This is a genomic window from Micromonospora wenchangensis, from assembly GCF_002210435.1.
Lineage (GTDB): Bacteria > Actinomycetota > Actinomycetes > Mycobacteriales > Micromonosporaceae > Micromonospora > Micromonospora wenchangensis.
Genome location: NZ_MZMV01000056.1, coordinates 1 through 44869 on the forward strand (window position 1 = coordinate 1; position 44869 = coordinate 44869).

A 44869-nucleotide genomic window follows, 5' to 3' on the forward strand; every position below is an offset into this window, starting at 1 on the left:
CCGGGTCGACGGGGACCGGCGACGCGGTCCGGGCCGCCGTGCCGCCGGCCGGGTACAGCAGCGCGTTGGCCACCAGGTGCAGGCCACTCTCGTTGTACGCCCGGAACAGCGGGTTGAACGCGAACAGCACCGCCCGACCGGCACCGGTCGGCTCGTCCACCACCGCGACCGTGCCCTTGAGCGCGTCACCCTGCACCGTGTAGCCGTTGGCCCAGAAGGTGTCCCCGCTCGGGTAGCGCAGCACGTTGCGGCCGGTGCTGCTCGGGGTGAGGATCGGGTCGTTGTTGTTGAACTCGAAGTCCTCGGCCGGCCGCCCCAGCCCGACCGGGCTGTCCGGGTCCACGTCGACCCGCAGGTGCGAGCCGATCACCGTGTAGCCGGTCGGCTTCGGCTTCTCGGTGGTCGAGGTGAGACCGGCGGCGCGGGCCATCCGGGTGCCCTCGTTGCGCAGGCCCAGGTAGGTGTGGCCCTGGGCGATCCAGTTGCGCAGGTTGGCCTGCCCGGTCGCGGTCAGCCCGCCTGTCGCGTTGCTGCCGTCCGGCACCAGCAGCACCGTGCGGCCGGTGAAGGCGGGGGTGTTGTCGTTGATGTCGGCGGTGGTGACCGGGGTGAGGTCAAGGCCCCACCGCTTGCCCAGCACGTACCGGGCCTCACCGTGCGAACCGGAGGTGGTGGAGATGCCGGTGCCCTGGAACAGGCCGACGTCGGGCCGGCTGATCGGGGTGCCGACGGCCGCCGTGGTGTACGGGGTGAGCGTGACGCCCAGCTTCTTGGCGATGGTGTTCAGCTCCGGCGTCAACGCGCCGGCGGGCATCCCCACCTGGCCGTTGTCGAGGTCCCGCACCAGCTGCACGTCCCTGCCCAGCAGGGTGAAGGTGAACTCGGCCGCGGCGGCGGAGTCCAGCTCGTAGGTGTAGGAACCCTTCAGCGGCGGCGCGGCCAGGATCTTGCCGCCACCGGTGTTCTGGATCTTGTCGATCAGCTCCGCGTTGGGCTTGACGTCCGCGCCGGTGTAGACGGCGTTCACACCCATCAGCAGCGGGTTGCTCCACGACGACACGTCGTAGAAGTACGGGAACGGCGTGTACGGGTCCTCACCCATGATCGCCTGGATCCAGTGCTTCTGCGGCTGGTTCATCGGGATCCAGTACGACCCGACCGGCACGGTCAGGTTGGTCGCCGACCGGCCGCCGAAGAGCTTCGCGGTGGGCAGCTTGACCGCCTTCTTGACCTGGTAGACCTCGACGTCCATCCGGCGCAGCCGCTCGACGAGCTGGCGGGCGTCGGCGAGCTGCCGGTCGGGCAGCAGGAAGTACGACCTGATGCTCTGGTTCGGCACCGGGAACTGCACGGTGTTGGTCGGCTGGACGACCTCGTTGGGCTCCAACGTGCCGGCCCGGCCCTGGGCGAGCGCGTCCTTCCAGACCTTGTACCAGCCGTTCAGCACCTCACCCTTGTGCGCCGCCGCCCAACCGAGGGTCGACCACTGGGTGTGGAACTGCTGCTGCACCCGGTCGGCCACCGCCGACGAGCTGCCCTTCTCGAAGGTCATGCCGGCGGCCCCGAAGCCGGCGGCCGGCACCGTGTCGCCGTACCCCATGAAGAACAGGTCGTAGGTGGAGTAGTTGAAGTAGCACTCGGTGGTCACCGCGCCACCGCACGCCCCGTTGTAGCCGAAGCCGGCCTTGTTGGCCTCGCCGATCCGGTTGATCCAGTCGACCGCCTCGCCGGAGATCTCGTGGTGGATCGGGTCGGCGTTGGGCGGGAAGAAGTACTGCCGGCCGCCCATCTCGTGGGCGTCGATGAAGACCTGCGGCGGGTACTTCCGCATCAGTTCGAGCTTGCCGTCGGTCTCCTGCTGGGTCCGGGCGAACCAGTCCCGGTTCATGTCGAAGCCGTACTCGTTCTGCCGGCGGCTGGCGTCGCGGCCGTCCGGGTTCTGCGTCGGCACGATGATCGTGATCAGGTTGTCGTTGCGCTGCTGGACCTCGCAGGACAGCCCGGCGGCCAGCTCGTACAGCGTCTTGAGGGCGGCGTCGGTGCCGCTCTTCTCGCCGCCGTGCACGTTGGCGGTGACCCAGACGATGGCCGGGGCCGCCTCGGCGATCTCGCCGGCCTGCTGCTGGTTGACCACCCGGGGGTCGCGCAGCGAGCGGACGTCCTCGGCGATGCCCTTGAGCACGGCCGGCCGCACGTTGCGCTCGTTCGACACGATCGCGTACGGCAGCGGCTGGCCGAGCACGCTGGTGCCCAGCACGCCGGTGACGACCCGCTTGGAGGCGGTGTCCACGGCGTCGAGGTAGCCCCGCACCTCCTCGTTGGTGACCACCCGTTCCTGGCCGGTGCCGAGCGGGAAGCCGAGGAAGCTCTCCGGGCTGGGCACCGAGGCCAGTCGGTCGGTGGGATCGGTACTACAGGTCGTCGCGGGCGCTGCGGCGGCCGAGGGGCCGGCCACCAGGGGGGTTATTCCGGCCAGTAGTACGATTGCGGTGGCGCTCGCCAACCGTCTGCGGGAATGCAGTGTGGAGCGGAGTCCGGCAGTTCGCATGGGTGTCCCGTTTCCCTTCCCGGGAAATGAATCAAGGGTGCCCGGAGCGTATGACCTGCGCTTTCGGGTGGTCAAGATTCACAACCGGGGGCCGGTACGCGATTCGCCAATTGCCCCACACTCGCTCGAATGCGGGCGTTTGGTGGCGAGTCCCGGCGTCCACGGTGGACCATCGTCTGCCGGGCAGGCCTTCGCCGTACCCCTGATCATATTCAGCGTCGTCGACCCGGTGGGGGCGGTCCCGGCCCGCCGTCGGCGGGCCGGGACCGGACGGTCAACGCACCCGGACGAACACCGGGTTGGAGTAGAACCACAGGTCGCTCCACGGGCTCTCCAGCCCGTCGGCCAGCGGCTCGGCCTCGTCGGTGCTGGTGCCGCGCACCCGCAGGTAGCTGTCGGCCCCGACGTCGCGCAGGGTGTGCCGGATGACGTACTGCGCGCCCTGCTGCCGCCAGTCGCGCGGACCGAACCGGGCCACCACGGTCGTGGTCGGGTTGGTGTCGGCGTCCCGGTCGGCGCTCGGGCCGGTCACCCGGCCGACGATCAGGTCGACCCGGCGGACCTGCGGCCGGTCGCCGTTGGCGTTCGTGCCGGCCGGCGGCCGGAACCTGATCTCGACCTCCACGTCGGTGCGCTCGCGGCGGCTGACGGTGACGGTCTCACCCGAGCCGGCCGAGCGGCCCTGGCTGCTGGCGGTGACGTCGAGCCGGGTGACCAGGTCGCCGGTGGTGACGAAGATCCGCCCGTGGCGCAGTCCGTCCATGATGTCGCTGTACTCCTGGCGGGCCAGCACGTAGGTCTTGCTGTACTCGCCCGGCCAGAAGTCGGTGCCACCCCGGGTCCAGTGCACGTGCGAGTCGGAGGTCGCGGTGATCCACCAGCGTCGCCCCTCGCCGAGCAGCGCGTCCCACAGCCCGCCGACCCGGGCGGTCGCCTGGTCGTAGCCGCCGTAGGTGGGGTGGTTGCCGTAGCCGCCGCGCGCGCTGCCGTTGAGCGGGCCCGCCTGGTGGCCCGGGGCGCCCTCGAAGCCGACGTACACGTCCGGGGCCGCGTCGTTGCCGTTGCGGAACTCGTGCGGGAGGTCCTGCCCGTACACCCCGAGCCCGGTCGCCGAGCGGGAGGTGTGGTGGGCGATCACCAGCGGCCTGTGCGGCATGTTCCGGGCGACCTTGAGGAACTCCACCATCTTGGCCTCGGTGTCCCGGCCCGGGTCGGCCGGGAACGGGTCCCGCTTGGCGAACCGGCTCTCCAGCTCGAAGAGCTGCTTCGCCTCGTCGGCGTGCCGGGGGATCATCAGGGTGTGGTGGTCCATCGCCGGGGCGTCGAACTCCATCCCCCAGAACTGCAACACCTCGGGCACCAGCCGGCGGGACCGCAGCAGGTCGGGGTACGCCTGTTCCAGGTTCACCTTGGAGTGTGTCGGTCCACCGTGGTCGGTGCACATCGCCCAGGTCAGGCCGAAGTTCTTCGCCATGATCGCGTTGGTGACGATCGGATAGACCGCGTCGGCGCCCTTGCGGAACGTCGGCGGGTTCGTCGAGGTGTCGAAGTCGCCGCTGTACTCGGAGTGGATGTGGTGGTCGCCGGCCCGCCAGATCCGGTTGTCGGCCCGACCTGATCCGGCCGTCGCCCGGTCCTGCCCGTCCGGGTCGGCGTGGGCCGCCTCGACGCCCACGAACGGGCCGGCGGCGGCGAGCGTCGCGCCGACGCCCGCGTACCTCACCAGTTGGCGGCGTGACAGTTGACCGCCTGTGGCGTCCTCGGAATCCCTGTGCTGCACTGCGGAGCCCTCCACGTGATCCGGATGTCGACCGTGTCGGTGACGAAGCCTCCGAGAGGCGGGTGAACGGCCGCTGCACGGCGTGCGGGAGGGGGGTGAACGACGGCCGGCCAGCGCCGTCGCAGGGTCGCCCCGGATCGCCTCCCATGGGTGGGATATCTGTGCGAATACATTTCCTGTTCAAAGGTGAGAACGGGGTCTCATTGACCGATTGCTATGCCGCAACTAGTATTCGGTGCGCAGACGGTCAACGGGGAGCGGTCGCGGTATCCACATCGAATGCTTTTCCGGTGGTGCCCGGCCGATTCGTCGAGCTCCTGGCGAAGCCATTCCGAAGCCATTCCGGAGCCATTCCCCGCCACTTATTCCACGACCCGATCCCCGGGAAACGGGGGCGGGTCGTCGTGCCGCGTGCGCGGGGTCACCGGGAGGTGGCATCGACCCCCGGCACGCACCGGACAGGACCGACCACGCCGAGAGGAACCCGCTCCATGCGCGCTGACCCGATCCGCCGCCGCCCCCCGGGCACGGCACTGCCCCTGCTCGCCGCGGTGGCCGCCATCCTCCTGCTCGTCGCAGGAACCCCGAGCCACTTGGCCGGTGTCCACCTCGCCGCCGCGGTGGACATTACCGACACCCCCGGCACGATCACCGACCAGTGGTCGACCACCGGCGACGAGGGCATCGAGAAGGTCATCGACAACACGCCCTACCGCAAGTACTTCACCTACAGCGGCGCCGGCTGGATCCAGTTCGAGGCGACCACGGCGGCCGTGGTGACCAGCTACGCCGTCACCTCCGCCAACGACTGGCCCGACCGCAACCCGCGCAACTGGGTCTTCGAGGCCTCCACCACCGGCGGCAGCTGGACGCCGCTGGACACCCAGAGCAACCAGACGTTCGTCACCGGCTTCCACCGCAACACCTACTCGTTCAGCAACACCACCGCCTACCGCTACTACCGGCTGCGGGTGACCGCCACCAACGGGTCGGTCAACATGCAGATCGGCGAGTGGCAGATCTACGGGACCACCACCGCCACCACCCCGGCACCGGCCGCACCCACCGGCCTGCTCGCCACCGCGGCCACCGACCAGATCCGGCTCACCTGGACCGACAACACCCGGTGGGAGACGGCCTACCGGCTGGAACGCTCCACCAACGGCACCACCTGGAGCACCGCGTACGTGCTGCCGGCCAGCACCACGAAGTTCCACAACCTGAAACTGCCGGCGGGCACCCACTACTACTACCGGCTGCGGGCCGAGGGGGTGGCCGGCAACTCCGGCTACGCCACCGCCGACACCACCACCCTCAGCGCCACCCCGGCCACCACCTGGACCGAGACCTGGCACGCCCCCAACGAGACGCTCACCCGCTACTACTACGACGCCAACCTGGCCGTCTACCGCGACCCGGGACTGGCCTCGACCGACCTGACCTGGGTGAAGGACTACGCCAAACAGATCTGGGAGTACGTCCAGGCCAACTACGGCAACCTCAGCGGCCAGCGGCTGTACGAGGTGCTGCACGACGACGCGGGATCGGGCGGGTTCGCGTTGAGCCAGTTCGACCCCAACACACTCTTCCGTGACGTCAACGACATGAGCGGCGGCGGCTGGGGAAACACCGACCTCAACGAGGACGTCATCTCCCACGAGATGAACCACACCGTCGAGTTCACCGCGTTCGGGGTGAACGGCTCACCCGCGTACGCCCTCTGGGGTGACAGCAAGTGGGCCGAGATCTTCCAGTACGACTGCTACGTCGGCACCGGCCGGACCACCGACGCCACCCGCTGGAAGAACGCGAAGCTGCTCACCTCGGACAACTTCCCCGTCGCCAACACCTACTGGTTCCGGGACTGGTTCTACCCGATCTACCAGAACTACGGCGGCAAGGTCGTGCTCAACAAGTTCTTCCAGCTGCTGTCCCAGCACTTCCACCAGTTCGACGGCGTCTACGCGCGGGACCTCAACTGGGGGGAGTTCGTGCACTTCTGGAGCGGCGCGGCCGGCGTGAGCCTCAAGCCACTGGCCACCACCGCGTTCGGTGGCTGGCCCACCGACTGGCAGGCGCAGTTCGTCCAGGCGCAGGCCGACTACCCCGGAGTGACGTACACCCCGTGACCCCGGCCCTGACCAACCACCCCGGCGATCCGGCGACGACCCCCACCCGGTGACCCGGCCGTGGGGTGCCGCCACCACACCCTCGGTGGCGGCACCCCACGGGTGACCGGCCGGCGCGCCGGGCCACCAGCCACCCCGGCGCGCCCCCCGGCCCTCAGCCGCCGAGCAGCACCGACACCGCCTCCACCGTGTCCGGATGGGCGAGCAGCAGCGTCGCCGCCGCCGACCCCGCCGGGGCGTCGACCGGCCCCGACCAACCGCCGTCGCAGCCCAGCAGCCCGGCGACCGCGTCCACCGCCACCGGATGCGCCGTGAGCAGGGCGTGCACCTGCCCCGTCGGCGCGTTCGGTCGGGCCGCCGGGGCGGGCCCGGCCGGCGGTCCCAGCCAGGGCGGCACCCAGGCGTCCAACTCGGGCAGCGTCCCCGGAAAGGTGCGCGCCGCCTCCCGCACCAGCAGCGGCACCAGCTCCGGGCCGTGCTCGCGCAGGGTGGTGATCAGCGTGGGCAGCCAGGGCAGCAGCACCGGGTCGGGCAACCGGGCGAACGCGGTGGACATCGTCTCCACCACGAACGGCGCGAGCCCCGGCACCGGTTCCAGCGCGTGCACGAAACCGGAGAGGTACCTCGGGAACGCCGGCACCACCAGCGGGTTACCCAGCAGGTCGGCGCAGCGCTGCCGCAGCTCGGCCAGCGGCAGCAGGCCGAGCTGGTGCCGGGCCGCCCAGAGCAGGGCGACCTTCGCCGGGCTCTCCGGGTGCGACTGGGCCACCGCGAGTTCGAGCTGGGACCTGTCGCAGCCCAGCGACAGCGCCAGGCTCTCCATGCTGAACAGGAAGCCGAGCATCGCTCCGACCTGCCGGACCCCGGTCTCCTCCTCGACGAACGCGGTCGGCAGCAGGGTGCAGTAGTGCGCGTACCCGGTCGTCACGAACGCCTCGCACCAGGCCGGCAGGGTCGGCGCGGTGGCCCGGTGGTGGGCCAGCAACCGGCGGATGCGCCGCAGCACCTCCGGGGCGTCGTCCACCGTGCGCTCGGTGGACAGCAGTTCCACGGCCCGCGTGCCCAACTCGTCGACCAGCCGGGGGCTGTCCAGCAACCGGATGGCGTCCTCCACCGCGGCCAGGGCACCGGCGGCCGTCGCGTCGGGGCCCCGGACCGACCGCCGCAGCCGCTGCTCCAGCACCTGCTCGACGGTCACCCCCTCGTAGCCCAGCTCGATCAGCGCCCGCTGGTGCCGGCCCAACGCCAGGTCCCAGCTCTCCTGGATCGACCGGTGCCCCAACCGGCGCTCGCCCATGATCGGGCGGACCGCGTCGGCGGGCAGCAGGTGCCGCAGCATCCACAGCAGATCCGAGCAGCCGGCCAGCGCCGGGGTGGCGTGCAGGTCGAGCAGGGCCCGTTGGATGGTGCGTTTCTCCAGGTCCAGGCCGAGGGGTTGGAGCCGGTCGAGCACGTCGCGGGCCAGCGGCGGCAGGGCGTCGTAGCCGACCTGCCCGATCCGGTCCCCGCCGAGCAGGATCTCGCAGAGCCGCCGCACGTCCCGCCGCCCCGGCACGACGTCCTTCTCGATGCAGGTCACCGCCGCGTCGGCGAAGTCGTACGGGGTGGGCCGGGCCCGGTTGCGCAACCCGGCCAGCAGGATCGAGGTCTCGAACACCGCGATCGCGTCGGCCGTGCTGGCCAGGTACCCGTTGCGGCGGGCCAACCGGACGATGTCCACGCACCAGCCGCGCAGCTCCGCCTCGTCCAGCCCGTCGAGCGCCGGTGGCGCGGCGAGGAACCCGGTGAGCCGGTCCGCGACCGGACCGGCTGGCGCGGCGACCGGCGGGGCGGCCCTGCGCCTGCCCCGACCACCCTTGCCGCCCCGTTGGCCGTCGAGCCGGTACGGGGTCAGACCCGACCGGCCGACCGCCCGCGTCCAGTTGGCGGCGGCGATCGACACCGACCCCGGTGCCAGCCCGAACTGCGCCTCGATGGCCGAGTGGCTCGACGGGATCAGCCCGTACCGCCAGCGGGTGCCGGTGCGGGGGGTGATCGCGAAGTCCGGGGCGGGGGAGTCCAGGCCGAACTGCTCGACCCGGCTGGCGGCGTGGAACGCGCCGCACACGTAGAGACAGTCCGCCGGGTCGGCCTCGGACGCGGCGAGGTGCTCCCGCATCCGGGTCCACATGTAGCGCTCCCGGTCCTCGTCGCGGTCGGTACGGTCCGACCCGGCCGGCCGCAGCCGGCGGAACAGGCTGCCGATCAGCACCATCACCTGCCGGTAGGTGTCGTGGTCGGCGTCGGCGAGGGGCCGTTCGACGTACTGGTCCCACCACTCCGACCAGTGCCGCACCTTGCCGTGGTGCAGCAGGTACGCCTCCAGCTCGGCGAACCGGGGTCGCAGGTCGCCGATCTCCACGCCGACCGCGTCGCCGTGCAGGGCCGCCTGCTCCCCGGCCTCGCCGCCCGCCGCCTCCGGTGAAGTGTCGGCCGGCACGTCGGTGCCCGCCCCGGCGTCGCCGCGCGGTGACCACTGGAAGACGTGGTCGGTGGAGCGGTCCACCAGCACCAGCTCCACCCCGGGCGTCTCCAGCGCGTACGCGATCGCCTGGTACTCGGCGGACGCCTCGGTGACCGGGGCGACGACGCTCAGCGGCCCCCACTCGGCGGGGAAACCGTCCAGCTCGGAGGCGAACGCCTGCACCGCCACCGGCAGCCGGCAGTTGCGCAGCTCGCCCAGGAGCGGCTGGAGGTCCTCGCACAGCTCCAGGTAGATCACCTTGGGCTGCTTGTGCCGCAGCCGGCGGACCATCGCCAGCGCCGAGGCCGGCGAGTGGTGACAGACCGGGAAGATCTCCAACCGCTCGCCCAGCGCCCGGTCGACGTCGTCGACGATGCCGGCGAGGATGCCGGCCAGCGCGTCGGCGGAACCGGCGAACGTGGCCGCCGCGTCGGTGAGCTGCTCGCGTAGCGCCCCGAACGGCCCGGCGGTCACCCCGCCGGCTGCGGCCCCGGTGACGCCGGGCGGCGCGGCGGTGCCGGTGTCGGCGGTGGTCACGACAGCGAGGCGATCGCCTGGCGACCGCCGTCGAGGAAGCCGGCCCAGCCCTCGCCGTTCTTCTTGGCCCGGGGCTCCACCACGCCGTGCAGGTACTTGTTGAGGATCGCCAGGTCCTCCGGGCTGCGTCGGGCCAGCGACCCCACCAGCGAGGAGGCCAGCGTCTCCACCCGCAGGGCCCGGTCGCCGAAGAACTGGCTGTGCAGGATGGCGTCCTCCAGCACCCCGATCTGCTCGGCGGTGGACAGCGCCGACTCCAGCTTCTCGTCGTCGCTGGTCGCCGACGCGGCAGCGGCCCGCAGGTCGGCGAAGCTCTGCAGCAGGATGTCCAGCAGGGTGGGCGGCACGTCCAGTTCGATGCGGTGCCGGCGCAGCAGTTCCTCGGTGCGGAACCGGACGATCTCCGCCTCGCTGCGCTTGTTGGTGACCACCGGGATGCGGACGAAGTTGAACCGGCGCTTCAACGCCGAGGACAGGTCGTTGACGCCCCGGTCGCGGCTGTTCGCGGTGGCGATGATCGAGAAACCGGGCTGGGCGAAGACGATGTTGTCGTCGTTCAGCTCGGGGATGGAGACGTACTTCTCCGACAGGATGGAGATCAGCGCGTCCTGCACGTCGCTGGTGGACCGGGTCAGCTCCTCGAAGCGGCCCACCACGCCCTGCTCCATCGCCGTCATGATCGGCGACGGGATCATCGACTCCCGGGACTGCCCCTTGGCGATGACCATCGAGACGTTCCACGAGTACTTGATGTGGTCCTCGGTGGTGCCGGCGGTGCCCTGCACCACCAGCGTCGAGTTGCGGCAGATCGCGGCGGACAGCAACTCGGCCAGCCAGCTCTTGCCGGTGCCGGGGTCGCCGATGAGCAGCAGGCCCCGGTCCGACGCCAGGGTCACGATGCTGCGTTCGACGAAACTGCGGTCACCGAACCACTTCTGCGGGATCTCCCGTTCCAGACCGTCGGCCCGTTCCGAGCCGAGGACGAACAGCCGCACCATGCGCGGGCTCAACCGCCACGAGAACGGCTTCGGGCCGGTGTCGACCGACTCCAGGTAGTCGAGTTCGTCGGCGTACTTGACCTCGGCGGGGGCACGCAACATCTCGGACATGAGGGGTGATTCTCCTAGGTGAGGAAGCTCTTGAGCTCGAAGACGAGTTTGCGGATGTGACCGGAGAGCACCGGGGTGCCCAGGTCCTTGAGGCGCTGCCGGAACCAGGGGTTGACGCTCTGCTGGCCGGAGCTGCTGACCGAGCCGACCGGGATGAACCGCACCCCGGAGCGGTGCACCGCCTCGATGCCGTCGAACAACGGCTGGGATCGGTCGAACTCGTAGAAGTCCGAGATCCACACCAGCACCGTGTTGCGCGGCTCGACGATCTTGGGGCGGGCCATCGCCATCGCCACCGGCCCGTCGTTGCCGCCACCGAGCTTGGTGCGCAGCAGCACCTCGAACGGATCGTGCACCCACGGGGTCAGGTCCAACGCCCGGGTGTCGTACGCGATCAGGTGCACGTCCACCTTGGGCAACCCGGCGAAGATCGAGGCCAGGATGGTGCAGTTCACCATCGAGTCGACCATCGACCCGGACTGGTCCACCACCACGATCAGCCGAGACGGAGTGGTCTTGCGGGCGGTCTGCCGGTAGTAGAGCCGGTCGACGTAGAGGCGTTCGTCCTCCGGACTCCAGTTGGTGAGGTTCTGCCAGATGGTGCGGTCCAGGTCGAGGTTGCGGTAGACCCGCTTCGGCGGAACCGACCTGTCGATCGTGCCGACGGTGGTCTGCTCGACCTGGGTCCGCAGCACCTCGGCGACCTCGTCGACGTACCGCCGGATCAGCGACTTCGCGTTGGCCAGGGCCACCCCGGACAGGTTGGACTTGTCCCGCAGCAGTTGCTCGATCAGCGACATGCTGGGGGTGAGCTGGGCGGCCAGCTTCGGGTCGGCCAGCACCTCCCGCAGGTGCATCCGGCGGACCAGGTCACCCTCCAGGCCGGTGAGGGTGGCGCCCAACCCGCCGCCGCCCTGCCGGCGCAGTTCCTCCCCGGTGGTGCCGAGCGCCTGGGCGAACCAGCCGGCGTCGGCCTGCCACCGGGCCAGCTGGCCGGCGCTGACCGGCCCGGACCCGGTGCCGAAGACGTTGAGCAGCAGCTTCGACACCAGCGCCGCCCGGCGCACCTCGGCCTCGCCGGGCCGGTGATCCCCGCCGTCGGCGGTGTCCCCCTCGCCCGTCGCCCCCGTGGGGTCGGTGGTCGCCTCCGCCGTCTGCGTGACGTCGGTGGTCGCCTCCGCCGCCGCGGCCCGCGGGGCCCCGGTGGCGGGTGCGGGGTCGTCGCCGGGCCGGTCGTCGGTCGGGTACGCCGGGTCGGGGGCGAGCAGGCCTCGGAGTTCGTCGGCGAGCGCGGGGAAGCGCTGCACGACGGTGTCCACCGACACGGTCGGGTCCAGCAGGGCGGCGGGCAGGCCGAGGTCGTCGACCACGGCCACGCTCGCCGACTCCAGCGTGGGCTGCTCGTCGGGATCGAAGAGCCGCCCCAGCAGCCGCCAGTAGAGCACCTGCCGGCGGTTGGCGGCAGCGAGGTCACCCGGGGTGACCGCATCGCCCGGGGGCACGGTGCCGCCCGGGGGCACGGCGCCGGTCGTGGGGGTCGGATCGCTCATCGGCGCAGCAACCGTCCCGCGCGTTCGCGCAGCACGGCCACGGCGTCGCCCGCCCTGGCCTCGGCCTTCGCCACCTTCGGGTCGGTCACCCCGTCGGCCCAGTCGCCGTTGTGCGCCTCCACCGGCCGGCGCTTGACGGTGGCCTGCACCGCCAGCGGCTGCACCAGCCACCGGCCGCCGTCGAAACGGGCCAGGCCCAGGCAGGACGACGAGGCGGCGACCAGCGCCGGGGTGAGCGGCCCACCGGCGGGCAGCCGGTCCAGGGCGACCGCGAGGCGCTGCCCGCCGAGGTCGACGGTCGACCCGCCGTCGTGCACGGTGTAACCCTCCAGCAGCACCGGCTCGGCGATCGCCGCCGGGTGCCGGTCCAGCGGCGCGGTGGCCGCCGCCGTCGCCGTGCCGAGCAGCACCCGGGCGGTGGCGAACGGGTCGGCGGGCTCGCCGGCCTGCGCCCGCTCGTCGACCCAGTGCAGGTCGCCGCCGTACGCGGGCAGGTCGGTCACGGTCAGCGCCCGCCGCTGCGCGATCGCGGTGAGCAGCACGGGGTACGCCGACAGCAGCCGCCACACCGCCGGGCCGCCGATCGTGGCGACCTTGGCCGCGCCCACCGTCACCCGGACCAACCGGGGCGGGCCGGCGTCGGCCGGTTCGAGGATCGCGTGCAGCTGCACCTGGACGGCGGTCTCGTGCTCGTGGACGTCGACCCCGAGCGGCAGCAGGCGACCGCTGACCGGGGTGGCGCCGGCCGTCGGGTCGGTGGCCGGCCCGTCCTGGGCCAGCAGCACGCCACGGGCCCACAGGTCCGCCCAGCGGCGTACCGGCGGCTGCGCCATGGTGGCCACCGGCAACCCGGCCCGCAGCTCGGCGGCGAGCCCGTCGAGCAGCACCGCCAGCCGGCGCGCCCCCGGCTCGGCCAGCGCCGCCTCGACCGGTGTGCCGACGGCGGAGAGCAGTTCGTGGTCGATGCCCCGCCATCCGGCCAGCGCCGTCTCGTGCAGCCAGGACCGGGCGGCGGCGCGGGCGGGGGAGCCGTCGGCGGGCTCACCGGCGGGTGCCGTCCACGCCGCGCGTTCCCGCCCGAGGGCGGCGTCGAACCGGGCGGTCAGGGCGTCGTGGGTCGCGCCCAGCAGCGCCGCGCGGGCACCGGCCAGGGCGGCCAGGTGCTCCTGACCGACGGAACCGGCGGTCACCTTGCCCACCGCCTCGGCCACCCGCTCACCCAGCGGCGTGCCCGCGACCGCGCCGGTCAGTGCGGTCAGCGCGAGGGCGTCCGCCTCGCCGACCCGGGCGAAGCCCCGCAGCAGGGCCTCGTCGAATCCGGCGACCACGTCGTCGGCGTCGGCCAGCCCGGTGGGATCGTCGCCGTGCAGCTGCGCCAGCTGCGTGCCGAGCATCAGCGACCTGCCCCGGTCGACGGGAACCAGTGCAGCTCGGGCAGCGCCGTGGTGCTGGCCGGGAGTTCGAGGTAGGCCAGGTGGCGCAGGAACCGGCTGAACACCACGGCGGCGGAGGTCGGCTCGTGCCGGGCGTCCAGCCGGGACAGCAGCTCGACCCCGGTCTGCGTGCCGTCGCCGGCGTCCACCCGCAGGTAGCGGGCGACCCGGTCGACGCCGTACTGGAGGACTGCCTCGTCGGCGAGGGCCTCCAGGTGCTTGCAGGGCGCGCCGCGCAGCCCGCCGCAGGGCCGGTTGTTGTTGGTGCTGCAGTGGTAGGCGTGGTTACCGGCGGTCACCGACGAGACGTACACCCGCTCGATGTCGGAACCGCTGGACACCACTCCCTGTAACCGCCCGTCGGCCAGCTCGACGAAGGGCACCTTGGCCAGCTTGCGGGGCCGGGCCGGCGGCACCACCGCCACCACGCTCCGCCGCCGCCATGCGGCCTCGTCAGCGTCCGTCACCGCTCGTCCTCCCACCCGCCGGAAACCCGGCGTCGACCATGGTTGATGGCGTGCGCCGGCCGGGCCGGCGTCGCCGTGACCACAAGATCATGGCCCACGGGTACGACACTTCCACGGCCTCCCGCCATACCGTCCCGTGGTCCGGTCCGAGCGGCCGCACCGACCGGCCGTTCCGTCACTCTCCGGGGTTCCGACGCCACCATCGGCAGGCCGCCGCTCCGCCCCGGCTCCTTGACACCGCACTCATCCCGACGGATTGTTATATCGAATCCTGTCACTTTCTGTGGCTCGGGCCGGGTTACGGACCGCAGCCGTACCGAAGGAGACCGCCATGCGCGCCACCGTCCACCGATCAGTCGCAGGTCTCGCCGTCGCCCTGGGCGTCGTGCTCACCGCGATCCTGCCGGCGTCGTCCGCGACCGCCGGCGAGCCCGTCCAGAGCCCCGACACGGGGCTGGTCTTCTACTCCAGCTACCCGACCGAGGTGGTCGGTCGGCAGGCCACGCCCGACGGCGTCTGCCGTCCCGTCCCGGTCGACGCGACCTGGCTGCTCGCCTGGAGCGGGGGCTTCCACTCCGTGTCCGGCTACCGGACGACCGACTGCACCGGCCCGGCCGCCGAACTCAACAACCTGCACAGCTGGCCGACTGGCTACCACCTGAGCTACCGCGCGGGTTGACCGCCGTCGTCGGCGGCAGCCCCGCGACGATCCCCGACGGGCCGGGTGTCGGCGACGACCGGCTGGCGCAGGATGGTGCGCCTCCGGTCGGGGGCGACCCTGCGGAAGTCGCTCAGGTAGATCTCGTGGTGGGTGCCGGTCAGGCGGAGCCGGTGGGCGGGGACGAACTCGTGATGCAGACGGGCGAGCACGGCGGCCTCGTCGTCGAAGGAACCGACGTGCAGGGTCTGCACGCACCGCCCCTCGGTCAGCCGCTCCAGGCGGACGTCGTCCAGCCGTCCGGGTGGCCGCTTCGCCCCGGCCTGCGCGACGGCGGCGGCGACCATGCCCGGCCCGATCCAGTCGGGGACCATGAGCATCAGCGTCCAGCACCACCGCGACTTGTCCCGCACCGTGGTGAAGGACGCCATGTCCTCGGCCCACCACAGTCCCTCCAGCGGCGGGACGACGTAGTCCCGCCCGAGTTCCCGCCTGCTGGCGAACTTCAACCGGTAGGCCACCGGATAGAGCGCCTCGACCGCCCCGGTGAAGGCCGGTGCGCTGTTGGGGTCGCCCCGGCCGTCGATCATCAGGTACTGCATGTCGGGCACGTCGACCAGCCGGAACCGCCCCTTGTGCGCCCGGTAGGCGTCCAGGGACCGCCGGAAGTCGACCTTCCCGTCGGCGCGGTCCGTCACCGGCATCGGTCGACGCCGCCCGGGATGTGGCCCGTCGTCCCGTCGCCGGAGCGGACCGGACACCTCGTCATGCTCCCGACCCTCCTTCCGGCGGTCCTCCGGGCACCACGTACCCGGGCGGGTCCGACCGACACTATGTCAGGAGGATTCCCGGGCAGTCGACGGCCGGCGAGTCTGGGATGCTGTCCCGCATGCCCGCCTTTCCGCCGACCTTCGCCGAAGCCGTCGTCGCCCAGCCGCTCCCTGCGCAGTTCGAGGCGTTCCTCGACGAGCATCGCGCCGCGCTCGACGGCTGCCTGGAGGGGCTGACCGAGGAACAGGCCCGCCGCTCGCTGGTGGCCTCCCGGACCACGCTGCTGGGCCTGGTGAAACACGCGACCTTCGTGGAGCGGGTCTGGTTCGACGAGGCCGTCACCGGCCGGTCGCGCGCCGAACTGGGCATCCCCGCCGCGTCGGAGGATTCGTTCGTGCTCGACGACGGCGACACAATCGCCGGCGTGCGGCACACGTACCGGGCGGCCTGCGCGGCATCCCGCCGGGCGACCGCGACGCTGGGCCTGGACGACGTCCTGTCCGGGCACCGGATGGGACCGGTCCCGCTGCGGTGGGTGTATCTGCACGTGCTCCGCGAACTCGCCCAGCACTGCGGGCACGCCGACATCCTCCGCGAGCAGATCGTCGACGGTTGACGGTCCACGGCCCCGGTCCGGGACGGGTGCGTGCGGAGGGTCAGCGGACCCGGTTGCGAGGGTGCCGTTTGGCGGTTCGTTCGTTGCCGTGCCGGTAGTTGCCGGTGAGGCGGGCCATCAGCTCCTGCGGGTCGTCGCTGTCCACGTCGGTCAGGAACCGGGCCGCGGCGACGCCCCGCAGCACGGTGGCGAGACGGCCGTGGTGCAGTAGTTCCACGTCACCGTTCTTGCGTAGGCGGTAGGTGAACCCCTCGGGTGTGCCGGACATCGCCACATCGTCCCGGCCGGCGGGTCGGGCCGCGACCCGATTACGCCGCGCCGCTCCGCCGTCCGTCGGCGGCGGGCGTACGTGAGCCGCGTTGCCACCCTCGACTACGGTCGAACGGTGACTACCGGTGACTTCACGGGTACCCGCGCGCCGGGTGGGGTGCCGCACTGGCACACGGTGCGGCGATCACGCCTGTTCACCGTGCTTCCTGCGGTCGTGCTCGGGCTGCTGGGGGTGAACTTCGTCTGGGAAGCCGTCCGTCGCAACGTCGATGTCGCGGCGACCACCGAATGGCCGTTGCGGTTCTCGCTGGTCGACCTGCAGACCACTGTCGCCGTCGGGGCTGCCCTCGCCGGCCTGATGTTGACCCGGGCGCAGTTCGCCCGCGCCAACCAACCACGCTTCGGCTATTCGTGGACACCGCACGGCACCGACGGTGGCCGCTGGGAGTTGCACCTGTCGAACACCGGCCCGGGGTTCGCGGGTGTCACCCGGGTCGACTACCGGTTCGGTGACGGACCCTGGCTGCCGTACCAGACCTTCCAGGAGGAGTTGGCCGCGCGGGGCGTGCGACCGGTCGACGCGGACTTCTTCTGGTTGGGTCGGGCGCCCCTGCCGCCGCAACCCAAGCTCACGGAGGGATACCGGCTCGGCTCGTTCACCGTCGACGGGCTCGTGCGGTGCGATCCGTTCGAGATCAGGATCCAGGCCGACGACCAGCTCGGCGACCGGCACCAACTCGTCATCAATTCCACCGCCCGCCTGCCGGTGCCCGCATGGTCACAGGTCGTCCGCACCCGGGCCGACACGCCGCCGCACTGAGCACCCGAGAGCGTCGGGCCGGCGGCTCAGGCGGGGACGGGGTGGTCCGCCTCGAACCGCTCCCGGGTGAGGAACGCCAACTGCGCGCGCTTGTCGGGCATGTCGATCTCGTCGGCGAAGGTGAACCCCTCGCGTTCCAGCCGGCGCAGCGCGAACCGGTTGCGCACGTCGGGCTCGACCACGATCCGCAGCCGGGTGGGGTCGCGGAACAGGAACCGGGCCAGCGCCGGGCCGACCGCGTCGGTGAGCCCGCGCGGGGGCCGGCGGCCCGGGGCGAGCAGCAGGTGCATGCCGATGTCGCCGGGGCGTACCCGGTAGCGTTCCCCGACCGGGTCGGCCTCCGGCTGGTAGGTCTGGAACAGGCCCACCGGGGTGCCGTCCAACCCGATCAGGTACGCGTGGTGGGTGCTCAGGCCGTCGACGAACGTGTAGACCTCGCGTACCTCCTCGACGGTGTACGATCCCATGCCCCAGAACGTCGCGCGGGGCTCGGTCACCCAGCCGTGCAGCAGCGTGGCGTGGGCGGCCGGGTCGACCACGGTGAGGGTCAGCTCACCGAAGCCGGGGATCTGCTCCTGGTAGGTCACGGGGTCCTCGTCTCGGGGTGCGGGGGTCAGGGTGTGCCAGTCGGTGCCGACGGGGATCAGCCCACCGGTGGCCCACAGCGGCAACTGGTCGGCGAAGTGCGGGTCGTCGGGGCGGCCGGAGACGCCGAAGGGGACGATCCAGCGGCTCGCCGCCCGGTCGGTGAGGTCCCACACGTAGCGGGCGACCGGTCCGCGCCAGCACGCGTCGGAGACGCCGGGGACGCTGGAGGTGGCCAGCACGCAGTCGGTGTCACCGCCGAGCGCGGTGGCCGCCCGCATCACGGCGACCCGTTCGGTGACCGCGTCGGACACCCCGAGGTGCAGCGGGTGCAGCAGGTGCCGCCGCCCCCAGGTCCCGGCCGGCTCGTCGGCGGCGACGTCCTCCAGGGCGGCGACGGCGAGCGGTTCGACCTCGCCGCCGAGGCGCGGCAGCCCGGCGACCACCCCCTCCACGGCGTGCCCGATGCGGGCCAGCGGGTCGGTCCACGGCGCGAAGAGGGGGTCGAAGCCGCCGGGGGAGTGCAGCGGCCCCAGCGCGGGGTGCGCGGCCAACCGGTGGACCAGCGCGGCCCGCCAGGCGGCGAACGTCCCGGCGTCGACGCTGTCGGCGTCCATCCGACCGTCCCATCCGGTCAGCCGGTCCCGTAGCCGCCGCGCCGGGGCGCTCAGCGGGGCCGCGTCGAGCCGGGCGAGCAGGTCCCGCAGGACCGTCGACCCGCGCCGGGTGTCCAGGTGGACGTCGGGGGCGGCGACGCCGTCGGCGAGCAGGTCACGGATGCGGCGGGCCCGGTGCGGCGGGGCGAAGTCGACGCCGAGGGCGGCGGTGTCGTCGCGCCGGTCGTTGGCGCAGACCACCGGCTCGCGGACCTCGACGGGCTTGGCCGTGGCGTAGTCGCCGTGCCACCGGTAGCGGGGCTCCCAGCCCGGCACCGGTTCCCGTCGGCACCTGTCGTCGCGCTGCGGCACCAGGCCGGCGACGAGTCGGAGCACCGTGCCGTGCCGGTCGGCGACGAGCACGCTGTTGACCGGTTCGACCCAGCCGCGCAGCGCGTCGGCGACGTCGTCGGCGGTGCGGGCCCGTAGCAGCGGCAGCAGCGCCTCGAAGCCGAGGTTCCCGGTGACCCGGGTCGGGGTGCGCAGGCTGAGCGCCTCGCCGGTGTGCCGGTCGTGGTCGATCACCGGCCCGCGTGGGGTCTCGATCACCTCGACGGTCTCGGTCGTGCCGCCGCGTACCTCGATCCGCTCGACGTGCCGGTGGGCCGGCACCCAGCCGTCGGCGTCGCGGACCAGCACCCGGTCGCCGTCGCGGCGGAGCTGTTCGCGGTAGAGGTCCTGGTAGTCGGCCATCGCGTTGGTGACCGCCCAGGCGACGTCACCGGCGTGCCCGAAGTGCGGCAGCCCCGGTACGCCGGGGAAGGCCAGCCCGACCACGTCGAACTCGGGGCAGGCGAGCCGGATCTGCTGGTAGATGCCGGGCAGTTCGAGCAGCCGGTGCGGGTCGCCGGCGATGACCGGCCCGCGACCGGTCAGCGGGTCGGCCGGTAGCGCCCAGGCGTTGCTGCCGGAGCCGCCGGGCCCCTCGACGGCGAACAGGTCGCGGGCGTCCGGGCCGAGGGTGGCGGCGACGTGGGCGTGCCACAGCTTCTGCGGGAAGGTGCCGAACAGGATGTGCTGGACCAGGAACACGCCCAGCGGCGACCAGGGTCGCCACCGGCCGGGCGTGCTGCCGGTGGCGGCGAACTCCGGGGCCGCCGCCGCGCCGGCCGGCAACGCGTCGTTGACCCCGTCGGCGTACGCGGTGACCCAGCGCCGGGTGGCCGGGGTGAGCCGGTCGAAGCAGCGCCGGGCGGTGTCGTCGAGGCGGGCCCGCCGGGCGAACCGGTCCCAGTCCCGTTCGGACGGGCCGACGTGGGCGGCGAGCCGGCCCTCGGCCCGCCACCGTTCGACCTCGAGCTGCCAGGCCCGGTCGGTGGCGGCCACCCGGCCCTGCCATCGGGCCAGCTCGTCGACGGTGTCGGCCCACAGGTGCGGTACGCCCCACCGGTCGCGGTGCACGCCGGTGGCCGGACGACGGCCCGGTCCGGTGCCGGTCCCACTCTCCACAGGACTCCCCAGGTAAGTTACCCTCGCCTAACTTAGGCGGACCTTACCTGGAGGGCGTGTGAAACGGAACTGGGAGGCCCTGGTGCTCAAGGCCATGGGCGGCCGGGACTTCCGGCTGACCGTGCGCGGCACCGAGCCGGTCGGCGAGCACTACCGGCGTCTGCTGATGGACGACGGCGGGCTGCTGGCGGCGGCCAAGGTGCACCCCACCATGTGGATCCGGCTCTGGTTCGACGACGCCGGCCGCCCGCACCAGCGGGCGTACACCCTGGTCGACCCGGACCCGGCGGCCGGCCGGTTCAGCCTCGAGTTCGCCCTGCACGACGGCTGCGCGGCCCGCTGGGCGGCCGGCGCGCAGGTCGGTGACACCATCGCGGCCACCCTCCAGGGCAGCGCCTTCGCCCTGCCCGACCCGGCCCCCGCCCACCTCTACCTGGTCGGTGACGCCGCCTCGCTGCCGGCGGTGAACAGCCTGCTCGACGCCGCCGCCGACATCCCCGCCACGGTCTGGCTGGAGTACGCCCACCCCGGGGAGCAGGCGCTCACCCCGCGCGCAGCGGAGCAGCACCGGGTCACCTGGGTGCCGCGCGGGCAGGACGGGCAGCAACTCGTCGACACCGTCCGGGCGGAGCTGCCGGCCGCGCCGGACGCCCACTACTGGCTGGCCTGCGAGGCGGGCAGCACCCGCGCGCTCACCCGGCACGTGCGGCGCACCCTCGGCGTCGGCAAGCAGCAGCTCACCGCGTTGGGTTACTGGAGCGCGCGGTGACCGGACGCCTCGGCACGCTCACCACGCTCTACGTCACGCAGTATCTCGGCATCGGGTTCATCACCGTTGGGTTGACCGCCATCCTGCGCGACGGCGGCACCTCGCTGGACACCCTGGCCCTGCTCCAGTTCGTCGGCCTGGTCTGGCCGCTGAAGTTCCTCTGGGCCCCGCTGATCGACAGGTACGGCTCCCGCCGGCACGGGCACTACCGGTCCTGGCTGCTGCCGTTGCAGGCGGGTCTGGTGCTGACCCTGCTGGCGCTGCTGCCGTTCGCCGACCCGACCCGGCAGCTCGGCCCGGTGGTGGCGATCTGCGCCGCCTACGTCTTCCTCTCCGCCACCCAGGACATCGCGGTCGACGCGGTCGCCGTCCGGGTGCTGTCGGAGGGGACGCGGGGCGCCGGCAACGGCATCCAGGTCGCCGCGAGCTATTTGGGCAACCTGCTCGGCGGCGGCGCGTGCGTGCTGGTCTACGACCGGTTCGGCTGGCTGCCGGCGGTCGGTCTGCTGGCCGCGTTGACCGCCGTCGGCCTGCTGGTGGTGTGGCGGCTGCGGGAACCGGACCGGGTCGCCCGGGTGGCAGGTGCCGGGCAGGCGTACCGGGCGCTGCTGTCGGTGTTCGGGCAGCCCGGTTGCCGCTGGTGGACCTTCGGCGTGGTGCCGCTGCTCTACACCGGAGCCGGGGCGGCCTACGCCCTGGTCACCCCCGCGTTGGTCGACGCCGGCTGGTCGCTGGCCCGCATCGGCGTGGTCACCGGTGTGGTGATCAGCGCCCCGGCGATCGTCGCCGGTCTGCTCGCCGGGGTCGGGGTGGACCGGTTCGGCCGGGCGCGGCTGCTCGTCGTCGGGGGAGCGGCCCTCGCGGTCTCCACGGTGCTGCTGCTGCCGTTGCTCAACGGGCGGGCGCCACTGGGGGCGACGGTGGCCGCGCTGTGCTGCTTCATGGCCGCGTACACGGTGGCGAACGTCGTGCTCTACGTGGTCAACATGGACTATTCGCGGCCGGGCACCGGGGGCACCGACTTCACCGTGCTGTCGTCGTTCGGGCTGATCTGTTCGTTCCTGGCCGCCTCGGTCGGGCTGGCCGCCGCCGACCGGGTCGGCTATCCCGCCGTGGCGCTCGCCTCGGTCGTGCTGGTCGCCGTCGGCGTCCTGGTCGGGTTGGGGCACCAGCGCCGGTTCCGGGCCGGCGCGATCCGGCCCGAGCCGGCGGTCGCGCACGTCACCCCGGTCGGCTGAGGCGGTCGGTGGTGGCGGGGTGTCGGCATTGACAAGTAGTTAGGTTAGGGTAACCTAACTCAGCGAGATCAACTGGGCCGCCGGGGCGACCTGACCCGCCTACCGTCCCGCCCGCGCCCCCGTCACCGACCGTCGAGGACTGCCCATGAGCCTGCCCGGATCCACAATCGAGGCCCCCGTGACCGGGACGCGTCCCACCCCACCCCGCGCCCACCTGTTCACCGCCGGCACCGTCGAGGACTACCGCCGGGCCGTCACCGAGGGCATCGACCGGGTCGCGTCCCGGGTGGCCGGCGTCGACCGGCCCGGCACCGGCATCACCCCCGACGAGCTGGCCCCCCGGGTCGCCGGCATCGACCTGGACCGACCGCTCGGCGACACCACCGCCGCCCTCGACGAACTGCACGACGTCTACCTGCGCGACGCCGTCTACTTCCACCACCCCCGCTACCTGGCCCACCTCAACTGCCCGGTGGTCATCCCCGCCCTGCTCGGCGAGGCGGTGCTCAGCGCGGTCAACTCCTCCCTGGACACCTGGGACCAGAGCGCCGGTGGCACCCTGATCGAACGCCGGCTGGTCGACTGGACCGCCGGGCGGATCGGCTTCGGCCCGGCCGCCGACGGCGTCTTCACCAGCGGCGGCACCCAGTCCAACCTCCAGGCGCTGCTGCTGGCCAGGGAGGAGGCGTACGCCCGGATCGTCGGCGGCGGCACCGACCGGCCCAGCCGGCCCGAGGTGCTGTCCCGGCTGCGGATCATCACCTCCACCGCCGGGCACTTCAGCGTCCAGAAGGCCGCCAAGCTGCTCGGCCTCGGCGCCGACGCGGTGCTCACCATCGCCACCGACGCCGGTCGGCGGATGCGCACCGACGAACTGGCCGAGACCCTCGACCGGTGCCGCCGCGACGGCCAGACCGTGCTGGCCGTGGTCGCCACCGCCGGCACCACCGACTTCGGCACCATCGACCCGCTGGACCGGATCGCCGAGATCTGCACCGCCGCCGGGGTCTGGCTGCACGTCGACGCCGCGTACGGCTGCGGGTTGCTGGTCTCGCCCACCCGACGGCACCTGCTGGCCGGCATCGAACGGGCCGACTCGGTCACCGTCGACTACCACAAGTCGTTCTTCCAGCCGGTCAGCTCCAGTGCCCTGGTCGTCCGCGACCGGCGCGTGCTGCGGCACGCCACCTGGCACGCCGACTACCTCAACCCGGCCCGGATGGCCGAGCGGCGGATCCCCAACCAGGTCGACAAGAGTCTGCAGACCACCCGCCGGTTCGACGCCCTCAAGCTCTGGCTCACTCTGCGGATCATGGGCCCCGAGGCCATCGGCAGCCTCTTCGACGAGGTGGTCGACCTCGCCGCCGCCGCCTTTCGGCTGCTCGCCGACGACCCACGCTTCGAGGTGGTCACCCGCTCGCAGTTGAGCACCGTGGTGTTCCGCTACCTGCCGCCGGGCGCCGGCCGCGACGTCGTGGACGACGCCAACCTGTACGCCCGGGAGGCACTGGCCGCCTCCGGCGCGGCGCTGGTCGCCGGCACCAAGGTCGACGGCGCACACCACCTCAAGCTCACCCTGCTCAACCCCGAGACCACCCTGGACGACATCGCCCACGTGCTCGACCTGATCGCCGAACACGCCGGCTGGTACGCCCGCACCCGGGCCACCGCTTAGCTGCACAGCCCCGTCGGCTGACCACCCCGCCCTGGAGAAAACCCCTGTGTCGACCCACGACTTCATCGCCGTCGGGCTGGGCCCGTACAACCTCGGGCTGGCCTGTCTGACCGCGCCGCTCGACGACCTCGACGGCCTGTTCCTCGAAGCCCGCGACGAGTTCGACTGGCACCCCGGCATGCTGCTGGAGTCCACCCGGTTGCAGACGCCGTTCATCGCCGACCTGGTCACCCTGGCCGACCCGACCTCGCCGTACTCCTTCCTCAACTACCTCAAGGAGGTCGGCCGGCTCTACCCGTTCTACATCCGGGAGAGCTTCTTCCCGCTGCGCCACGAGTACAACGACTACTGCCGCTGGGCGGCGGCGAAGCTGCCCTCGGTCCGCTTCGGCCACCAGGTCACCGGCATCTCCTACGACCCCGCCGACGAGCGGTACGTGGTGCACGCCCAGGTGGCCGGCGAACGGGTCACCCACCGGGCCCGGCACCTGGTGCTGGGCACCGGCACCCCGCCGTACGTCCCGGACGCCTGCCGGGGCCTCGGCGGCGACGTCATCCACAACTCCCGCTACCGGGAGCATCGGGCGGCACTGCGCGCCAAGCGCAGCATCACTGTCGTCGGCAGTGGACAGAGCGCCGCCGAGATCTACCACGACCTGCTCACCGACCTCGGCACCCACGGCTACCAGCTCAACTGGGTCACCCGGTCGCCGCGCTTCTTCCCCCTCGAATACACCAAGCTCACCCTGGAGATGACCTCCCCGGACTACGTGGACTACTTCCACGCGCTGCCCGAGGCCACCCGCTACCGGCTGGAAGGCGCCCAGAAGAGCCTGTTCAAGGGGATCAACGCCGACCTGATCAACGACATCTTCGACCTGCTCTACGCCCACCGGGTGCACGGCCCGGTGCCGACCCGGCTGCTGACCAACACCGAGCTGACCGAGGCCCGCTACGACGAGGCGACCGGGACGTACACCCTCGGGTTGCGCAACGTCGAGCAGGAGCGGGACCTCACCCTCGACACCGAGGGGCTGGTGCTGGCGACCGGCTACCACTACCGGGTGCCCGAGTTCCTCGACCCGATCCGCGACCGGCTGCGCTTCGACGCCCACGGCCGCTTCGACGTGGCCCGCAACTACAGCATCGACCACACCGGCCGGGGGGTGTTCCTGCAGAACGCCGGCACCCACACCCACAGCATCACCTCACCCGACCTGGGCATGGGCCCGTACCGCAACTCCTGGATCATCCGGGAACTGACCGGACGCGAGTACTACCCGATCGAGCAGCGGATCGCCTTCCAGGAGTTCGGCGTCCCGACCGGAGGCGTCCGGTGACCCCCGTCGTGCACCGCCGCCACGACCCGGCCCTCGGCGAGTTCGCGCTGCGTACGCTCGACCCGGAGGGCGACGCGGGGCTGCTGCACCGCTGGGTGACCCACCCGAAGTCGGCGTTCTGGCTGATGCAGGACGCCGACGTCGACCGGGTCGCCCGGGAGTACCGGGGGATCGCCGACCACCCGCACCACGACGCGTACCTCGGGCTGTGGCGGGGTGAGCCGACGTTCCTCGCCGAACGCTACGACCCGGCCCGGATCGAGTTGGTCGGCCTCTACCCCGCGCAGCCCGGTGACGTCGGCATGCACTTCCTCTGCGCCCCCACCGACCGGCCGGCGCACGGCTTCACCCTGGCCGTCATCACCACCGTCCTGGACTGGCTGTTCGCCGACCCGGCCACCCGACGGGTGGTCGTCGAACCCGACGTGCGCAACACCGCCGTGCACGCCCTCAACGCCGCCGTCGGCTTCACCGTCGTCGGACCGATCCGCAAACCGGAGAAGGACGCCCTGCTCAGCGTCTGCACCCGCGACCAGTTCCTGGCCGCCACCCGAGGAGACGTGCCCGCGTGAACCCCGCCGCATCCGTGGCCCACCTGACCCCCGCCACCTGGGCCCACGCCAACCGGCTGCTGGTCGCCAAGGCGCTGGCCGAGTTCGCCCACGAACGCCTGATCGAGCCCGCCCCCACCGGCGACGACCGGTGGGCCGTCCGCTGCGACGACGGCACGGTCGAGTACCGCTTCACCGCCCGCCGGTTCACCCTCGACCACTGGCAGGTCGACCCGGAGAGCATCAGCCGGCGACGCGGCGACGAGGACCTGCCACTCGACGCCGTCGACCTCTGCCTCGAACTGCGCGGCGCGCTCGGCCTGAGCGACCAGGTGCTCCCCGTCTACCTGGAGGAGATCACCTCCACCCTGGCCGGCACGGCGTTCAAGCTGACCCGGCCGGCGGTGGACGCCGACGAGCTGGCCCGCGCCGACTTCCAGCCCATCGAGACCGGGATGACCGAGGGACACCCGTGCTTCGTGGCCAACAACGGCCGGATCGGCTTCGGCATCGGTGAATACCACGCGTACGCCCCGGAGGCCGGGCGGCCGGTGCGGCTGGTCTGGGTCGCCGCGCACCGCGACCACGCCACCTTCAGCAGCGCCACCGACCTCGACTACGCCACCCTGCTGCACACCGAACTCGGCCCGGACACCCTGGCCCGGTTCACCGCCACCCTCACCGACGCCGGCGTCGACCCCGACGACTACCTGCTCATCCCGGTGCACCCGTGGCAGTGGTGGAACCGGCTCGCCGTCACCTTCGCCGGTGAGGTCGCCCGCCGACGGCTGGTCTGCCTCGGCGAAGCCCCCGACGAGTACCTGCCGCAGCAGTCCATCCGGACCTTCTTCAACGTCACCGAGCCGCGCCGGCACTACGTCAAGACCGCGCTGTCCGTGCTGAACATGGGCTTCCTGCGCGGCCTGTCGGCGGCCTACATGGAGGCCACCCCGGCGATCAACGACTGGCTCGTCGACCTGGTCACCGGCGACCCGGTGCTCGCCGGCACCGGGCTGACGATCCTGCGCGAGCGGGCCGCGGTCGGCTACCGCCACCCGCAGTACGAGGCGGCCACCGACCGCTACTCGCCGTACCGCAAGATGCTGGCGGCGCTGTGGCGGGAGAGCCCGGTGCCCGGCCTGGCCCCCGGCCGGCGGCTGTCCACCATGGCCGCCCTGCTGCACACCGACCGCGACGGACGGTCGCTGGCCGCCGCCCTGGTCGCCGAGTCCGGCCTGCCCGCGCGTCAGTGGCTGCGCCGCTACCTCGACGCCTACCTGGTGCCGCTGCTGCACAGCTTCTACGCGCACCGGCTGGCCTTCATGCCGCACGGCGAGAACGTCATCCTGGTGCTGCACGAGGGCGCGGTGGAGCGGGTCATCTTCAAGGACATCGCCGAGGAGATCGTGGTGATGGACCCCGACGCCGACCTGCCGCCGCTGGTGCGCCGGGTCCGCGCCGCCATCCCCGACGACGAGCAGTTGCTGACCATCTTCACCGACGTCTTCGACTGCTTCTTCCGCCACCTCAACGCCGTGCTGGCCGGGGCCGGGGTGCTCGACGAGGACGACTTCTGGCGTACCGTCGCCGACTGCGCGACCGACTACGCCGCCCGGGTGCCGCACCTGGCCGACCGGCTGCGCCGGCACGACCTGTTCGCCGAGGAGTTCACCCTGTCCTGCCTCAACCGGCTGCAACTGCGCAACAACCAGCAGATGGTCGACCTCGCCGACCCGTCGGCGGCGCTCCAGTTCGCCGGCACCCTGACCAATCCGCTCGCCCGCTACGCCCCGCCCCGATGAGCACCGCGCTGTCCGCCGCGCCACCCGGCCCGGCGGCCCCGCTGCGGTCGCGCTGGCTGATCCTGGCGGTGCTCTGCCTCGCCCAGCTCACCGTGGTGCTGGACAACACCGTGCTCACCGTGGCGGTGCCGGTGCTCACCACCGAACTGGACGCGAGCACCACCGACATCCAGTGGATGATCAACGCGTATGCGCTGGTGCAGTGCGGGCTGCTGCTCACCGCCGGCAGCGCCGCCGACCGGTACGGCCGCCGCCGGATGCTCGTCGCCGGCCTGGTGCTGTTCGGCGTCGGCTCGCTGGCCGCCGGGCTGGCCCGCTCCGGCGACCAGTTGATCGCCGCCCGCGCCGGCATGGGCGTCGGCGGGGCGCTGCTGGTCACCGCCACCCTCGCCGTCGCCATGCAGGTCTTCGACGGGGCCGAACGGTCCCGGGCGATCGGCATCTGGGCGGCCACCAGCGCCCTCGGCTACGCCGCCGGCCCGCCGATCGGCGGGATCATCCTCGCCCACCTGCCCTGGGGGGCGATCTTCCTGGTCAACGTGCCCATCGTGCTGGTCTGCCTGGCGGCCGCCCGGGTGCTGGTGCCGGAGTCCCGGGATCCGGTCGGCGGACGGCCCGACCTCGGCGGGGTGCTGCTGTCCACCGCCGGCCTCACCGGCGTGGTCTGGGCCATCATCGACGGCCCCGAACGCGGCTGGACCGCACCGCCGGTGCTCGGCGCGGCCGGCGTCGGCGTGCTCCTGCTGGCCGCGTTCGTGGTGTGGGAACGGCGGACCGCCGCCCCCATGCTGGACATGCACTTCTTCACCGACCGCCGGTTCGTCGGCGCGGTCACCGGGGTCGTCCTGATCACCTTCGGCTCCACCGGCGCGCTGTTCCTGCTCACCCAGGATCTCCAGTTCGTCCGGGGCTACCCGGCCTGGGAGGCGGGACTGCGGATGGTGCCGTTCGCGCTGTCCATCGTGCTGCTCAACCTCGGCGGGGTCGCCACCGGGCTGATCCGCCGGCTCGGGGTGCCCGGGGCCATCGCGCTGGGCATGGTGCTGCTCTCCGCCGGTCTCACCCTGGTCACCCACGTCCGCTCCGACGGCTACGCCGTGCTGCTTACCGGGCTGCTGGTGATGGGCTTCGGCTGCGCCCTGGCCAACCCGGCCATCGTCGAGGCGGTGATGAGTTCCATCCCCCCGGCCAAGGCCGGCGTCGGCGCCGGGATCGACGGCACCATGGCCGAGGTGGGGGGCAGCCTCGGCATCGCCGTCCTCGGCGCGGTGCTCAACGCCCGGTTCGCCGCGCTCGCGCCGGTCGCGGTGGCCGGGGCCGGGTCGTACCCGGCCGCGCTGGCCGCCGCCGCAGGCGAGACCGAACGGGGCCGGGTCACCGACGCCTTCTCGTCGGCACTGGTCACCGGGCAGACCGCCGGAGCGGTGGCGGTCCTGGCCGGCGGGCTGCTCGCCGCCGGGCTGCTGCGCCGCGCCGAGCGCACCCGCTGACCGGCCGGGCCGCTCACAGCTCAGGCAGCCCCGGGTCGTAGTGCAGGTAGTGCTCCGGGCAGACCCAGAGGTAGTCGCCCGACTCCGCCACCACCCGCCGCAGGCCGGCGAAATCCCGCGCCGGGTCCAGCGCGAACAGCAACTCGCGGACGGCCCGGAAACCGGCCACCTCGTCGCCGCGGAAGGCAGCGTCCGGGGAGCCGGGCACCGCCGGTCGCGGTGGTGTGTCGCGGTCGCCCGGTAGCAGGTTCGTCGCCGCGCCCATCAGGTCGATCTCCGCCTTGAGCCGGGCCATCTCGGCGGCGCGGGCCGGTTCGAGCACACCGAGCAGGCCGGTGACCGCGCCGGTGAGCGGGATCAGCCGCAACACCATCGCCAGCCGCTCCAGGTACGGCCCGGCCCGCAGGAACCAGTCCCGGGACCGGGTGAACGGGTAACCGGGATGCGTACACCGGTGCTGCTGGTCGGGGAACTCGCACCAGAGGCTGAGCTGGAACTGGTGCGTCACCAGTCGGGCCGGGTTGTACCGCGACCTGGGGACCTCGCAGATGCTGACCAGCGCCGGGCAGTCGGCCACCTCGACGGCCAGCATCCGGCGGATGCCGTGCAGCAGCAGCGCGGTGTCGCTGGCGATTTCCTCCAGATGGCCGACGGTGGCGTGCACCGCCGAGATGCTCCGTTCGATCTCGGCGATCCGTCGCTCCTGGCGGGCCAACGCGGCGAAGGCGGGACCCTGCTCCGGGGGGAAACCGGTCAGCAGCAGCCACAGGTCGATGTCCTGAAGACAGGTGTGGCAGGCCACCACCGTCCGGTTCTCCCGGAGGAATCCGTCGAGCGCGACCAGCGGGAACGTGCCCCGGCACGGCCCGTCGGCAAGCGTGTTGACGCAGGGCACCAGCAGGCGGTAGGCCAGGCCGGGCCACCGGCTGCGCAGCAGGTCCTCGATGGCGTCGCGCAGGATGCTGAAGAAGTAGACCGGGGCACCTCCCTTGACCACCAGGGACAGCCGCCTGTCATCGTCGAGCTGGATCAACGCATCGAGGTGGTACGCCCGGTGCCGCAGGAACACCCCACGACGCCAGTGCAGGCCGGTGGAGAACCGGTAGTTGCGGACGGTGAGCCAGGAGATCAACCCGGGGGCCTCGTCGGACAGTTCACAGATCAGGCTGACCGTGTTGACCCGGGGCATCCGCAGCGGCGTCTCCTGCCAGGGCACCTCCGGCTTCTGATAGGGGACCAACTGGGCGACGAGGCTGCGGTCGTTCTCGGGCAGCCGGTAGGAGACGTCGAACTTCTCCATCAGCCGCAGGAAGTACGGATGGTAGGCGGTCGGGTACCGCTCCCGGCCCGGCGCCGGCGACTGCCAGATGTCGCGCAGCCGGGCATGGTCGAGCACCCCGCCGTCGGCGCGCGTCCGGCTGTCCTCCAGGACGTAGCCGATCGCCCGGGTCAACCACTCCGGTTGCAGGACGATGATGTCGCGCAGTCCGTCGTCCCCGGAGAAGTGCACGACGGTGCCCAGATCGTGCAGCAGTTCGATGAGCGTCCGTTCGGCATCGGCGTCGAGCTGGTGCTGCACGCACAGCGCGTGGTAGGTGGCGTACGGGATCTGTGGTTCGGTGAAGGTGGCCAGGGCGTCGCGCACGGCCACCCACCGCTTGCTCAGCCGCCGCCCCATCTGTGGGAACCGGGCCGCCTGCCGGACCAGTTCCGCCTCGATCTGCGTCACGCCCCGGCCGGAGGCGTTGTCCACCACCCACTGGCCGAGCAGCGATGGGGCGAACTTCGCCCGCAGGTGGGGCAGGTCGATCTCGGGTTGCCGCTCGTCGCCGTGGGTTGCCACGATCAGGACCCGGGCGTCCCGGCCGATGCGCAACCGGATCAGCCGCAGCCAGAACTCGATCGCGTTCTCGTCCTGACCCTGCCGGGGTTTCCACACCAGCAGGTACAGCGACCGGCGGGAGAAGAAGAACTGGTGGGTGATCCGGTAGACCTCCTGGCCGCCGAAGTCCCACATCCGCAGGGTGATGTCCACCTCCGGGGTCTCCGGGTGGGGCAGGGCGAGCCTGCTCAGCTCGATCCCGTGGGTGGTCGGCCGGCCCACCAGGAACGGATGCCGGTGCAACGCGCCGACCAGCGAACTCTTGCCCACCTCGCCCTCGCCGACGAGCAGCACCTTGATCTCGTGCAGCGGCACCCCGTCCCGGCCCTCGTCACGCAGGTAGGACAGCAGCGCTGGCAGACCACGCCGGTACAGCTCACCCAGCGGTTCGGCCAGCCGGTCCGCCCGCGCCCGCAGGGTGATCAGGTCGGGCAGGTCCGCCAGCTCGGTCGGCAGGTCGGTGACGACGGCGTCACCGAGATCGAGTTCGCGTAGCCGGCTCAACTGGCCCGTCTCCGGGGGCAGCCGTACCGGGCCGTCACCGAGCACGGTCAGCCGGAGCAGCCGGGGCAGCCGGAACACCGCCCCGGCGAGCGTGCCGTCGGGGGCCGGTGCCAGGGCCAGCTCCTGCAACGACGGCAGCGCCGAGAAGCCGCGCGGCAGCCAGACGAGCCGGCAGGTCGGTTCGATGTAGAGCCACTCCAGGTGACGGAGCTGCCCGATGCCCGGGGGTAGCTGCTGGTAGTCGCCGTCGAGCCGCAGGCGGCGCAGGGCGGCGCACTCCCACAACTGGCGGGGGATCTCCCGCACCGGGCAACCACCCAGGTCCAACTCGCGTAGCCGGTGCAGCCGACCGATCTCCGCCGGCAACCCGGTCAGCGCCCCGCCGTTGGCGTCGATCACCTCCAGCCTGCTCAGCGCTCCGATGGCCGGCGGCAGCGTGCGTATCTGGCTGTGTCGCAGGTCGAGGGTCCGCAGCCGGCGCAGGGTGCCGACCGTCGCGGGGAGTTCGGTCTCCCGCGTCCCGGCCAACGACAGGACGGTGCTTTTCGTCCGGTCGGCTTCACTGATCCGGTCGAGCACGGACGTCGACATCCAGCGGTCCCCTGATGACGGTGACGGACGGTGGTGGTGCGGTCGTGCCGCCCGCCCCACGCCGAACGTGCCGGGGACGGCAGATCGACGATCGTACTGAGGACGTGCCAGCCGACGTCCGGCTCCTACCGGCCGGGGGAGGGGACCGGCGGGGCCGTCCGGACCGACGGCGGGGTGACCGCCGGCCAGGCTGCGGGAACACGCTCCAACACCCCACCGGCGAACACGTCGCGCAACCCGAGCGGCTTGAGGTGGACGTACCCGATGTGGCAGTCGCAGAGGGCGGCGTCGCACGCCCGGGGCTTCAGGGCGGCCCGCCACGACCCGTCGTAGAGGTTGCCGATCGGTGTGGGGCGGAAGTGGCAGCGGCGTACCGTGCCGTCACCCGCGACGGAGATCGCGGTCTCGCCGGCGTGGCAGGGCCGGTCGAGCGACGGGTGCGGGCGGACGCTCCAGCCGAACAACGGGTCAAGCGCCGTCCAGGCCGCCTCCTGATCGGCGGTGTACCGGTGCCCGTCGGCGGCGTTGACCCACAGGTACACCTCGCCGGGCAGGGCGGCGCGCAGCGCCCGCGCCTCGGCCAGGTGCTCGGGCAGGCCGACCACCCCCACCGAGTAGCGCACGCCCAGCTCGGACAGGCGGGCGCAGCGGGCGAGGAACCGGTCCCGGGTGACCTGCCCCGGGTGGTACGTCGTCCACAGTGCCGCCGTCGCAAGGTCGGCGTCGGCCAGCCAGTCCACCCGGGCCGCCAGGTTGGTCTGGATGACCACCCGGTCGACGTGCGGCAGGTGCGACAGCGTCACCATGGCGTCGCGGTACCAACTGCGGGTCAGTCCCTCGCCCCACGGGGTGAACAGCACCGACAGCCGCCGGTCGGTGGTGGCCGTCACCCAGCCGGTGAACCGCTCCAGCGCGGCCCGGTCGGCGCGCAGCAGCTCCGGCGGGTCGACCCGCTTGGCGAACGGGCAGTAGGGGCAGTCGTAGTTGCAGCTCGCCAGCGGCCCCCGGTAGAGCACCGCCAGCTCCGCCCCGACGTCGGCGGGCCCCACACCGGAACCGCCCGGCTGTGCCGCCCGGGGCGTGACGGGGTGCAGCGGCAGCGCCGTGCGGGGCGGGACGGCGTGCGGCGGCCGGGCGGTCACCGGGGCACGTACCCGGTCATCGCCTGCCGCACCCGGGCGGAGGTCAACCACGGGCCGATCGCGTCGGAGCGGGCCAGCCCGGCCGGGGTGAGCCGCAGCCCGTCGGCGTCCGCCCAGCCCCGGTCGGCCAACCGTCCCAGCTCGGGGAAGTCCTCGCCCGGCGGCCGTCCGAACCGGGCGGCGTAGGCGGCCGGGTCGACCCCCTCGGCGCGCAGCAGCGACTTGAGCAGCCACCGGCGGCGCTGCTCGGTGCCGTCGAGGGCGAAGCCGAACTCGGCGTGCCGGAAGTCGTCGGCGGGGCGGGCGAGGTAGTCGTCCAGCACCATCCGGACCTGCGACACCGAGACCGCGTAGTCGAACGAGTAGTGCAGCGCGGTGGTGTAGGAGCGCGCCCCGCAGCCGAGCCCGACCATGCCGTCGTCCTGGCAGCAGTAGTCCGGCCCGTCCGGGGTGGGCACGTCGGCACGGCGGAACTGCCGCATCGACTCCTGCCGGTAGCCGGCCGCGCCGAGGACCTCCACCGCCTGCTCGTAGAGGGCCAGCCGGTGGGCGTCCCAGTCGGCCCGGCCGTGTGCCCGCCGACCCAGCCCGGTCAACGGCCGCACGTAGAGCGGGTACAGGTACAGCTCCTCCGGCCGCCAGGCCAGCGCCGCGTCCAGGCTCTGCCGCCAGGTCGCCGCCGTCTGCCCGTCGATGCCGTAGATCAGGTCGATGTTGAGCACGGGGACCGCCGCGGCCCGGATCGCGCCGAGCGCCGCCTCGACCTCCGCGCGGCGCTGCGGCCGGCCGGCGGCCCGCGCCTCGACGTCGAGGAAGCTCTGCACGCCGATGCTCACCCGGTGCACCCCGTGCGCCGAGAGCACCGCCAGCCGGTCCGGCGTCGCGGTGGCCGGCGAGGTCTCCACCGCCAGCGGTACGCCCGGCAGCCGCGCCCCGGAGGTGCCGGTGACGATGTCGAACAGGTCGGCCAGTTCGTCGGCGGTCAGGTAGGTGGGGGTGCCCCCGCCCAGCGCCACCCGGGCGTACCCGGCGTCGTCGCCGAGCGCGTCGGCGACCCGTTCGGACTGCCGGCGCAGTTGCCGCAGGTAGGCGGTGACCTGTTCCTGCGGGGCGTTGGCCCGGGTGAACAGGTTGCAGAAGCCGCAGCGCATCTCGCAGAACGGCAGGTGCACGTAGAGGAAGAGCGCGTCGCGGGCCTCGGCCCGCCACACGTCGGCCAGTAGCGGCCGGGGCCGCAGCGCCCGGTAGGAGGTCTTGTGCGGGTACGCGTAGAGGTACTGCTGGTACGGCGAGCCGTCGAGGCCCGTGTCGGTGCTGGTCACCATTCCCCCGGTCGCAGGACGAAGTGGGCGTACGGGACGGTCCACACCACGTCGTGGCCGATCCGGTGGCCGGTGTGCCCGTCCTCGCCGTACGCGGTGCCGTGGTCGGAACAGACGATCGTGAACACCGGCCTTCCGCGCCCGGTGAGCAGGGCGAACAGCCGGTCGACCCGGGAGTCGACGTACTCCAGGGCGGCGGCGTGGCTGTCCCGGCTGTCGTGCGCCGCGCCGGGCAGGTGGTGCCGGTTGGGTTGGTGCAGGGCGGCGACGTTGAGGAAGGTGAACACCGGCCGGTCGGTGGGCTGGCCGGGCAGCACCTCGGCCAGCCGGTCGAGCTGCGCGTCCAGGCATGTGGGGGAGGTGACCCCGAACTCCGGTTCCCAGTGCGCCTCGGCGAACAGGTCGGGCAGCACCGACCCGAGCGGGCTGCGCCGGTTGAAGAAGCCCACCCCGCCCAGGCAGAGCGTGTGGTAGCCGGCCCCGGCCAGCGCGGTCGGCAGGTCGGGGGCGTCGAAGACCCAGGTGTCGTCCCCGGCGGTCTCGCTGCCCGGGAACGCCGCCGCGTACAGCCGCTCGTGCCGGCCCGGTCCGACCGGGGTGGGCAGGAAACCGGCGAAGAAGGCGTGGTGTGCGGCGTAGGTGAAGCTGGCGGGGGAATGCCGTCGTTCCCACCGCCCGCCCGGCAGCACCCGGGCCAGTCGGGGTGTCCGCCCGGCCCCGGCCAGTTCGGCGGCCACGTCGAAGCGCAGCGTGTCGAGGGTGACCAGGCAGATGTCGTGACTGCCGATCAGCGTGCGCATCCGGCCTCCTCCCGTCGGGTCGTCGCCGCCCCGTCGGCCGCCGTGCCGTGTCCGGCCGCCGCCGAGCCGTCGCCGGCCACCGGCGCGGTCGCCCGCCACCGGTCCCACCGGCCGCTGGTCAGCGCGTGCACCTGCTCGGCGTAGGTGTCCCGGCCGTCGGTCAGCACCCCGGGCAGCAGGTCGCCGAACGCGTTGACCTCGGCCACCGCGTGCCGTCGCCAGCCCACCAGGAACATCAGGTCGACCCCGACGTGCAGCGACCGGGGGAAGCACGCCGCCGCCCGTTCGCAGGTCTCCATCGCCGCCGCCCAGGACTCCGGGCCGGCCGCCGCCCGTAGCGCGGCCAGGTCGCCGCGCGCGTTGCCCAGGTGCAGGTTGGTCAGCGGACCCCGGGCCGCCCGGACCACGGCGTGGGTGGGCCGGCCGGCGACCACCACCACCCGCAGGTCGACCACCCGGTCGGCCAGCCCGGCCTTGGGTAGCCACTGTTCCACGTGCAGGCCCTCCGGGGCGAGCCGGTCGACCAGGGCGGCGACGGTCGCCTCGTCGTCGTAGCGGCGCAGCCGCAGCGAGTTGAACAGCCCGTCGGGGGTGATCTCGATCGGGGTGACCGCCTGCACCCGGCGCGGCCCGACCGCGAGCGCGATCACCCCGGCCGCCGACGACCCGTGTGCCGGCTTGACGAACACCCGTGGCCAGCCGGCCGCCGCCATCGCCGCCCGCAACTGCGGATAGCCCTCGACCGGCGGCAGCGCCGCCGGCACCGGAACCCCGGCGGCCGACAGCAGCGCGTGGCAGCGGCGCTTGTCGCACAGCGCCGCCACGTCGTCGGGGTGGTTGAGTAGCGTCGCGCCCCCGGCGGCCACCCGACCCGTCCCGGCCACCAGCCCGGCGTACGTGGCGGCGAGGCCGATCAGCTCCCCGTGCCGGGCGGGGGTGGCCGCGCCGCGCAGCAGCCGGTCGACCTCCGCGTCCTCGCCGGGGGAGTCGACCCGGACCAGGGCGTCGGCGTCCGGCGGGGCCGCCCCGGTGAGCACCCGTGCCCAGGGCAGCACCGCCGGGTCGGGCAACCCCGCCGCGCGTACGGCCCGCCGGAACAGCGCGACCCGCCGGTTGTCGGGGTTGCCCACCACGGTCAGTCGCATGTCACTCCGACACCGCCGTGTAGCGGTAGGTCTCCCCGTCGTCCTCGTCCGGTTCCTGCGGCTCGGAGACGTCCACCTCGACGCCGGGCAACGCGGCGACCACCCGGGCGGCGGCCTCCTCCGACAGGTAGTGGTGGTGCAGGTCGAGCGCGGACAGGTGGGTCAGGGACTGCCCGGCGAGCAGCGCGGCCAGCCCGTCGTCGGACAGGGTGCCCAGCGACAGGTCGAGCCGTTCCAGCCGGGGCACCACGGCGGCGGTGGCGAGCGCGGCGGCCAGCTCGTCGGTGATCTCGGCGTTGCGCAGCCCGAGCCGGCGCAGCGCGGGGAAGAGCTTCCCGGCCAGCAGCGCGTCCAGGTCGGCCACGGTGGTGTCGCCACCGTAGTCGTCGGTGCCCAGCCACAGGTCCAGGTGGTGCAACGCGGGCAGCTCCGAGGCGAGCACCGCGGCGACGAACTCCCGGGACAGGCCGCCGCTCTGCACGGACAGCGTCCGCAGCCGCCCGTGCCGCACCGGGGAGAAGCTGAAGTCCTCACCGCCGCGTACCCGCAGCACCTCCAGCTCCGGGTAGGCGGTCAGCAACGGACTGACGTCGCCGACCCGCATCCAGGAGACCTCGCACTCCTCGGTGACCATGTCGCCGAGGAACAGGGCCCGCAGCCGGGGCAGCCGGTCCGCCGCCGCGCAGAGCTGGGCGATCGGGGCGTGGTGGAACGCCGCGTATCCCCAGGGGCCGACGACCAGCGCCTCGACCCGGTCGCCGAGCTGCTCGACGAACCTGTCGAACCGGTCCCGGAACTGCTCCGACAGGGTGTCCTGCCGGGTGTCGCCGTCGAAGTGCCAGTCGGCGACCCGCCAGCAGACCGGGCCGTCCACGACGGGCGGCGGGCCGTCGGCGGGGAACTCGACCACGGGCCGGCCGGCGAACGTCTGGGCGTGGGAGCCGAACGTCATTGTCGTTCACTCCCCGACCGCGGTGAACCGGTAGACCGTGCCGTGGTACTCGTCGGGTGTCTGCGGGTCGTCCAGGTCGACCTGGACGCCGGGCAGCGCGTCCACCAGCCGCTGCGCGACCTCGGGCGAGAGGAAGTGGTGGTGCAGGTCGAGGCGGCGCAGGTGGGTCAGCGGCTGCCCGGCCAGCAGCGCCTCGGCGCCGGGGTCGGTGAGCACCCCCATCGACAGGTCGAGCACCTCCAGCCGGGACACCACCGGGGCGGTGGCCACCGCCCGCGCGACGTGGTCGGCGAACTCGGCGTTGCACACCGCCAGGTGGCGCAGCGCGGGCAGCCGGTCACCGGCCAGGACGGCGGCCAGGTCGTCGACGCCGGTGTCGCCGCCGTAGTCCTGCCGGCCGAGCCACAGGTCGAGCCGGCGCAGGGCGGGCAGGTCGCAGTCACCCACCGCCCGGGTCACCGCACCGGGCAGGCCGCCGGTCTGGAAGCCCAGCTCCCGCAGGCCGGTGTGGCGCACCGGTCGCAGGGTCAGCTCGTTGGCTCCGCGCACCCACAGCGTCTCCAGCTCCGGGTAGGCGGTCAGCAGCGGGGTGAGGTCACCGTGGGTGAGCCAGGAGATCTCGCACTGCTCGCTGACCAGATCGGCCAGGAACACCGCGCGCAGGGCGGTCCAGTCCTTCGCGGCGTCGGCCAGCAGGTCGACCGGGAGGGCCCGCTCGTACGCCGAGCCCCACTCGCCGATCACCAGGGCGCGGACCGCCTCGCCGGGCACCTCGGCCCGCAGCGCCGTGACCAGGCCGGCGAACTCCTCCGGCTCGGCCTCGAAGTCCTCGACCTCCAGCCGCCAGGCGACGCCCGACGGGTCGTCGGGCAGGGTCATCCCCGGTGTGAAGGGGACCACCGGCATTCCGGCGAACGACGACAAGTGCGAACGGATCACGCCTACCTCCGGCTCGACTGGTGTGACAGCGGCGCGACCGTAACAGGCCCGACCGACAGGATGATCAGCACCGGGTTACCGGACCGGCTGCGCACCTACCCGGGGTGCCCGGCCGGTGACGCTTTACAGCGGAAGTCGGGTGTGCGAGGCTCAGGAAAGCGCTCCCACGGCTGTCCGTGTCGGATACCCATGGGGAGTTCGCTCGTGAGAAATCGCACCCGGCGGGCGGCGTCGATCGTCGCCACCGCCGTCACCACCACCCTCGTCGCCGGTGTCGTCACCGCCGTCTCGGCGCAGGCCGCCGCCGGCTGTCAGGTCACCTACCAGGTCGGCGCCCAGTGGGCCGGTGGCTTCACCGCCGCCATCTCGATCAGGAACCTGGGCGACCCCGTCACCGGTTGGCGGCTCGGCTGGACCTTCCCGGCCGGGCAGACCATCACCAGCGCGTGGGGCTTCACCGCCAGCCCGGCCAGCGGCAGCGTGGTGGCCACCAACCTCGACTACAACGCCGCCATCGCCACCGGCGGTGTCGTGGACGTCGGCTTCAACGGCACCTGGACCGGCAGCAACCCCGAGCCCGCCGGCTTCACCCTCAACGGCACCGCCTGCACCGGGTCGACCACCCCCACCACTGCCGCGCCGACGACCCCGCCGCCGCCCACGACCCCGCCGCCCACCACCCCGCCGCCGACGACGCCGCCACCGACCACCCCGCCGGTGACCACCCCACCGCCGACCAGCGGGACGCCGACGGTGGCCTCGGACGGCACCGGCAGGTACCGCACGGTCCAGGCCGCCATCGACGCCGTGCCGGCGAACAGTTCGAGCCGGACCACCATCACCATCAAGCCCGGCACCTACCGCGAGGTCGTCCGGGTGGCGTCGAACAAGACCAACGTCACGCTGCGGGGCCTCGGCTCGGCACCGTCGAACGTCGTGCTCGTCTACAACAACTCCGCCGGCACCCGTAAGCCGGACGGCACGACCTACGGCACCTTCAACAGCGCGAGCATGTTCGTCGACGGGGCGGACTTCGTCGCCGAGAACCTGACCATCGCCAACGACTTCGTGGAGAACACCTCGGGGGTCGACCAGCAGGCGGTGGCGCTGCACCTGAACGCCGACCGGGCGGTGCTGCGCAACGTCCGGCTCCTCGGTGACCAGGACACCTTCCTGGTCAACGACAAGACCCGGGCGTACGTGGTCGGCTCCTACGTGGAGGGCACGGTCGACTTCATCTTCGGCGGCGGCACGATCGTCATCGACGGCAGTTCGATCTACGAGAAGCGGTCGACCGGTGGACCGATCACCGCCGCCCGGACGCCGGCCAGCAAGACGTACGGGATGCTGATCTACCGGTCGACGATCACCGGGGCGACCAACAACACCACCCAGCTCGGTCGCCCGTGGGGGCCGGACGCCCAGGTCCTCTACCGGGAGTCGACGCTGAGCGCGACCATGAAGACCGCCCAGCCCTGGATCGACATGTCCGGCAACGTGTGGCAGAACGCGCGGTTCCGCGAGTACCGCAACACCGGGCCCGGTGCCGGCACGAACGGCAACCGTCCCCAGCTCAGTGACGCGCAGGCGGCCACCTACACGCCGCAGCGGTACCTCGCCGGCAGTGACGGCTGGAACCCGATGTGAGCGCCCGGACGCCACGACCCTGAACGAGGGTCACCCACAGGCCCGGTTTCCCCGCCCCGACCTCCGGGGCGGGGAAACCGGGCCTGTGTGCGGGTGCCCCCTCGTGGACGGCGGAGGCGGTGGCGACGCGGGGTGGCCGACGTACCGCACGCTGCAACACCTTGCCGATCATTGCCGGCAGATGTCGAAAACTTTGCCGCAAGGTCTTGCAAAACCTTTCATCGATGCCGCATCGTCTTCTCCACCGGACGGCCGTCCACACCGACCAGCGCCGCTTCGACCCCCGGAAGTAGGTCCACTCCCCATGTCCACACCCCGCGTCTCCCGGGGAACCCGTCTGCGACGGGGCCTCCTCGCCCTCGCCGTCACCGCCACCTCCCTCGCCGGCCTGAGCGCGCTGCCGGCCACCGTTCCCGCCACCGCCGCCGTCGCGCTCAACGACAGTGAGGTCACCGCGAACCTCTGGGAATGGAACTGGCGCTCCGTCGCCGCCGCGTGCACCGACCACCTCGGCCCGGCCGGCTACGGTGCGGTGCAGGTCGCGCCGCCGCAGGAGTCGGTCAGCCTGCCGAGCAGCGCCGACGGCGTCCACCCCTGGTACGAGGTCTACCAGCCGGTCTCCTACCGGCTGGAGAGCCGGTTCGGCACCCGGCAGCAGTTCGCCGACATGGTCACCAACTGCCACAACGCGGGCGTGCGGGTGTACGTCGACGCGGTGGTCAACCACATGGCCGGCGCCAACAACCCCGAGTCGGTCGTCGGGTACGCCGGCACCGACTTCTCCGGCCCCGGCTACAGCTTCCCCGCCGTTCCCTACGGCACCGGCGACTTCCACCGCCCGGGGGACAACTGCCCGACCTCGTCCGGTGCGATCAACGACTGGAACAACGAGGCCCAGGTGACCAGCTGCGAGTTGCTGTCGCTGACCGACCTCTACACCGAGAAGGACAGCGTCCGCACCAAGATCGCCGGGTTCCTCAACGACCTGGTCGGCCTCGGCGTCGACGGGTTCCGGGTGGACGCGGTCAAGCACGTCAAGAAGGACGACTTCGCCGCGATCCTCGGCAAGGTGCGCAACACCACCGCCGAGAACAAGCGTCCGTACGTCGCCCAGGAGATCTTCGACGGGGCCAGCAACGACGCCCTCAAGGCGCGCGCCTTCACCGGCAACGGCGACGTGCTCGACTTCGGGTACGCCAAGGGCCTGAAGTCGGCGTTCCAGGGCTCGATCGCCAACCTGGCCAACGTCGGGAGCTGGAACCTCGACGCGCCCAGCGCCAACGTGTTCGCCATGGTCACCAACCACGACCTGGAGCGCGACGGGGTGGTGCTGTCCTACCGCGACGGCAGCGACTACGTCCTGGCCAACTACTTCGCGCTGGCCTACCCGCACGGCAAGCCCTCGGTCTACGACAGCTTCACCTGGTCCAACCGCAACCAGTCGCCGCCCGCCGACGGCAACGGGTACGTCACCGACACCGTCTGTGGCAGCAGTTGGAACTGTCTGACCCGGTCCACCGGGATCAAGGGCATGGTCGGCTGGGCGAACGCCGCGAAGTCGGTCAAGACCGTCTCCGACTTCACCGTGGTCAACAGCAACGTCATCGGCTTCCACCGGGGCGACCGGGCCTGGATCGGGATCAACGACTCCGGGTCCGCCAGCACCGCCACCTTCACCACCGGCCTGGCCGACGGGTCGTACTGCGACGTGATCTCCGGGGTGCGCGGCACGGCCGGCTGCACCGGCACCACGGTGACCGTCAGCGGTGGCCGGGCCACCGTGCAGATCCCCGCCAACGGCGCGGTGGCGCTGCACGTCAACGCGAAGGGCGGTCCGGCGACCACGCCCACCGCCACCCCGACGCCGACCGCTCCGGCCGGCACGGTCGCCACCACCTTCACCGTGACCGCCACGCTGAGCGGTGACCAGAGCGCCTACGTCGTCGGCAGCGTCCCGGCGCTGGGCTCGTGGGCCCCGGCCGCCGCCGTGAAGCTGACCGCGCAGGGCGGCGGGACGTACCGGGCGGTGGTCACCCTGCCGGCGTCCTCGACGGTGGAGTTCAAGTTCCTCAAGAAGACCGCGGCCGGCGTCGTGACCTGGGAGTCGGGGAGCAACCGGACGCTGACCACGCCGAGCGGGGGCACCTCGTCGGTCACCGACACCTTCCGGGGTGACCCGGCGGGCACCCAGGGCGCGGCGTTCACCGTCAGCGCCACCACCTCGTACGGGCAGAACGTCTACGTGGTGGGCAGCGTCGCGGCGCTGGGTTCGTGGAACCCGGCCGACGCGGTGGCGCTCTCCTCGGCCGCCTACCCGCTGTGGCGGGCCACGGTCGCGCTGCCGGCGAACACGTCGTTCGAGTACAAGTACCTCAAGAAGAACCCGGACGGCACGGTGACCTGGGAGTCCGGTGGCAACCGCAGCGCCACCGTGGGGTCCACCGGTTCGTGGAGCGCCAACGACACCTGGCGGTGACGCCGGGCGGACCACGGCGGCCGATCCCCCTCCCGGGGGTCGGCCGCCGCGCCGTCCGACCTCCGGACGGGGCGACCCCGACAGGTTGACGGGCATCGACTCCTTCTGTTGTCGTCCGGAAAGCGCATCCGCGCTCCGGGTCCGACCGGGGTGTGCCGCTCCGCCTCCCCGCTGAACCGCAACCTCGCGGTCGGCAACGCCCCGGACGTGTCGCCCGGCTCCTCGACCGGGACCGACAACTCCTGGGACCTCGGCGGCGACTGGCCGCTGGCCGGCACCGACCCGTCGGCGGTCACCGGCCCCCGGGCCGCCGACGGGTCCGTCCCGGCGTCGGACTTCCTGCGCCCGGCCAGCGGCGTCGACGTGGGCGCCCGGCTCTGACCGGGGGCGTCCCGGCCGGCTCGCGGGGGATGACCAGGGCGCCCCACAGCGCCGCGAGGAGCGCGAAGCCCGCCGCGACCGCGTACGCGAGCGACCCGGAACGCTCGACCAGGAGCCCGCCGAGCGCCGTGCCGACCGGGAACCCGATCAGGTTGATGCTGATGGAGACCGTCATGACCCGGCCCAGCCGGGTGGGATCGGTGCGTCGTTGTCGCAGCGACAGGACGCCCACGTTGAGGGCGCCCTCCAGCAGACCGAACAGTGCCAGCCCGACCGCCAGGGTGGCGAGCATCGCGATGGCGCCCAGCGGGTAGATCGCGAAGGCGGAGAGCGCGGTGGTGACGATCAGCAGCAGCCGTTCGCGGCCGGCCCGCAGCAGTCTGCCCGCGGTCAGCGCACCGGCCGCACCACACAGACCCACCAGACTCCAGAGCGCGCCGGCGTACTGCTCGGTGTGCCCTGCGCCGTCCACCCGCTGGGCCACCGAGACCGGCACCGCCACGACGAGGATGCCGAAGGTGACCTGGTAACAGGAGTAGGACACGGCGAGCCCGCGCAGGGTGGCGTTGCGGACGAGGTAGGTGACGCCTTCCCACGCCTCGCGCAGCAGGTGCCGGCGCTCGGCCCGGGGCGGTTCGGCGGCCGACCCCCGGAGCAGCAGCAGGCTCAGCGCGGCCAGGACGTACATCGCGGCCACCAGCACCAGCGCCGGGTCGGGGCCGATCAGCGCGATCACGGCACCGCCGGCCAGCGGACCGACGACCTCGATGACCGAGTAGGTGCTGAGGTCCAGCGCGTTGGCCCGGTCGTAGGCGTCGTCGGGCACGAACCGGGGGAACAGCGTGCGGATCCCGCCCGCGCTGAGCGGGCTGGTCAACGAGAGGAGCCCCAGCAGGGTCAGCAGCACGGCGGGCGTGAGCCGGCCGCCCGCGGAGGCCACCGCGACCAGACCGATGAGGACGGCGCTGACGAGGTTGTCCAGGATGACCGCGCGGGCGGCGCCCACCCGGTCGAGCAGCGCGCCGGCCATCGGGCTGACCAGGAAGCCGGGCAGGGTCAGGAAGAACCCGCTCAACCCGGCCAGGACCGGGGAACGGAACCGCGCGAGGACGTAGAGCACGACGACGAACAACAGCATCTCGGACGCCAGGCGGGACAACGAGGCCGACAGCAGCAGCTGGGGCACGTTGCGGGTGGTGAGCACCTGCCGGTAGGTCATCGGCGTCGCCGGCGCGGGTACGGGGGCGGCTGTCATTCCCGGGATGCTCCCGTGGGTCGGGGCCACCGCTGCGGGCGGGGCCCCGACCCGTCGGGTTCAGCGCCCCTGGAGGGTGCGGACGTTGTCGCCGAAGGTCCAGCCCTTGGACCCGTCCCAGTTCACCGACCAGGTCATCAGCCCCTTGAGGCCGCCCCGGTAGGTGTTCCACGCCTGCGCCACCGAGGCCGGCGCGAGGTAGCCACCGCCCGCGCCGGGCTGCGCGGGCAGGCCGGGGACCTGCCTGTCGTACGGGACCCGGATGGTGGTGCCCTGCACGACCAGACCGGCGTTGAGGCAGTCGGTCTGGGCGGTGAAGCCCGCCACCGTCCCGGCCGGGTACGAGTCACCGGCGCAGCCGTACATGCTGCCGTTGTAGTACTGCATGTTCAGCCACCAGAGCCGCCCGTTGTCGACGTACCGCTTGATGACCGGCAGGTACGCCCCCCAGATGGAGCCGTAGGTGACGCTGCCGCCGGTGACGTAGGCGGTCTCCGGGGCCATGGTCAGGCCGAAGCCGGCCGGCATCTGGGCGAGCACGCCGTCGATGATGCGGATCAGGTTCGCCTGTGAGGTGGACAGCCGGGTGATGTCGCCGCTGCCGGTCAGCCCGGTCTCGATGTCGATGTCGATGCCGTCGAAGTGGTACCGCTTGAGGATCGGCACGACGGTGGCGACGAACCGGTCCGCGACGGCCGCCGAGCCGAGGTCGATGCCGGCGGTGGCGCCGCCGATCGACAGCAGCAGGGTCAGCCCGGCGGCCTTGGCCTGGCACATCTCGGTCGGGGTGGGCACCTTGACGGTGGCGTCCATGCCGTCCTCCCAGAGCACCGTGCCGTCGGCGCGGATCACCGGGAAGGCGGCGGTGACCACGTTGTAGCCGTGCCCGGTGATCCGGGCGTCGGTGATCGGTATCCAGCCCAGCGGCGGGTGGACGCCGTTGGCCGCGCCGTCCCAGTTCTCCCAGTAGCCCTGGAGCACCTTGCCGGTCGGCCGGGACTTCAGCGCGCAGCCCGTGCCGTCCGGCGGCGGCGTGGTCGTGCCGGGGGTGGCGGTCGGCGTCGGGGTCGGGGTCCGGGTGGGCGTGG

General features: G+C 72.7%; 32 protein-coding genes and 3 pseudogenes. 14 read left to right on the forward strand and 21 right to left on the reverse strand.

The features are described 5' to 3' along the window. Both B5D80_RS25550 and B5D80_RS25555 read right to left on the reverse strand, forming a co-directional pair. Window positions 1-2383: M14 family zinc carboxypeptidase (locus tag B5D80_RS25550; protein ID WP_245854977.1), on the reverse strand; the 2383-nt coding region annotated here is incomplete at its 3' end. Between the two features lie 439 nt (window positions 2384-2822). Further along, the gene (locus tag B5D80_RS25555; protein WP_245854978.1) at window positions 2823-4271 is read right to left on the reverse strand and encodes a CehA/McbA family metallohydrolase domain-containing protein; all 1449 of its coding nucleotides are present in this window, start codon (window positions 4269-4271) and stop codon (window positions 2823-2825) included. A 548-nt stretch (window positions 4272-4819) separates the two neighbouring features. Here B5D80_RS25555 and B5D80_RS25560 point away from each other — a divergent pair. Then, a complete protein-coding gene (locus tag B5D80_RS25560) occupies window positions 4820-6457 on the forward strand; it encodes a fibronectin type III domain-containing protein (RefSeq protein ID WP_088646500.1) in 1638 nt (545 codons plus the stop codon). 154 nt (window positions 6458-6611) lie between these two features. Here B5D80_RS25560 and B5D80_RS25565 read toward each other — a convergent pair whose 3' ends face one another. The 6 genes and pseudogenes from B5D80_RS25565 to B5D80_RS25585 form a co-directional block, all read right to left on the reverse strand. Then, window positions 6612-9434 carry a DUF5682 family protein gene (locus tag B5D80_RS25565; protein ID WP_088646523.1) on the reverse strand — a complete coding sequence of 941 codons (2823 nt, stop codon included), beginning with the start codon at window positions 9432-9434 and terminating at the stop codon, window positions 6612-6614. 59 nt (window positions 9435-9493) lie between these two features. Further along, window positions 9494-10606 (reverse strand): ATP-binding protein, encoded by a 1113-nt coding sequence (locus tag B5D80_RS25570; RefSeq protein WP_088646501.1) that lies wholly within the window; start codon window positions 10604-10606, stop codon window positions 9494-9496. Window positions 10607-10620: 14 nt separating this feature from the next. Further along, a pseudogene (locus B5D80_RS25575) lies at window positions 10621-11688 on the reverse strand (VWA domain-containing protein); the annotation flags it as partial. Between the two features lie 180 nt (window positions 11689-11868). Then, window positions 11869-12156: pseudogene (locus tag B5D80_RS35005) on the reverse strand (hypothetical protein); the annotation flags it as partial. Then, a complete protein-coding gene (locus B5D80_RS25580) occupies window positions 12153-13550 on the reverse strand; it encodes a hypothetical protein (RefSeq protein WP_088646503.1) in 1398 nt (465 codons plus the stop codon). The gene B5D80_RS25580 and the pseudogene B5D80_RS35005, both read right to left, overlap by 4 nt. Then, the gene (locus B5D80_RS25585) at window positions 13550-14017 is read right to left on the reverse strand and encodes a hypothetical protein (RefSeq protein WP_088646524.1); all 468 of its coding nucleotides are present in this window, start codon (window positions 14015-14017) and stop codon (window positions 13550-13552) included. Before B5D80_RS25585 ends, B5D80_RS25580 begins: the two co-directional genes overlap by 1 nt. Window positions 14018-14387: 370 nt before the next feature. On the opposite strand from B5D80_RS25585, the gene B5D80_RS25590 reads away from it, so the two are divergent. Beyond that, entirely contained in the window at window positions 14388-14735 is a 348-nt protein-coding gene (locus B5D80_RS25590; RefSeq protein ID WP_088646504.1) for a hypothetical protein, read from the forward strand. On the opposite strand, the gene B5D80_RS25595 is transcribed toward B5D80_RS25590, so the two are convergent. Beyond that, window positions 14720-15418, reverse strand: a complete 699-nt coding sequence (locus tag B5D80_RS25595) for a GyrI-like domain-containing protein (protein WP_088646505.1) — start codon at window positions 15416-15418, stop codon at window positions 14720-14722. The genes B5D80_RS25590 and B5D80_RS25595 overlap by 16 nt on opposite strands. A 185-nt stretch (window positions 15419-15603) precedes the next feature. Here B5D80_RS25595 and B5D80_RS25600 point away from each other — a divergent pair, with 185 nt between their 5' ends. Continuing rightward, entirely contained in the window at window positions 15604-16101 is a 498-nt protein-coding gene (locus B5D80_RS25600) for a DinB family protein (protein WP_088646525.1), read from the forward strand. A 40-nt stretch (window positions 16102-16141) separates the two neighbouring features. Here the strand turns inward: B5D80_RS25600 and B5D80_RS25605 are convergent, their stop codons facing one another. After that, window positions 16142-16369, reverse strand: coding sequence for a hypothetical protein (locus B5D80_RS25605; RefSeq protein WP_088646506.1), 228 nt, complete (start codon window positions 16367-16369; stop codon window positions 16142-16144). Between the two features lie 117 nt (window positions 16370-16486). Here B5D80_RS25605 and B5D80_RS25610 point away from each other — a divergent pair, with 117 nt between their 5' ends. Then, window positions 16487-17191 (forward strand): hypothetical protein, encoded by a 705-nt coding sequence (locus tag B5D80_RS25610; RefSeq protein ID WP_088646507.1) that lies wholly within the window; start codon window positions 16487-16489, stop codon window positions 17189-17191. A 26-nt stretch (window positions 17192-17217) separates the two neighbouring features. On the opposite strand, the gene B5D80_RS34540 is transcribed toward B5D80_RS25610, so the two are convergent. Beyond that, window positions 17218-17778 carry a GNAT family N-acetyltransferase gene (locus B5D80_RS34540; protein WP_245854982.1) on the reverse strand — a complete coding sequence of 187 codons (561 nt, stop codon included), beginning with the start codon at window positions 17776-17778 and terminating at the stop codon, window positions 17218-17220. Window positions 17779-17814: 36 nt separating this feature from the next. Continuing rightward, window positions 17815-19833 (reverse strand): annotated as a pseudogene (locus B5D80_RS25615) (penicillin acylase family protein); the annotation flags it as partial. A 106-nt stretch (window positions 19834-19939) separates the two neighbouring features. Here B5D80_RS25615 and B5D80_RS25620 point away from each other — a divergent pair. From B5D80_RS25620 to B5D80_RS25650, 7 genes are all read left to right on the forward strand, one after another. Next, window positions 19940-20650, forward strand: coding sequence for a siderophore-interacting protein (locus B5D80_RS25620; RefSeq protein ID WP_088646509.1), 711 nt, complete (start codon window positions 19940-19942; stop codon window positions 20648-20650). After that, window positions 20647-21888, forward strand: a complete 1242-nt coding sequence (locus B5D80_RS25625) for an MFS transporter (protein WP_088646510.1) — start codon at window positions 20647-20649, stop codon at window positions 21886-21888. The genes B5D80_RS25620 and B5D80_RS25625 overlap by 4 nt, the downstream gene beginning before the upstream one ends. Before the next feature lie 145 nt (window positions 21889-22033). Next, window positions 22034-23563, forward strand: a complete 1530-nt coding sequence (locus B5D80_RS25630; RefSeq protein ID WP_088646511.1) for a pyridoxal phosphate-dependent decarboxylase family protein — start codon at window positions 22034-22036, stop codon at window positions 23561-23563. Between the two features lie 46 nt (window positions 23564-23609). Next, a complete protein-coding gene (locus tag B5D80_RS25635; protein WP_088646512.1) occupies window positions 23610-24902 on the forward strand; it encodes a lysine N(6)-hydroxylase/L-ornithine N(5)-oxygenase family protein in 1293 nt (430 codons plus the stop codon). Continuing rightward, window positions 24899-25474 carry a GNAT family N-acetyltransferase gene (locus tag B5D80_RS25640; RefSeq protein WP_169733106.1) on the forward strand — a complete coding sequence of 192 codons (576 nt, stop codon included), beginning with the start codon at window positions 24899-24901 and terminating at the stop codon, window positions 25472-25474. Before B5D80_RS25635 ends, B5D80_RS25640 begins: the two co-directional genes overlap by 4 nt. Further along, window positions 25471-27255, forward strand: a complete 1785-nt coding sequence (locus B5D80_RS25645; protein ID WP_088646513.1) for an IucA/IucC family protein — start codon at window positions 25471-25473, stop codon at window positions 27253-27255. The genes B5D80_RS25640 and B5D80_RS25645 overlap by 4 nt, the downstream gene beginning before the upstream one ends. Next, window positions 27252-28745, forward strand: coding sequence for an MFS transporter (locus B5D80_RS25650; protein WP_088646514.1), 1494 nt, complete (start codon window positions 27252-27254; stop codon window positions 28743-28745). Before B5D80_RS25645 ends, B5D80_RS25650 begins: the two co-directional genes overlap by 4 nt. Window positions 28746-28758: 13 nt before the next feature. On the opposite strand, the gene B5D80_RS25655 is transcribed toward B5D80_RS25650, so the two are convergent. The 7 genes from B5D80_RS25655 to B5D80_RS25685 all read right to left on the reverse strand — a co-directional run bounded on the left by B5D80_RS25655 (window position 28759) and on the right by B5D80_RS25685 (window position 38022). Further along, a complete protein-coding gene (locus B5D80_RS25655; RefSeq protein WP_088646515.1) occupies window positions 28759-31722 on the reverse strand; it encodes a COR domain-containing protein in 2964 nt (987 codons plus the stop codon). 125 nt (window positions 31723-31847) lie between these two features. Then, on the reverse strand, window positions 31848-32864 hold the full coding sequence (locus B5D80_RS25660; RefSeq protein ID WP_245854979.1) for an STM4011 family radical SAM protein: 1017 nt from the start codon (window positions 32862-32864) through the stop codon (window positions 31848-31850). After that, window positions 32861-34186, reverse strand: coding sequence for an STM4012 family radical SAM protein (locus B5D80_RS25665; protein WP_245854980.1), 1326 nt, complete (start codon window positions 34184-34186; stop codon window positions 32861-32863). The genes B5D80_RS25660 and B5D80_RS25665 overlap by 4 nt, the downstream gene beginning before the upstream one ends. Next, window positions 34183-34986, reverse strand: coding sequence for an STM4013/SEN3800 family hydrolase (locus tag B5D80_RS25670; RefSeq protein WP_088646528.1), 804 nt, complete (start codon window positions 34984-34986; stop codon window positions 34183-34185). Before B5D80_RS25670 ends, B5D80_RS25665 begins: the two co-directional genes overlap by 4 nt. After that, complete coding sequence (locus B5D80_RS25675; RefSeq protein ID WP_144081757.1) at window positions 34974-36131, reverse strand: STM4014 family protein; 1158 nt, start codon at window positions 36129-36131, stop codon at window positions 34974-34976. The genes B5D80_RS25670 and B5D80_RS25675 overlap by 13 nt, the downstream gene beginning before the upstream one ends. 1 nt (window position 36132) lies before the next feature. After that, a complete protein-coding gene (locus B5D80_RS25680; RefSeq protein ID WP_088646517.1) occupies window positions 36133-37083 on the reverse strand; it encodes an STM4015 family protein in 951 nt (316 codons plus the stop codon). 6 nt (window positions 37084-37089) lie between these two features. Continuing rightward, complete coding sequence (locus B5D80_RS25685) at window positions 37090-38022, reverse strand: STM4015 family protein (RefSeq protein WP_211291647.1); 933 nt, start codon at window positions 38020-38022, stop codon at window positions 37090-37092. A gap of 204 nt (window positions 38023-38226) precedes the next feature. Here B5D80_RS25685 and B5D80_RS25690 point away from each other — a divergent pair, with 204 nt between their 5' ends. The 3 genes from B5D80_RS25690 to B5D80_RS25700 all read left to right on the forward strand — a co-directional run bounded on the left by B5D80_RS25690 (window position 38227) and on the right by B5D80_RS25700 (window position 42526). Further along, a complete protein-coding gene (locus B5D80_RS25690; RefSeq protein ID WP_245854981.1) occupies window positions 38227-39669 on the forward strand; it encodes a pectinesterase family protein in 1443 nt (480 codons plus the stop codon). A gap of 304 nt (window positions 39670-39973) precedes the next feature. Then, window positions 39974-42145, forward strand: a complete 2172-nt coding sequence (locus B5D80_RS25695; RefSeq protein WP_088646519.1) for a carbohydrate-binding module family 20 domain-containing protein — start codon at window positions 39974-39976, stop codon at window positions 42143-42145. A gap of 108 nt (window positions 42146-42253) precedes the next feature. After that, window positions 42254-42526, forward strand: coding sequence for a hypothetical protein (locus B5D80_RS25700; RefSeq protein WP_144081758.1), 273 nt, complete (start codon window positions 42254-42256; stop codon window positions 42524-42526). Here the strand turns inward: B5D80_RS25700 and B5D80_RS25705 are convergent. Further along, window positions 42438-43781 (reverse strand): MFS transporter, encoded by a 1344-nt coding sequence (locus B5D80_RS25705; protein WP_088646521.1) that lies wholly within the window; start codon window positions 43779-43781, stop codon window positions 42438-42440. The two genes, B5D80_RS25700 and B5D80_RS25705, sit on opposite strands and share 89 nt — an antisense overlap. Window positions 43782-43841: 60 nt before the next feature. Beyond that, the coding region (locus B5D80_RS25710; RefSeq protein ID WP_088646522.1) for a chitinase at window positions 43842-44869 on the reverse strand (1028 nt) is incomplete at its 5' end.

Bases quoted from the DNA above. Each gene is read 5' to 3' on its own strand.
- B5D80_RS25560 (WP_088646500.1), top strand. From the start codon at position 4,820: ATGCGCGCTGACCCGATCCGCCGCCGCCCCCCGGGCACGGCACTGCCC.
- B5D80_RS25570 (WP_088646501.1), bottom strand. From the start codon at position 10,606: ATGTCCGAGATGTTGCGTGCCCCCGCCGAGGTCAAGTACGCCGACGAA.
- B5D80_RS25580 (WP_088646503.1), bottom strand. From the start codon at position 13,550: ATGCTCGGCACGCAGCTGGCGCAGCTGCACGGCGACGATCCCACCGGG.
- B5D80_RS25590 (WP_088646504.1), top strand. From the start codon at position 14,388: ATGCGCGCCACCGTCCACCGATCAGTCGCAGGTCTCGCCGTCGCCCTG.
- B5D80_RS25595 (WP_088646505.1), bottom strand. From the start codon at position 15,418: ATGCCGGTGACGGACCGCGCCGACGGGAAGGTCGACTTCCGGCGGTCC.
- B5D80_RS25600 (WP_088646525.1), top strand. From the start codon at position 15,604: ATGCCCGCCTTTCCGCCGACCTTCGCCGAAGCCGTCGTCGCCCAGCCG.
- B5D80_RS25605 (WP_088646506.1), bottom strand. From the start codon at position 16,369: ATGTCCGGCACACCCGAGGGGTTCACCTACCGCCTACGCAAGAACGGT.
- B5D80_RS25630 (WP_088646511.1), top strand. From the start codon at position 22,034: ATGAGCCTGCCCGGATCCACAATCGAGGCCCCCGTGACCGGGACGCGT.
- B5D80_RS25650 (WP_088646514.1), top strand. From the start codon at position 27,252: ATGAGCACCGCGCTGTCCGCCGCGCCACCCGGCCCGGCGGCCCCGCTG.
- B5D80_RS25655 (WP_088646515.1), bottom strand. From the start codon at position 31,722: ATGTCGACGTCCGTGCTCGACCGGATCAGTGAAGCCGACCGGACGAAA.
- B5D80_RS25670 (WP_088646528.1), bottom strand. From the start codon at position 34,986: ATGCGCACGCTGATCGGCAGTCACGACATCTGCCTGGTCACCCTCGAC.
- B5D80_RS25675 (WP_144081757.1), bottom strand. From the start codon at position 36,131: ATGCGACTGACCGTGGTGGGCAACCCCGACAACCGGCGGGTCGCGCTG.
- B5D80_RS25680 (WP_088646517.1), bottom strand. From the start codon at position 37,083: ATGACGTTCGGCTCCCACGCCCAGACGTTCGCCGGCCGGCCCGTGGTC.
- B5D80_RS25695 (WP_088646519.1), top strand. From the start codon at position 39,974: ATGTCCACACCCCGCGTCTCCCGGGGAACCCGTCTGCGACGGGGCCTC.
- B5D80_RS25705 (WP_088646521.1), bottom strand. From the start codon at position 43,781: ATGACAGCCGCCCCCGTACCCGCGCCGGCGACGCCGATGACCTACCGG.